Origin of the sequence: Polaromonas sp. CT11-55, from assembly GCF_047303325.1 — a bacterium.
Taxonomy (GTDB): Bacteria; Pseudomonadota; Gammaproteobacteria; order Burkholderiales; family Burkholderiaceae_C; genus Polaromonas.
Genome location: NZ_JBKBEX010000028.1, coordinates 1 through 54,504 on the forward strand (window position 1 = coordinate 1; position 54,504 = coordinate 54,504).

Annotated in this window: 54 protein-coding genes and 2 tRNA genes (1 of these 56 only partly in view); 36 read left to right on the top strand and 20 right to left on the bottom strand. The window is 64.7% G+C overall.

The genetic code is table 11. The features are described from left to right. Positions 1–759, bottom strand: a 759-nt coding sequence (locus ACEN8I_RS20310; protein WP_413330439.1) for a LysR family transcriptional regulator, incomplete at its 3' end; no start/stop codon positions are given. Positions 760–891: 132 nt separating this feature from the next. Here ACEN8I_RS20310 and ACEN8I_RS20315 point away from each other — a divergent pair. Both ACEN8I_RS20315 and ACEN8I_RS20320 read left to right on the top strand, forming a co-directional pair. Continuing rightward, positions 892–1,527, top strand: a complete 636-nt coding sequence (locus ACEN8I_RS20315; protein WP_413330440.1) for an NADPH-dependent F420 reductase — start codon at positions 892–894, stop codon at positions 1,525–1,527. A gap of 240 nt (positions 1,528–1,767) precedes the next feature. Then, positions 1,768–2,442: a porin family protein gene (locus tag ACEN8I_RS20320; RefSeq protein ID WP_413330441.1), complete on the top strand. Its 675-nt coding sequence runs from the start codon at positions 1,768–1,770 to the stop codon at positions 2,440–2,442. A 92-nt stretch (positions 2,443–2,534) separates the two neighbouring features. Here ACEN8I_RS20320 and ACEN8I_RS20325 read toward each other — a convergent pair whose 3' ends face one another. Then, entirely contained in the window at positions 2,535–3,857 is a 1,323-nt protein-coding gene (locus ACEN8I_RS20325; protein ID WP_413330442.1) for an ATP-binding protein, read from the bottom strand. A 10-nt stretch (positions 3,858–3,867) separates the two neighbouring features. Then, positions 3,868–4,617 carry a two-component system response regulator OmpR gene (gene ompR / locus ACEN8I_RS20330; RefSeq protein WP_074575082.1) on the bottom strand — a complete coding sequence of 250 codons (750 nt, stop codon included), beginning with the start codon at positions 4,615–4,617 and terminating at the stop codon, positions 3,868–3,870. Between the two features lie 291 nt (positions 4,618–4,908). On the opposite strand from ompR, the gene ACEN8I_RS20335 reads away from it, so the two are divergent. The 3 genes from ACEN8I_RS20335 (at position 4,909) to ACEN8I_RS20345 (ending at position 6,767) form a co-directional block, all read left to right on the top strand. Continuing rightward, complete coding sequence (locus ACEN8I_RS20335; protein WP_413330443.1) at positions 4,909–5,442, top strand: hypothetical protein; 534 nt, start codon at positions 4,909–4,911, stop codon at positions 5,440–5,442. 66 nt (positions 5,443–5,508) lie between these two features. Beyond that, positions 5,509–5,826: a hypothetical protein gene (locus tag ACEN8I_RS20340; protein WP_413330444.1), complete on the top strand. Its 318-nt coding sequence runs from the start codon at positions 5,509–5,511 to the stop codon at positions 5,824–5,826. Between the two features lie 62 nt (positions 5,827–5,888). After that, on the top strand, positions 5,889–6,767 hold the full coding sequence (locus ACEN8I_RS20345; protein WP_413330445.1) for an alpha/beta hydrolase: 879 nt from the start codon (positions 5,889–5,891) through the stop codon (positions 6,765–6,767). Here ACEN8I_RS20345 and ACEN8I_RS20350 read toward each other — a convergent pair. Next, entirely contained in the window at positions 6,739–7,947 is a 1,209-nt protein-coding gene (locus ACEN8I_RS20350) for an alpha/beta hydrolase family esterase (protein WP_413330446.1), read from the bottom strand. The two genes, ACEN8I_RS20345 and ACEN8I_RS20350, sit on opposite strands and share 29 nt — an antisense overlap. A gap of 277 nt (positions 7,948–8,224) precedes the next feature. On the opposite strand from ACEN8I_RS20350, the gene ACEN8I_RS20355 reads away from it, so the two are divergent. Further along, positions 8,225–9,172, top strand: a complete 948-nt coding sequence (locus ACEN8I_RS20355; RefSeq protein ID WP_413330447.1) for a rhodanese-related sulfurtransferase — start codon at positions 8,225–8,227, stop codon at positions 9,170–9,172. Positions 9,173–9,193: 21 nt separating this feature from the next. Further along, a complete protein-coding gene (locus ACEN8I_RS20360) occupies positions 9,194–9,883 on the top strand; it encodes a glutathione S-transferase (RefSeq protein WP_413330448.1) in 690 nt (229 codons plus the stop codon). A gap of 106 nt (positions 9,884–9,989) precedes the next feature. Here ACEN8I_RS20360 and ACEN8I_RS20365 read toward each other — a convergent pair whose 3' ends face one another. Beyond that, entirely contained in the window at positions 9,990–10,421 is a 432-nt protein-coding gene (locus tag ACEN8I_RS20365; protein ID WP_413330449.1) for an Lrp/AsnC family transcriptional regulator, read from the bottom strand. 154 nt (positions 10,422–10,575) lie between these two features. Here ACEN8I_RS20365 and ACEN8I_RS20370 point away from each other — a divergent pair, with 154 nt between their 5' ends. Further along, positions 10,576–11,679: a saccharopine dehydrogenase C-terminal domain-containing protein gene (locus ACEN8I_RS20370; protein ID WP_413330450.1), complete on the top strand. Its 1,104-nt coding sequence runs from the start codon at positions 10,576–10,578 to the stop codon at positions 11,677–11,679. 9 nt (positions 11,680–11,688) lie between these two features. On the opposite strand, the gene sbcB is transcribed toward ACEN8I_RS20370, so the two are convergent. The 5 genes from sbcB to icd all read right to left on the bottom strand — a co-directional run bounded on the left by sbcB (position 11,689) and on the right by icd (position 18,941). After that, positions 11,689–13,158, bottom strand: a complete 1,470-nt coding sequence (gene sbcB / locus ACEN8I_RS20375; RefSeq protein ID WP_413330451.1) for an exodeoxyribonuclease I — start codon at positions 13,156–13,158, stop codon at positions 11,689–11,691. 19 nt (positions 13,159–13,177) lie between these two features. Continuing rightward, entirely contained in the window at positions 13,178–14,635 is a 1,458-nt protein-coding gene (gene cls, locus ACEN8I_RS20380) for a cardiolipin synthase (RefSeq protein ID WP_413330452.1), read from the bottom strand. Between the two features lie 108 nt (positions 14,636–14,743). Continuing rightward, positions 14,744–17,080: an ATP-dependent Clp protease ATP-binding subunit ClpA gene (clpA, locus tag ACEN8I_RS20385; RefSeq protein ID WP_413330453.1), complete on the bottom strand. Its 2,337-nt coding sequence runs from the start codon at positions 17,078–17,080 to the stop codon at positions 14,744–14,746. Positions 17,081–17,149: 69 nt separating this feature from the next. Next, positions 17,150–17,527 (bottom strand): ATP-dependent Clp protease adapter ClpS, encoded by a 378-nt coding sequence (clpS, locus tag ACEN8I_RS20390; protein WP_413330454.1) that lies wholly within the window; start codon positions 17,525–17,527, stop codon positions 17,150–17,152. Positions 17,528–17,687: 160 nt separating this feature from the next. After that, entirely contained in the window at positions 17,688–18,941 is a 1,254-nt protein-coding gene (icd, locus tag ACEN8I_RS20395) for an NADP-dependent isocitrate dehydrogenase (protein ID WP_413330455.1), read from the bottom strand. A gap of 205 nt (positions 18,942–19,146) precedes the next feature. On the opposite strand from icd, the gene ACEN8I_RS20400 reads away from it, so the two are divergent. After that, positions 19,147–19,464, top strand: coding sequence for a cell envelope biogenesis protein TolA (locus ACEN8I_RS20400; protein ID WP_413330456.1), 318 nt, complete (start codon positions 19,147–19,149; stop codon positions 19,462–19,464). Between the two features lie 95 nt (positions 19,465–19,559). After that, entirely contained in the window at positions 19,560–20,054 is a 495-nt protein-coding gene (locus tag ACEN8I_RS20405; RefSeq protein ID WP_413330457.1) for a DUF192 domain-containing protein, read from the top strand. 81 nt (positions 20,055–20,135) lie between these two features. Here ACEN8I_RS20405 and ACEN8I_RS20410 read toward each other — a convergent pair whose 3' ends face one another. After that, positions 20,136–20,717 (bottom strand): superoxide dismutase, encoded by a 582-nt coding sequence (locus ACEN8I_RS20410; RefSeq protein WP_413330458.1) that lies wholly within the window; start codon positions 20,715–20,717, stop codon positions 20,136–20,138. 81 nt (positions 20,718–20,798) lie between these two features. Next, the gene (gene xseA, locus ACEN8I_RS20415) at positions 20,799–22,118 is read right to left on the bottom strand and encodes an exodeoxyribonuclease VII large subunit (RefSeq protein WP_413330459.1); all 1,320 of its coding nucleotides are present in this window, start codon (positions 22,116–22,118) and stop codon (positions 20,799–20,801) included. Positions 22,119–22,462: 344 nt separating this feature from the next. On the opposite strand from xseA, the gene ACEN8I_RS20420 reads away from it, so the two are divergent. The 6 genes from ACEN8I_RS20420 to adk all read left to right on the top strand — a co-directional run bounded on the left by ACEN8I_RS20420 (position 22,463) and on the right by adk (position 26,366). Further along, a complete protein-coding gene (locus tag ACEN8I_RS20420; RefSeq protein ID WP_413330460.1) occupies positions 22,463–23,095 on the top strand; it encodes a MotA/TolQ/ExbB proton channel family protein in 633 nt (210 codons plus the stop codon). Continuing rightward, the gene (locus ACEN8I_RS20425) at positions 23,092–23,520 is read left to right on the top strand and encodes an ExbD/TolR family protein (RefSeq protein ID WP_413330461.1); all 429 of its coding nucleotides are present in this window, start codon (positions 23,092–23,094) and stop codon (positions 23,518–23,520) included. The genes ACEN8I_RS20420 and ACEN8I_RS20425 overlap by 4 nt, the downstream gene beginning before the upstream one ends. Before the next feature lie 48 nt (positions 23,521–23,568). Then, entirely contained in the window at positions 23,569–24,600 is a 1,032-nt protein-coding gene (gene lpxK / locus ACEN8I_RS20430) for a tetraacyldisaccharide 4'-kinase (protein WP_413330462.1), read from the top strand. After that, positions 24,581–24,763 (top strand): Trm112 family protein, encoded by a 183-nt coding sequence (locus ACEN8I_RS20435; RefSeq protein WP_413330463.1) that lies wholly within the window; start codon positions 24,581–24,583, stop codon positions 24,761–24,763. Before lpxK ends, ACEN8I_RS20435 begins: the two co-directional genes overlap by 20 nt. Next, positions 24,760–25,518, top strand: a complete 759-nt coding sequence (gene kdsB, locus ACEN8I_RS20440) for a 3-deoxy-manno-octulosonate cytidylyltransferase (RefSeq protein ID WP_413330464.1) — start codon at positions 24,760–24,762, stop codon at positions 25,516–25,518. The genes ACEN8I_RS20435 and kdsB overlap by 4 nt, the downstream gene beginning before the upstream one ends. A 191-nt stretch (positions 25,519–25,709) precedes the next feature. Beyond that, positions 25,710–26,366, top strand: coding sequence for an adenylate kinase (adk, locus tag ACEN8I_RS20445; RefSeq protein ID WP_413330465.1), 657 nt, complete (start codon positions 25,710–25,712; stop codon positions 26,364–26,366). 55 nt (positions 26,367–26,421) lie between these two features. Here the strand turns inward: adk and ACEN8I_RS20450 are convergent, their stop codons facing one another. Beyond that, on the bottom strand, positions 26,422–28,098 hold the full coding sequence (locus ACEN8I_RS20450; protein ID WP_413330466.1) for a M14 family zinc carboxypeptidase: 1,677 nt from the start codon (positions 28,096–28,098) through the stop codon (positions 26,422–26,424). Positions 28,099–28,171: 73 nt separating this feature from the next. Next, positions 28,172–29,116, bottom strand: a complete 945-nt coding sequence (locus tag ACEN8I_RS20455) for an asparaginase (RefSeq protein ID WP_413330467.1) — start codon at positions 29,114–29,116, stop codon at positions 28,172–28,174. Between the two features lie 130 nt (positions 29,117–29,246). On the opposite strand from ACEN8I_RS20455, the gene lexA reads away from it, so the two are divergent. The 3 genes from lexA to ACEN8I_RS20470 all read left to right on the top strand — a co-directional run bounded on the left by lexA (position 29,247) and on the right by ACEN8I_RS20470 (position 31,626). Then, positions 29,247–29,951: a transcriptional repressor LexA gene (gene lexA / locus ACEN8I_RS20460; protein WP_007872461.1), complete on the top strand. Its 705-nt coding sequence runs from the start codon at positions 29,247–29,249 to the stop codon at positions 29,949–29,951. A gap of 133 nt (positions 29,952–30,084) precedes the next feature. Then, a complete protein-coding gene (locus tag ACEN8I_RS20465; RefSeq protein ID WP_413330468.1) occupies positions 30,085–30,450 on the top strand; it encodes a hypothetical protein in 366 nt (121 codons plus the stop codon). A gap of 168 nt (positions 30,451–30,618) precedes the next feature. Beyond that, entirely contained in the window at positions 30,619–31,626 is a 1,008-nt protein-coding gene (locus ACEN8I_RS20470) for a D-2-hydroxyacid dehydrogenase family protein (RefSeq protein ID WP_007872458.1), read from the top strand. A 31-nt stretch (positions 31,627–31,657) separates the two neighbouring features. On the opposite strand, the gene ACEN8I_RS20475 is transcribed toward ACEN8I_RS20470, so the two are convergent. Next, on the bottom strand, positions 31,658–33,718 hold the full coding sequence (locus ACEN8I_RS20475; protein WP_413330469.1) for a hypothetical protein: 2,061 nt from the start codon (positions 33,716–33,718) through the stop codon (positions 31,658–31,660). A gap of 57 nt (positions 33,719–33,775) precedes the next feature. On the opposite strand from ACEN8I_RS20475, the gene ACEN8I_RS20480 reads away from it, so the two are divergent. The 5 genes from ACEN8I_RS20480 (at position 33,776) to ACEN8I_RS20500 (ending at position 39,554) form a co-directional block, all read left to right on the top strand. Next, complete coding sequence (locus ACEN8I_RS20480) at positions 33,776–35,296, top strand: 3-hydroxyacyl-CoA dehydrogenase (RefSeq protein ID WP_413330470.1); 1,521 nt, start codon at positions 33,776–33,778, stop codon at positions 35,294–35,296. Positions 35,297–35,443: 147 nt separating this feature from the next. Further along, the gene (locus tag ACEN8I_RS20485) at positions 35,444–36,223 is read left to right on the top strand and encodes an oxepin-CoA hydrolase, alternative type (RefSeq protein WP_413330471.1); all 780 of its coding nucleotides are present in this window, start codon (positions 35,444–35,446) and stop codon (positions 36,221–36,223) included. A gap of 169 nt (positions 36,224–36,392) precedes the next feature. Then, a complete protein-coding gene (locus tag ACEN8I_RS20490) occupies positions 36,393–37,118 on the top strand; it encodes a Crp/Fnr family transcriptional regulator (RefSeq protein ID WP_007872449.1) in 726 nt (241 codons plus the stop codon). Between the two features lie 25 nt (positions 37,119–37,143). Further along, positions 37,144–38,235 carry a phosphotransferase gene (locus tag ACEN8I_RS20495; protein WP_413330472.1) on the top strand — a complete coding sequence of 364 codons (1,092 nt, stop codon included), beginning with the start codon at positions 37,144–37,146 and terminating at the stop codon, positions 38,233–38,235. A 59-nt stretch (positions 38,236–38,294) separates the two neighbouring features. Continuing rightward, on the top strand, positions 38,295–39,554 hold the full coding sequence (locus tag ACEN8I_RS20500; protein ID WP_007872444.1) for an acyl-CoA dehydrogenase family protein: 1,260 nt from the start codon (positions 38,295–38,297) through the stop codon (positions 39,552–39,554). A gap of 12 nt (positions 39,555–39,566) precedes the next feature. On the opposite strand, the gene ACEN8I_RS20505 is transcribed toward ACEN8I_RS20500, so the two are convergent. Continuing rightward, positions 39,567–40,253: a hypothetical protein gene (locus tag ACEN8I_RS20505; RefSeq protein ID WP_413330473.1), complete on the bottom strand. Its 687-nt coding sequence runs from the start codon at positions 40,251–40,253 to the stop codon at positions 39,567–39,569. Between the two features lie 56 nt (positions 40,254–40,309). Here ACEN8I_RS20505 and ACEN8I_RS20510 point away from each other — a divergent pair, with 56 nt between their 5' ends. From ACEN8I_RS20510 to ACEN8I_RS20520, 3 genes are all read left to right on the top strand, one after another. Then, entirely contained in the window at positions 40,310–41,014 is a 705-nt protein-coding gene (locus ACEN8I_RS20510) for a glutathione binding-like protein (RefSeq protein ID WP_413330474.1), read from the top strand. A 109-nt stretch (positions 41,015–41,123) separates the two neighbouring features. Next, positions 41,124–41,200, top strand: a tRNA-Arg gene (locus ACEN8I_RS20515). A 132-nt stretch (positions 41,201–41,332) separates the two neighbouring features. Beyond that, complete coding sequence (locus tag ACEN8I_RS20520) at positions 41,333–41,773, top strand: response regulator (protein ID WP_413330475.1); 441 nt, start codon at positions 41,333–41,335, stop codon at positions 41,771–41,773. A 94-nt stretch (positions 41,774–41,867) separates the two neighbouring features. Here ACEN8I_RS20520 and ACEN8I_RS20525 read toward each other — a convergent pair. Further along, positions 41,868–41,944, bottom strand: a tRNA-Pro gene (locus tag ACEN8I_RS20525). A 155-nt stretch (positions 41,945–42,099) separates the two neighbouring features. On the opposite strand from ACEN8I_RS20525, the gene ACEN8I_RS20530 reads away from it, so the two are divergent. The 4 genes from ACEN8I_RS20530 to ACEN8I_RS20545 are packed head-to-tail and all read left to right on the top strand — an operon-like array spanning position 42,100 to position 45,054. Next, on the top strand, positions 42,100–42,603 hold the full coding sequence (locus ACEN8I_RS20530; RefSeq protein ID WP_413330476.1) for a C4-dicarboxylate ABC transporter substrate-binding protein: 504 nt from the start codon (positions 42,100–42,102) through the stop codon (positions 42,601–42,603). After that, the gene (locus ACEN8I_RS20535; protein ID WP_413330477.1) at positions 42,600–44,087 is read left to right on the top strand and encodes a TRAP transporter large permease subunit; all 1,488 of its coding nucleotides are present in this window, start codon (positions 42,600–42,602) and stop codon (positions 44,085–44,087) included. Before ACEN8I_RS20530 ends, ACEN8I_RS20535 begins: the two co-directional genes overlap by 4 nt. 53 nt (positions 44,088–44,140) lie before the next feature. Beyond that, complete coding sequence (locus ACEN8I_RS20540) at positions 44,141–44,527, top strand: DUF488 domain-containing protein (protein WP_413330478.1); 387 nt, start codon at positions 44,141–44,143, stop codon at positions 44,525–44,527. A 47-nt stretch (positions 44,528–44,574) separates the two neighbouring features. Then, on the top strand, positions 44,575–45,054 hold the full coding sequence (locus ACEN8I_RS20545) for a DUF4188 domain-containing protein (protein WP_413330479.1): 480 nt from the start codon (positions 44,575–44,577) through the stop codon (positions 45,052–45,054). Between the two features lie 14 nt (positions 45,055–45,068). Here the strand turns inward: ACEN8I_RS20545 and boxB are convergent, their stop codons facing one another. The 3 genes from boxB to ACEN8I_RS20560 all read right to left on the bottom strand — a co-directional run bounded on the left by boxB (position 45,069) and on the right by ACEN8I_RS20560 (position 49,252). Further along, a complete protein-coding gene (boxB, locus tag ACEN8I_RS20550; RefSeq protein ID WP_413330480.1) occupies positions 45,069–46,493 on the bottom strand; it encodes a benzoyl-CoA 2,3-epoxidase subunit BoxB in 1,425 nt (474 codons plus the stop codon). A 139-nt stretch (positions 46,494–46,632) separates the two neighbouring features. After that, a complete protein-coding gene (gene boxC / locus ACEN8I_RS20555; RefSeq protein ID WP_413330496.1) occupies positions 46,633–48,324 on the bottom strand; it encodes a 2,3-epoxybenzoyl-CoA dihydrolase in 1,692 nt (563 codons plus the stop codon). Between the two features lie 40 nt (positions 48,325–48,364). Continuing rightward, entirely contained in the window at positions 48,365–49,252 is an 888-nt protein-coding gene (locus ACEN8I_RS20560; protein WP_413330481.1) for a helix-turn-helix transcriptional regulator, read from the bottom strand. A 136-nt stretch (positions 49,253–49,388) separates the two neighbouring features. On the opposite strand from ACEN8I_RS20560, the gene ACEN8I_RS20565 reads away from it, so the two are divergent. From ACEN8I_RS20565 to ACEN8I_RS20585, 5 genes are all read left to right on the top strand, one after another. Then, the gene (locus tag ACEN8I_RS20565; RefSeq protein WP_413330482.1) at positions 49,389–49,880 is read left to right on the top strand and encodes a flavodoxin domain-containing protein; all 492 of its coding nucleotides are present in this window, start codon (positions 49,389–49,391) and stop codon (positions 49,878–49,880) included. Positions 49,881–49,959: 79 nt separating this feature from the next. Next, positions 49,960–51,537, top strand: coding sequence for a benzoate-CoA ligase family protein (locus tag ACEN8I_RS20570; protein ID WP_413330483.1), 1,578 nt, complete (start codon positions 49,960–49,962; stop codon positions 51,535–51,537). Positions 51,538–51,734: 197 nt separating this feature from the next. Next, complete coding sequence (locus ACEN8I_RS20575; protein WP_413330484.1) at positions 51,735–52,922, top strand: ABC transporter substrate-binding protein; 1,188 nt, start codon at positions 51,735–51,737, stop codon at positions 52,920–52,922. A gap of 104 nt (positions 52,923–53,026) precedes the next feature. After that, the gene (locus ACEN8I_RS20580) at positions 53,027–53,656 is read left to right on the top strand and encodes a LysE family translocator (RefSeq protein WP_413330485.1); all 630 of its coding nucleotides are present in this window, start codon (positions 53,027–53,029) and stop codon (positions 53,654–53,656) included. Between the two features lie 9 nt (positions 53,657–53,665). Then, positions 53,666–54,504 carry the 5' portion of a branched-chain amino acid ABC transporter permease gene (locus ACEN8I_RS20585; protein ID WP_413330486.1) on the top strand. 25 nt of this gene lie beyond the right edge of the window, so only the first 839 of its 864 coding nucleotides appear in the window; the start codon lies at positions 53,666–53,668; its stop codon lies beyond the right edge, outside the window.

Consider the following 54,504-nt stretch of genomic DNA (forward strand, 5'->3'; position numbering starts at 1 on the left):
AGCCCAGGTTGACCAGGGTCTGGCCGTAGAGGCGCGGGCGGCCCCGCCCCCCCCCCGGGGGGGGGGGGGGCGGGGGGGGGGGGTTGCTTCCCCCCCCCGGTTGGGGGGGGGGGGGCGGGTATTCCCGGGCCCGCCCGCGTCGCGCATCAACCATTGCCGGATGCGGCCCGTGGCGCTGGAGCGCATGAGGATGCCGCTGAGCGCGGCCAGGCCCGCGGGGTCGGTGGGTGGCTGGCGGCCGGCCATAAAGGCGGGCGAAGCCACGGCGACCAGGTGGATGGGCGCCAGGGGGCGTGACACCACACCGGGCGAGAGCTCAAAACTGCCGCCTATGGCCGCGTCGTAACTCTCGGCGATCAGGTCGACCGGGCGGTTCTCGAAATACCAGTCGGGGCGCACCAGCGGGTAGCGCGCTAGGAAGGCCGGCAGCAGCGGCAGTATGTGTTCGACGCCAAAGGTGGGCGACATGCTGACCTTGAGCGGGCCGGCGGGCGCGCCGCTGTGGTCGGCCAGGGCCGCGATGGCGGATTGCAAAGCATCGAGGTTGCCGCCTATCGATGCCAGGAAGCGCTCGCCGGCTTCGGTCAGGGTGAGCTTGCGCGTAGAGCGCTGGAACAGCCGCACGCCGAGGTTGCGCTCCAGCATGGCGACATTGCGGCTGACGGCCGCCGGTGTCAGCGCCAGGCGCCGCGCGGCTTCGGAAAAGCTGCGGCTTTCCGCGCTGCGCACAAAGGATTCGAGGTTGGCCAGGGTTTCCATCGCCGAATCTTAAAGCAATGCTTGAAGATCATTCAAGCCATTACCTCCTTATCAAAACACAATCCAAATCCCATCATTCACTCCATCAACAACCCGATGAGCAACCTCATCAACAACCCAAGGAGTGAATTCATGTCTACCCCCACCAACAACAGCAGCGCCAACACCCCCAGCATAGGCATCATCGGTGCCGGCGCCATAGGCTCGGCCATCGCCACCGTCCTGGCCCGCCACGGCATCCCCGCCACACTGTCCAACAGCCGCGGCCCGGACTCGCTCAAGGACAAGGTGCGCGAACTGGGCCCGACCATCCAGGCCGGCACACGCGAAGAAGCGGCCGCCAAGGACATCGTGTTCGTCGCCGTCAACTGGGGCCGCCTGCCGGCCGCACTGGCCGGCCTGCCCGATTTCGGCGGCCGCATCGTCATCGACACCAACAACCCTATCGAGGCGCCGCTGTTCAAGCCCGCAGAACTGAACGGCCGGCTGTCGAGCGAAATAGTGGCGGACCTGGTGCCGGGCGCGCGCGTGGTGAAGGCTTTTAACCACCTGGCCGCAGCGCTGCTGGCCGCCGACCCGGCCGACCGGGGCGGCAAGCGCGTGTTGTTTTATTCAGGCGACGACGCGGCCGCCAAAGCCACCGTGGCCGCGCTGATCGCCCGGCTCGGCTTCTCGGGCATAGACCTGGGCGCGCTGGCCGTGGGTGCACGGCTGGCGCAGTTCCCGGGCGGCCCGCTGCCGATTCTCAACCTTGTGCATTTCGCTTGAGGGCCACCGCCAGGCCTGACCCGTCGCTGACGGAACAGGCCCGGTGCGGTGTGCAGCGCTGCGTAAAGTCACAATTTTTTTACCGAGGGTTTACCAGCGCTAGACCGCCGCTATACCCGGCCATCGCTCAATGGCGGTGCGCAGGGTCCTGCGCGGCCTGGGCTGAACCAGGGCACTTGTTGCCCGCCCAGGCAGGTCAGAAGCTGCCGGTGCCATGCGCCGGCTTTTTCCGGAGAAAACATGAAGTTCACCTATTCATCCAAATTGTTGTGGCTGTCCACCGCTGCACTGTCCCTGGGCGCCGCGCTGGCGCAACCGGCACAGGCGGCGCCGCTGGCAGCGGGCTCACAGGATGTTTATATCGGCGGCAATATCGCCGCCAGCCGCGCGCCCGGCCTGGGCGGCAGCATTGACGGCGCCCTGGCCAACCAGGGGCTGGGCAGCAGCACCTCGACCGGCACGCCGGGCACCTCGGGCGGCCTGCGGCTGGGCTACCGCCTCAATCCCAACCTGGCCTTTGAGGCCAGCTATGACCGCATAGGCTCAACGAGCCTGCAGTCGGCCATCGCATCGCCGGCGGCGGACAGCGCCTCGGGCACCTGGAAGGCGCACGGCTTTGGCCTGCATGTGCTGGGCATCGCGCCGCTTGACAACCAGTGGTCGGTATACGGACGCGCGGGTGTCGAGCAATGGCACACCTCGCTGGATACTGCTTCGGCCACCGGCAGCACCGCCAATGTGTCGACGACAGGTTCCAACACCTCACTGGCGCTGGGCGCCGGTGTCTCTTACGCGATCTCGTCCAATGTGGATGCCACGGCGGAGTTGGTGCGCTACAACCGCGTCGGCACGTCCTCTACAGGCAGCAGCGCGGTGAACCAGGTCAACTTCGGCCTGCGCTACCACTTCCTCTGAGCGTATTTTTGACAACACCCTGAAGGCAGGGTGATCCCAAGGCCGGCGCCCGCGCGCCGGCCTTTTTTGTTTTTATCGTTGGCAGGCGCGGCTCAGGTCCGCGGCAGGCTGATCCGGGCACACAGTCCGCCGCTTGCGGCCGGCAGCAGTTCAAACCTGCCGCCATGCGCGCGCACGATGCGGTCCACGATGGCCAGGCCCAGCCCGGCGCCGGGCGGGCCGCCGCGCGTGCTTTCAGCACGGCGAAAAGGCTGCTTCAAGGCCTCGGCCTGCGCGGCGGCAATGCCGGTGCCGTGGTCCGTCACCTCTATCCAGACCGAATCGCCTGACGTGCCGCTGCCGGTGGCAATCGCAACCGGCGGCAGGCCGTGGCGCCAGGCGTTTTCGACGAGGTTGACGAGCACGCGGCGCATCGCGCGCGGGCGCAGGGGCACAGCCGGCGGGTTGCCGGCCTCCAGCGCTACCGGCATGCCCTGGCCAGCCGAGGCGGCCGCCACTTCGGCCGCCAGCGCATCCAGCGACACGGGTACCGGCGCTTCGCTTTCGGTGCTGCGGGCAAAGTCCAGGAACTGGCCGATGATGGCGTCCATTTCTTCCACGCCGCGTGTCATGCGGGCCATGAGTTCCTCATCGGCCTTGTCGCGCAGTATCTCTATGCCCAGGCGCAGCTTGGTCAGCGGCGTGCGCAGGTCGTGCGACACCCCTGCCAGCATCAGCGCGCGCTCATCGTCGGCCTGGGCCAGGCTGCGCACCATCTGGTTGAAGCTGCGGCTCAGGTCGGCGATTTCCGTGGGGCCGTCTTCGGGCAGCGGCTGGGGACTGCCGCCGCCGGCCAGTGTGTGCGCCGAAGCCACCACGCGGCGCAGGGGCCGGTTCAGGTAGCGGTGGATCAGCAGTGCGCCCAGCAAGGCCAGCAAGGCGCTGGTGAGCGAGGCCGCGATCCATGCGCCGGTGAATTCGCGCGCCGGCAGCACGCCGGGCAAGGTCACCCAATGGTCGGCGCCGTCCAGGCGCAGCCGTACCGCCAGGCTGCCGCCGGCTTCACGGCGCCAGATGATTTCGGAGCCCTCGCCTTCCAGCGCAATGCCGCGTGAAGCTTCATTGACGAAGCGCCGCTCAAGCCGGCTCAGGAGCAGGCGCTGGCCGCGGCCGCCGCCCTCGCCGTCGTCCGCAATGCCCTGCATGGCACGGCGGTTGAACTGCGCGACAAAAGCTTCGCGCTGGGCCGGCGGCATGGCGGCCAGGCCGGCGCGGATGGCGCCGACGTTGCGCGCCACCGCCACCGACAGCTGCGCCAGCCGCGGCTTGACGATCAGCTGGCGCACCAGCAGCGCGCTGGCCAGCTGGCCCACCACGACAAGCACCACGATGAGCAGCACGTTGCGCCCGAACAGGCTGCGCGGGAACAGCGTCATACAAACAGCCTCATGGCTTGCCCGCCTTGCCGTGTCTGGCCGCGCCGCCTTCGGGCACAAACACATAACCGACGCCCCACACCGTCTGGATGTGCGCCGGCTGCGACGGATCGGCTTCGATCAGCTTGCGCAGGCGCATGACCTGCACGTCAATGCTGCGGTCGGTGGCTTCGTGGTCGCGGCCATAGGCCAGCTCGATCAGCCTGTCGCGGCCGAGCGGACGGTTGGGGTGCAGGGCCAGCGCCTGCAACAGGCTGAACTCGCCGGTGGTAAGCGGCACGTCCTCACCGTTTTTGTCCAGCCGGCGCGCATCGAGCGCCAGGGTGAAGTCGCCGAAGCGCACCGTGCCCCGGCCGGGCAGCGGACCGCTGTGCGCGCCCAGCATGCGCTGGCGGCGCACCAGCGCCTGGATGCGGGCCAGCAGTTCGCGCGGGTTGAAAGGCTTGGGGAGGTAGTCGTCGGCGCCCATCTCCAGCCCAACGATGCGGTCCACCGGGTCGCCGCGGGCGGTGAGCATGACGATGGGAATGGTTTCGCCCTGCGCGCGCAGGCGCCGGCACACCGCCAGGCCGTCTTCGCCCGGCATCATCACATCGAGCACCAGCACGTCGAAACGCTCACGCGCCAGCAGGGTGTCCAGGGTTTTGGCGTCTTCCAGCGTGCGCACGGCATAGCCCTGGTCGCCCAGGTAGCGCTGCAGCAGGCTGCGCAGGTCGGCCTCGTCGTCGACCACCAGGACCCGGGCCAGTGGCTCGCTCATGGTGACGGGCCTGTCTGCACGAAAAAGGAAACCGCGTTGAAAGCAACCATCGGAAAACGCCCGCAGCAAGAAAGATGCCCCCATGGTAGCGGCCCGCGCGAGGCCGGCCGTCCGGCAAATCATGACAAACGATGACAAAGCCGGGGTTTGTTCATGCCTTGTCATCAAGAGGCCGATTGCCGCCATGCGTGGTTCACATCTGGCGGCCACAGTGGCGTCACGGCGCTGCAATACAGGTTTGCGCGGCGCCGAAAGCCCTCAAACCCCAGTTCAAACTTCCAGGAGTTCGCCATGAAAAGCACGCTTTCCGCCACCGCCCTGACCTGTGCCCTGCTGGCCGCAGGTTTTTCCGCTACCCATGCCGAAGCGTCCGCCCGCCGCGTGGTGCGAGCCAATGCCGACGGCGGCGTCACAGCCACCACGGCCGTCAACCGCCAGGGCCCGAACGGCGGCACACGGGTGCGCAACCGCAGCACGACTGCCGACGGACAAGGCAATGCCAGCACCGCGGGCAGCGCCTCCACCACAGGCCCCAACGGCGCCACCGCCGTGCGTACCGGCCAGGCCAGCCGGAGCGCGGACGGCTCGGCCGAGCGCAGTGGCAGCTTTGCCGCCACTGGCGCCAAAGGCAGCGTGGAAAGCAGCGGCAGCAGCAGCAAGACCGCCGACGGCAGCGTGAACGCCAGCCGCAACACCACGGCCACCAGCGCCGCTACAGGCAACAGCGTGCAAAGCACGGCGTCCTACAACCAGGCCACCGGCGTCACGCGCACCACGACCTGCTACGACGCCACCGGCACGGCCATGAGCTGCCCCTCGCGCTGACAGGGCCCGGCCTTTTTGCCGAACCGGATTCTTCAACACTTTCCAAGCATCATCTGGAGCACTTTCATGACCCCCACCTTCAACCTCCGCGCGCTTTCAATCATGGGCCTGCTGGCACTGGGCGCCACGGCCAATGCCCAGGCCCAGACCCAGTCGCCCAACGCTGGCCGCCTGGAAAAAGCCCGCACCGAACTGCAAAAGCGCTTTGACGCGGCCGACACCAACAAGGACGGCAAGCTGACACGTGAAGAAGCGCAGGCCAAAATGCCCAAGGTGTACAAAAACTTCGATGCCATCGACACCCACCATACCGGCACCATTTCGCTGGCCGACATTGAGACCTTTGTGGTGTCGAAAAAAGGCTCGCGCAAGCCGGCCGGCTGAGCCGCATGCAGGGTTTTGCGTTCTTCCCGTCCCATTGGACGCTGATTGACTGGAGATTTTTCATGACGCTTCTTGCCACCCGGACGCGGCATGCCGGCCTTGTCGCGGCGCTGCTTTTTTCCGCCACCTTGAGCCTGGCCGCGCCGGCGGTACCCGAGGGCGTGCGCCGCATCGCCGACCTGCCCTACGGCCAGGACGAGCGCCAGCGCATGGACGTCTACCTGCCGGCCCCAGCCACGGGCAGCACCGCGAAGGCGCCCGTCATCGTGATGGTGCACGGCGGCGCCTGGATGGTGGGCAACAAGGCCATGCCCAAGGTGGTGGAGAACAAGGTGGACTACTGGGTCAAACAGAAGGGCTATGTCTTTGTCTCGGTCGGCTACCGCCTGATGCCGCAGGCCGACCCCCTGCTGCAGGCGCGTGACGTGGCCACGGCGCTGGCCAAGGCGCAGGGCCTGGCGGCCTCCTGGGGCGGCGACCCGGCGAAGTTCATCCTCATGGGGCATTCGGCCGGCGCACACCTGGTGGCGCTGCTGGCGGCCTCGCCGGCGCTGGCGCGCGAGGCCGGCGCCCACCCCTGGCTGGGCACGGTCGCGCTCGACAGCGCGGCGCTGGACCTGGAGCGCATCATGCGGGCGCGCCACATGGGTTTTTACGACAAGGTTTTCGGCGCCGACCCGGCTTACTGGCGCAGTGTGTCGCCCAGCAGCGTGCTGGCGCCGGACGCCACGCCCATGCTGCTGGTGTGCTCGACGCAGCGGGCCGACGGCTCCTGTGCCCAGTCGCGCGATTTTGCCGCCAAGGTGATGGCCAAGGGCGTGCGCGCGAGCGTGCTGCCGCAGGACCTCACGCACGAGCAGGTCAATGCCACGCTGGGCTTGCCCGGCGCCTACACCGAGGCCGTCGACGGTTTTATGGCGAGCCTGTTGCCTCGTCCTTAGGTTGCGGCACTGGTACGCGGCGGTGGTGGCTGAAGAAGGTCCACATCAGTAGCGAGGCATCGGGCCCTTGGGGTTCGTTGAATTCGAGACTCGCGTCGCCGCCGCTCCAGGCGTGGCCCAGCATGTCGACATCACACTTGACGAGCTGCGGCTTGCGGCCCGCGTACCAGGTGGAGGTCTGGTAGGCATGGCGCGGCCGCCGGCCGCCGCGGCGCTCGGGATGGCGGCGCACGACGGGCCCCTCGCGCGATGCGCCTTGGGTGATGACCGGGCCGTTGATGATTTCAAACTGCTCGGCCAGCTGGTCGGCATTGACCCGCCGCACCACGCTGTCGTGATTGCCATGGATCAGCAGGGCCGGCATGCCCGGGAACTCCGGCTGCTGGCTGGCAAAGGAGCGCGCGGCCGCGCCGTAGGACGAGGCCGAACCGTGCTGCATGGCGCGGTAGGCGCTGAAGGGCGAATGCGTGGTGCCGAACACCGGCGCCGAGTGCATGCCCACGGCCGCAACCAGCTGCGGGTGGTGCAAGGCCACGATAGCGGCCAGCGCGGCGCCGGCCGACAGGCCCGCGACGTAAGTGCGCGAGGCGTCCAGGCCGTGCTTGTTCTGCACCTGGGCGATCATCGCGGCAATCACCTCGACGTCGCCCTCTCCCCGCTGTGTGGCCCGCCTGTACCAGTGCCAGCAACGATGAGCATCGGCCGCGGCCGATTGTTGCGGATAGAGCACCGCAAAGCCCTTGCGTTCGGCCAGCTCGTTCATGCGGGTGCCCGCAGCGAAGTCGGCCGCCGTTTGCCGGCAGCCGTGCAGCATCACGACCAATGGGCGCGGCGCAGCGGGCGTATCGGACACCCCGGCCGCGGTGGCGGGCAGGTAAAGCCAGTACATCATGCGCCGCGCATCGGTGTAGAGGCCGTCCCCCGGCAAAGTGAACCAGGCCTTGCGCCAGGTGCCGGGCAGGCCTGCGGCCGCGCGCGCCTGCGCCGCCGTAGGCCGGCGCGCTTTCCGGGCGGGCTGGGCCGCGGCAGGCTTGACCAGTTTGAGCTGGGGCTTGCGCGGCCTGCCGGCCGGCACGGCCTTGGGCAACAGGCTTTTGAACAGGCGCAATCCCTCCGCCTGCTGGACCTTGCTGACGCGGCGCATGCTTTTCAACCAGAGGCTGCTCAGGCTTTTGGACATGAAGTGCGTTGGAGTTGAGGAGTCATGGAGGACGGCGCGGTGTGGCCCGGGCCGGCGTGCGATTTATAAGTACACGGTTATTTTGCTGCATTGCAGCAAAATGTCTATCGGTCAGGGGCTTAAAGCGATGCCGCCTGGCTTAAATAAAGTGCCTTTCGTCACATAAATCCAGCTGTCAGGGTGCGAAAGCCCCCCCCGTTACCATTGGAGACTTGGCTTACGCCGCTGAAAATGCCTTTTTGGGGCACTCTTGACCTGTTTACCCGCCTTTTTCCTCATGTCCCGTTTCCTGACCGCCGCCCTTTACCAATTTGTTGAACTGCCGGACTTCGCCGCGCTGCAGGCGCCGCTGCTCGCGCATTGCGAGGCGAATGGCGTCAAGGGCACGCTGCTGCTGGCCGCTGAAGGGATTAACGGCACGATTGCGGGATTGCCTGAGGGCGTTCATGCGGTGCTGGCCTATCTGCGCGCCGACCCGCGCCTGGCGAAGCTGGAGCACAAGGAGGCCTGGGCCGAACAGATGCCCTTCTACCGCATGAAGGTGCGGCTCAAGCGCGAGATCGTCACCATGGGCGTGCCCGAGGTGCACCCGGCGTTGATGGCCGGCGAATACGTCAAGCCGCAGGACTGGAACCAACTGATCCATGAGCCCGGCGTAGTGCTGGTCGACACGCGCAACGACTACGAGGTCTCCATAGGCAGCTTCGAGGGCGCGATCAACCCGCACACCAGCAGTTTTTCGGAACTGCCCGGCTGGGTGGAGCGCGAAATGGCCGAAGGCGGCAAGCTGGCTGCGCGCGACGGCAAAAAGCCCAAAGTGGCGATGTTCTGCACCGGCGGCATACGCTGCGAAAAATCCACCGCACTGCTGCGCTCCAAGGGCTTTGAGGAGGTCTACCACCTCGAAGGCGGCATCCTCAAATACCTGGAGACCGTGCCCGAGGCGCAAAGCACCTGGCAAGGCGAATGTTTTGTGTTTGACGAGCGCGTCTCAGTGGGCCACGGGCTCAAGCCCGGCGGCTTCACGCTGTGCCGCTCCTGCCGCGACCCGCTCAGCGAAGAAGACCGCCAGTCGCCGCTGTATGAGCTCGGCGTGAGCTGCCCACACTGCCACGGCAAGACCAGCGACGAACAGAAGGCCGGCTACCGCGAACGCCAGCGCCAGGTCGAGCTGGCCGAAAAACGCCAGGCCGCGCACATAGGCGTGCGCCAGCCCGGTGCCTGATCGCTTCTTGATGGCTTGCCCATGACCGGCGCCCTGCCCGTCCTGTATTCCTTTCGCCGCTGCCCCTATGCGATGCGCGCGCGCCTCGCGCTGGCCGTGAGCGGCGAGCCTTACGAGTTGCGCGAAGTCGTGCTGCGCGACAAGCCGGCCGAATTGCTGGCCGCCTCGCCCAAGGGCACGGTGCCCGTGCTGGTGTTGCCCGATGGCACGGTCATCGACCAAAGCCTGGACGTGATGCTGTGGGCGCTGCAGCGCCATGACCCGCAAGACTGGCTTGCGCCGCCCCAGGCTTCCATGGACGAGATGCTCGCGCTGGTCGCCGGCAACGACGGCGACTTCAAGCGCCACCTGGACCGCTACAAATACCCCAATCGCTACCCCGATGAATCGGCCGGTGATACGCAGGCGTTTGCCCTGCTGCACAGGACGGAAGGCGCGGCCTGGCTGGCAAAACTGGACGGCATGCTGGGGGGCGGATGGCTGTTCGGCGCGCGCGCCAGCCTGGCCGACATGGCCCTGCTGCCCTTTGTGCGCCAGTTCGCCCACACCGATGCCGCCTGGTTCGCCGCGCAAGCCTGGCCAAGGCTGCAGGCCTGGCTGGCGGGCTTTGAGGATGGTGCGCTGTATGCCGGCGTGATGGGCAAGCATGCGCCGTGGCAAGCCTTTTCCCCCTCTCCCTCTCCCTCTCCCTCTGGGAAAGGGTTGGGGTGAGGGCTACGGCCCATGCGCCGAACAGCGAGTATTTGAAGGCCGAACGCCCTCGCCCCTCTCTCTCGGAGGGGGACGGAGCAAGAAGAACCGAAGTCAAGCATGGATGTCAGCGCTGGATACGCGTGGACAACACCACCGAGGTATGGGTGCGCTCTACCCCGTCGAGCAGGCCTATGCCGTCTATCAGCGCATCCAGCCTTTCGATGGAGCCGGCCTGCACGATGGCGATCATGTCGTAAGTGCCGCTGATGGACAGCAGTGAGCGCACTTCGGGAATCTTGCGCAGCGCCGCCTCCACCGTGCCCGTGAGCTTGGGGCCGACGGTGAGCATCACGTGGGCCGACACCTGCGACTGCTCATAGGCCTCACCGGTGCGCGCGCCGTAGCCGGTGATGACCTTGTCGCGCTCCAGCCGCGTGATGCGGGCCTGCACCGCGGTGCGCGACAGCCCGACCTTGCGCGCAAGCAGGGCCACGGGGCAGCGCGCGTTGTCGCGCAATTCGGCAAGCAGGGTCTGGTCTATGGCGTCGAGTTGCATGGCGTCACCTCAAAATAGTCAAATCGCGTATTTAGATAGCCTTTTTATCTAAAGTATGGCGTTATTTTGTCTGAATTGATACTGGTAACTGCATGCCGGGCCTTCCACAATGGGCCATGCCTCGCACCGGGGCACATTCCCCTAGGAGAGCCTTATGAAAAAGATCATGGTCGCAGGCGCCGGAAAAATCGGCTCGGCGATTGCCGCGCTGCTGGGCGCCACCCGGGACTATTCGGTGACGGTGGCCGATGCCTCGCCGGCGGCGCTGGCGGGCATCAAGACCGGCCCGCGCGTGCAGAGGCTGGCGCTGGACATCAGCGACCCGGCGGCCCTGCACGCCGCGCTGGCCGGGCAATATGCGGTGCTCAGCGCGGCGCCGTTTCACCTGACCACACAAATCGCCGAGGCCGCCGTTGCCGAAGGCGTGCACTACCTGGACCTGACCGAGGACGTGGCGAGCACACGGCGCGTGAAGGAACTGGCCGCCGCGGGCGCGCGCACGGCATTGATCCCCCAATGCGGCCTGGCGCCGGGTTTTGCCTCCATCGTCGCGGCCGACCTGTGCCGGCGTTTTGACAGCCTGCACAGCGTGCGCATGCGGGTCGGCGCGCTGCCGCAGTTCCCGTCGAACGCGCTCAATTACAACCTGACCTGGAGCACCGACGGCGTCATCAACGAGTATTGCGAGCCCTGCGAGGCGATTGTCGAAGGCGTGCTGCGCCAGGTGCCACCGCTGGCCGAGCATGAGGAGTTCTCGCTGGACGGCGTGACTTACGAGGCCTTCAATACCTCGGGCGGGCTGGGCACGCTGTGCGAAACCCTGCAGGGCAAGGTCACCCACCTCAACTACAAAACCATACGCTACCCAGGCCATGCGGCCATCATGAAGGTGCTGCTCAACGACCTGCGCCTGCGCGAGCGCCGCCACGTGCTCAAGGACTTGCTCGAAAACGCCCTGCCCGTCACGCTGCAGGACGTGGTCATTGTCTTTGTCACGGTGAGCGGCCAGCGCGAAGGCCGGTTGATGCAGGAAACCTATGCGCACAAGGTCTACAGCCAGGTGGTGGACGGCGTGCTGCGCAGCGCGATCCAGGTGACCACGGCTTCTGGTATCTGTGCGGTGCTGGACCTGCTGGCCACAGGCCGGCTGCCAGCGCGGGGGTTTGTGCGACAAGAAGAAATCGCACTGGGGGACTTTTTGGCCAACCGCTTCGGTAGGGCTTATGCGGAGCACCCGGCCGAACGCGCCGCAGCCTGAGGGCTGCGTTCAGAGGTCTGGCGCGATCGCCTCGGCGTAGTCATACAGCGCGCCCAGGATGGCCTCCCCGCGCTCGTCGGCGGTTTCCGAGAGCACGTCGATGCGCGCAAACAGCGCATCCACATTCCGCGCCCCGCCCTCGCCTTCGAGCAGCCAGGCGACCCGGTGCGCCTCCCATCGTTCGGTGTCTTCGGGCGACAGGGTCTCGGGGAAATTGCGGGCGCGGTAGCGAAACAGCATTTCCTCGAGCCGTTCGTCGTCAAAGCCGGTGCGGCTGTGGGCGAGTTCGGCGGGTGACAGCGCGCGCAACTGGTTCAGCCGCCGGCGGTCGGCGTTGCCGACAAAACCGCCGTAAAGGTCTTCGTCGACGTCGGGTGCGGCCTCCTTGGGGCGCTGGAAGACTTCCGGCCAGATGGCGCTCATGTCGGGCAGGCCTGCGGCTTTTTCGGCATTGTGCAGGGCCGCGGGGATGTCCACGCCCCACTGGGCCGCCATCTCGGGCGTCAGGGTGGCCAGCTTGCGCACCACCATGGGCGACTTGTTGAGGTGGACCGACTTGATGGGCAGGCGCTGCACGCCCTCGGGCAGGTCGGCGGAGCGGCTGAACAGGCGCTGCCGCAGCGTGGCGACGTCCAGCAGCGGCAGTTCGCTGGGGTCTTGCGACAGGTCCCAGGCCAGCAGTTCGTTCTTGTTGGTGGGGTGCGTGGCCAGCGGCCACATGACGGCCAGGCAGCCGCGCTCGGGCGGGAACATGCCGGAGATGTGCAAAAAGGGCTGGGCCGTCTGCGGGCTGGTGGGCAGGCCGAGTTCGGTGGCGACTTTGTCCTTTTTGTGCAGGCTCAGGGCAAAGTCAAAGAGCTTGGGCTGGGCCTGGCGTATCAGCCGCGCCAGCGCGATGGTGGCGCGCACGTCGGACAGCGCGTCGTGCGCCGCATCGTGCATCAGGCCGTTGGCGCGCGCCAGGTCTTCGAGCTTGAAGCTGGGGCGGGTGATCTTGGGGTCATCCGGAAAACGTTCGTCGGGCTTGCGCGGCCAAGCAATGCCTTCGGGCCGCAGCGCGTAGGCCATGCGCACCACGTCCAGCAAATCCCAGCGGCCGCAGTCGTTCTGCCACTCGCGCGCATAAGGGTCTATCAGGTTGCGCCAGAACAGGTGGCGCGTGACTTCATCGTCAAAACGGATGGTGTTGTAGCCCACGCCTATGGTGCCGGGCTGGGCCAGCACGGCCTCGATACGGGCGGCGAATTCATGCTCGGCCACGCCGCGCTCCAGGCACAGCTGGGGCGTGATGCCGGTGAGCAGGCAGGACTCCGGATCCGGCAGGTAGTCGCTGGCGGGCTTGCAGTAAAGCATCAGCGGCTCGCCGATTTCATTGAGCTCGGCGTCGGTGCGTATGCCGGCGAACTGCGCGGGCCGGTCGCGCCGCGGGTTGATGCCGAAGGTCTCGTAGTCGTGCCAGAGAAAGGTGTGGGAGGCCATAGAGCATCTCGGAAAGGGTTTAAAGCAAGGGTGAGAACAGCCGCGCCGTGGCGTCGGCCAGCCGCATCAAAAAGCGCTGCGGCCTGTGGGCGCGCACGGCGACGGCACTGCGCAGGTCGGTTTCAAACTGCTCGGCCAGCGGCCCGGCCAGCGCCGGGCCGTAGACCACCGCCATGACCTCGAAGTTCAGGCGAAAGCTGCGGTTGTCGAAGTTGGCGGTGCCGGCCATGGCGCAGTTGTCGTCGACCACCAGGGTCTTGGAATGCAGCATGCGGGCCTTGTATTCCCAGACCTGGACGCCGGCGGCGATCAGCTCGTCGTAATAAGAGCGCGCTGCGGCGCTGACGATCAGGCTGTCGCTGCGGCGCGGCAAAAGCAGGCGCACGTCGACGCCGCGCAGCGCGGCGCTGGTCAGCGCCATCAGGGCCGGCTCGCCGGGCACGAAATACGGCGTGGTCAGCCAGGCACGTTGGGTGGAGGCGTTGATGGCCGCGACCTGCATGCGGTGTATGGGCTCCAGCGTGGTGTCGGGCCCGCTGGTGACGATCTGCACCGGGATGTCACCGGCCTCGGCGTCGGGCTGCAGCTGCGGCAGCAGTTGCGGCGAGGCGCGCTGCCCGTCGTTCGGAGACTTGCCGGTGGTGTAGGCCCAGTCCTCGAGGAAGGTGGTCTGCAGCCAGCGCACGGCGCTGCCTTCTATGCGCAGGTGCACGTCGTGGTAGGCGTCGCGGCGAGCGCGCCGATCTTCTTCGTCGGTGATGTTGACGCCGCCGGTAAAGCCTATGCTGCCGTCGCAGACCACGATCTTGCGGTGGGTGCGGTAGTTGGTCACGGGGCGCAGCCGCCGGCCTATGCGGGTGTCGTGGAAAAACGCGACCTGGCCGCCGGCGGCCAGCAACGGCGCCAGGAACTTGCTGCCCAGGCGCTTGGAGCCCAGCGCGTCGACCAGCAGGCGCACGGTGACGCCCTGCCCGGCTTTTTCCACCAGCAGGTCGCGCAGCAAGGTGCCTATCTGGTCGGGCTCGAAGATGTAGTACTCGAGGTGGATGTGGTCGCGCGCGCCGCGAATTGCCTTGAAGATGCTGTCAAAGGTGCGAACGCCGCCCGAGAGCAGCTTGACCGAGGTCGCGCTGGACACCGGCAGGCCGCAGGCGGCGGTGCCCAGCGCCGCCATCTGCCGTAAGGCCGCGGGCGCCTTTTCGGCGGCCTCGCGCAGCAGGGCCAGGTCGGCGCCCGCGCGCTCGCCGGCGCGGCTGCGCAGGCGCTTGAGGCGCTGTTTTTTCAGGCGCTGGGGCCCGAGGAAGTAATAAATGACAAAGCCCGCGAAAGGCAGCAGGGCCAGCGACAGTATCCAGCTCATGGTGGACACCGGAGCCCGCTTTTGCATCACGATCCAGATGGACAGCACCGCGATGTAAAGGCTCCAGGCCAGGGAAAGGCCGGTTTTCCATTCGGAGCTGAGTTCGGGGAGCGTCAAGGCGGGAACTGAAAGGGTTGGCGGCGGTGGCGGACAAGAAAAAAGGCCGATAGCGTGATGCTACCGGCCTTTTGGGTGGGTGCTGAAAAATCAGCGCCCAGGTTTGCCTCAATTGGTTTCCGCCGCCTCGGCCTCGGGCTTGGCCTTGCCCTCTTTCTTGGGCAGCGGCTGGATGTCGAGCTCGACTTCGCCGGTTTCCACGCCTTTTTCGTCGGTCGTCACTTTCATGTCGACAGTCAGGCGCCCGCCGTCTATCAAGCGGCCGAACAGCAGTTCGTCGGCCAGGGCGCGGCGAATCGTGTCCTGGATCAGGCGCTGCATGGGGCGCGCGCCCATCAGCGGATCGAAGCCCTTCTTGCCGAGGTACTTGCGCAGCGTGTCGGTGAAGGTGACTTCGACCTTCTTTTCGGCCAGCTGGGTCTCGAGCTGCAGCAGGAACTTGTCGACCACGCGCAGGATGACGGCTTCGTCGAGCGCCTTGAAGCTCACGGTCGCGTCCAGGCGGTTGCGGAACTCGGGCGTGAACAGGCGCTTGATGTCGGCCATCTCGTCGCCGGACTCGCGCGGGTTGGTAAAGCCGATGGTCGCCTTGTTCATCGTCTCGGCACCGGCATTGGTGGTCATGACGATGATGACATTGCGGAAATCGGCCTTGCGCCCGTTGTTGTCCGTCAGCGTGCCGTGGTCCATGACCTGCAGCAGCACGTTGAAGATGTCCGGGTGCGCCTTCTCGATTTCGTCGAGCAGCAGCACGGCATGCGGCTTCTTGGTGATGGCCTCGGTCAGCAGGCCACCCTGGTCGAACCCGACATAGCCCGGGGGCGCGCCTATCAGACGGCTCACGGCATGGCGCTCCATGTACTCGGACATGTCAAAGCGGATCAGCTCAATGCCCATGATGTAGGCCAGCTGCTTGGCGGCTTCCGTCTTGCCGACGCCCGTGGGGCCGGAGAACAGGAAGGAGCCGATGGGCTTGTCGTCCTTGCCCAGGCCCGAGCGGGCCATCTTGACGGCGGACGCGAGCACGTCCAGCGCCTTGTCCTGGCCGAAAACCACGCTTTTGAGGTCGCGTTCCAGCGTCTTGAGCTTACCGCGGTCGTCGTTGGACACGTTGGCGGGCGGAATGCGCGCAATCTTGGCCACGATCTCCTCGACCTCGGCCTTGCTGATGATCTTCTTGCGCTTGGACGCGGGCAGGATGCGCTGGGCGGCGCCGGCTTCATCGATGACGTCAATCGCCTTGTCGGGCAGGTGGCGGTCGTTGATGTACTTGGCGCTGAGCTCGGCCGCGGCCTGCAGGGCGGCCACGGCGTACTTCACGCTGTGGTGCTCTTCAAAGCGCGACTTCAGGCCCTTGAGGATGTCGACGGTTTCCTGCACGGTCGGCTCGACCACGTCGACCTTCTGGAAGCGGCGCGACAGGGCCGCGTCTTTTTCGAAGATGCCGCGGTATTCGGTGAAGGTGGTCGCGCCTATGCACTTGAGCTGCCCCGAGCTGAGCGCGGGCTTGAGCAGGTTGGACGCGTCCAGCGTTCCGCCCGAGGCCGCGCCGGCACCGATCAGGGTGTGGATTTCGTCAATGAAGAGGATGCCGTTGGGCTTGTCTTTCAGCGCCTTGAGCACGCCCTTCAGGCGCTGCTCGAAGTCGCCGCGGTACTTGGTGCCCGCGAGCAAGGCGCCCATGTCCAGCGAGTAGACATTGGCTTCGGCCAGGATCTCGGGCACGTCTTTCTGCGTGATGCGCCAGGCCAGGCCCTCGGCGATGGCGGTCTTGCCCACGCCGGCCTCGCCGACCAGCAGCGGGTTGTTCTTGCGGCGGCGGCAGAGGATCTGGATGACACGCTCGACCTCGTACTGGCGGCCGATCAGCGGGTCGATCTTGCCGTCCTTGGCGAGCTGGTTCAGGTTGACGGTGAACTGCTCGAGCGGAGAGGCTTTTTCGTTCTTCTCGCCGCCCTCTTCGTTCTCGGCCGCGCTCTCGCCGGCCTTGGCGGGCTCGGGCGGGTCGCTCTTCTTGATGCCGTGGGCGATGAAATTCACCACGTCCAGGCGGGTAACGCCCTGCTGGTGGAGGTAATACACGGCGTGCGAGTCTTTTTCGCCGAAGATGGCGACCAGCACGTTCGCGCCGGTGACTTCCTTCTTGCCGTTGCCGGTGGACTGCACATGCATGATGGCGCGCTGGATCACACGCTGGAAGCCCAGCGTGGGCTGCGTGTCGACATCGTCGGTCCCGGCGACCTGCGGGGTGTTGTCCTTGATGAAGTTGGCAAGCGACTTGCGCAGATCATCCACGTTGGCGGAGCATGCGCGCAGCACTTCCGCGGCACTGGGGTTGTCCAGCAAGGCAAGCAGGAGGTGCTCAACAGTGATGAACTCGTGGCGCTGCTGACGCGCCTCGACAAACGCCATATGCAAGCTGACTTCTAATTCCTGGGCAATCATTGATCTTCCTTTCGGCTTGCTTGGGTTAACTTAACTGACAGATAGTTCAAATATTGGCCGGTTTCGCGATTATTCAATGGGCTCGCTGACACACTGCAGCGGATGACCGTTCTTGCGGGCGGCCTCGGTGACCTGATCGACCTTGGTGGCCGCCACATCCTTGGAGAAAACCCCGCAGACGCCTTTGCCGTCCAGATGGATCTTCAGCATGATCTGCGTGGCGGTTTCCCGGTCCTTGTTGAAAAACTCCTGGATCACCACCACCACGAACTCCATGGGGGTGTAGTCGTCGTTGAGGAGGACCACCTGGTACATCTGTGGCGGCTTGGTTTTTTGCGGCCGGCGCTCCAGCACGACCGAATCCCCACCGGCGCCGTTGTCCGGCCTGACGGCGGGTACCGAAGGCTGCGCCGGGGTGCTAGGGGATTTGGGAGACTTGGTTGCCATGGAATTCATTCTAGCCACCGATATAGCCCAGTGCGCCTGATAGGGAAATTGGTGGCGGGAACGCGACATTCAAGCGTGATTTTTTGCTTATTTCGCGGACATGAAAAAACCGCCTCGGGATTGCTCCCGGGCGGCTTCAAAATAGAGGGCTGGGCCCGCTTTACATGTGGTCGATCATGACCTGGCCGAAACCGGAGCAGCTGACCTGGGTCGCACCTTCCATGAGGCGCGCGAAGTCATAGGTGACCTTCTTCGACTCGATGGATTTTTCCATCGAGCTGATGATCAGGTCGGCAGCCTGGGTCCAGCCCATGTGGCGCAGCATCATTTCGGCCGAGAGGATCTCGGAGCCGGGGTTGACGTAGTCCTTGCCGGCGTACTTGGGTGCCGTGCCGTGGGTGGCTTCAAACATCGCGACGGTGTCGCTCAGGTTGGCGCCGGGGGCAATGCCGATGCCGCCGACCTGGGCAGCCAGCGCGTCGGAGACGTAGTCGCCGTTGAGGTTCAGGGTCGCGATCACGCTGTATTCAGCGGGGCGCAGCAGGATCTGCTGCAGGAAGGCGTCGGCGATGCTGTCCTTGACCGTGATTTCCTTGCCGGTTTTGGGGTTCTTGAACTTCATCCATGGGCCGCCGTCGATTTCCACCGCGCCGAATTCCTTCTTGGCCAGGGCGTAGGCCCAGTCACGGAAGCCGCCTTCGGTGAATTTCATGATATTGCCCTTGTGCACGATGGTCACGCTGGGCTTGTCGTTGTCGATGGCGTACTGGATGGCCTTGCGCACCAGGCGCTCGGTGCCTTCGCTCGAAACCGGCTTGATGCCGATGCCGGAGGTGTTCGGGAAGCGGATTTTCTTGACGCCCATCTCATCCTGCAGGAACTTGATGAGTTTTTTGGCCTTGTCGCTGCCGGATTCGAACTCGATGCCGGCGTAGATGTCTTCCGAGTTTTCGCGGAAGATGACCATGTTGGTCTTCTGCGGCTCTTTGACGGGGGAAGGAACGCCCGCGAAGTACTGGATGGGGCGCAGGCAGACGTAGAGGTCGAGTTCCTGGCGCAGTGCGACGTTCAGGCTGCGGATGCCGCCGCCCACGGGCGTCGTCAGCGGGCCCTTGATCGAGACGACGTAGTCGCGCACGGCATGCAGGGTTTCCTCAGGCAGCCACACGTCGGGGCCGTAGACCTTGGTGGACTTTTCGCCGGCATAGACTTCCATCCAGTGGATCTTCTTCTTGCCGCCGTAAGCCTTGGCAACAGCAGCATCAACCACCTTCAACATGACCGGCGTGATGTCGGCGCCGGTGCCGTCGCCTTCGATGAACGGAATGACGGGCTCGTCAGGCACATTCAGGGAGTTGTCGGCGTTGACAGTGATTTTTTTGCCTTGGGAAGGCACTTTGATGTGCTGGTACATGTAGGAAAGTCTCCGGTGGGCGCTGAGGCGAGGATGGGTACGCCGTGTAGCAGGTTAGGTAAAAACCCCTAAATTCTAGCCGTAAATCCAAGGGGGAAAAGAATTTGGGGGCTTGTGTCAACGGCCGGCGAAGGGGCTCCGTTACGGAAGGGCCTCCGAGAAGTTCGGGGTATTTTTTCCAATAACGTTTTCAAGGAAATTCCAAATGAACAAAATCCTCGCTGCTCTGATCGCTGGCCTCTTCGCTGTTGGTGCATACGCACAAGCTCCCGCTGCCAAGCCTGCTTCCGCTCCTGCTGCCGCAGCCGCTCCAGCGCCTGCAGCTGCTCCTGCCGCAGCTGCCAAGCCAGCCAAGATGACCAAGGAAGAAAAAGCTGCCGCCAAGGCCGCCAAGAAAGAAAAAGCCGCTGCTGAAAAGAAGGCAAAGGCTGAAGCCGCTGCCGCCAAGAAGGCCGAAGCAGCTGCTGCCAAGAAGGCAAAGGCTGAAGCCGCTGCCGCCAAGAAAGCTGAAGCCAAGAAGTAAATTCCTGGTGACTTCGGTCAAAATGCCCGCCGCGTGCGGGCATTTTTTATGCGCGTCGTTTATGCTGGCAGGTCAACTTCATGCGTGGTGATTCTATGTTTCCAACCCCTGGCGCCTTCTCTCTAGGCAAGGCATTTCGGGCCCTGGCGGGCGCTTTTGCCCTGGCCGCCCTGTTCTCCCCCCTATGCGCCTGGTCCCAGGATGGCCCGCAGATGAACCTGCAGCGCGTCAAGCTGTCGGCCGGCATGCACCTGATTGATGCACAGGTGGCCCTCACGCCCGAACAGCGGCAAATCGGCCTGATGTTCCGCAAGGACATGCCGCAGCAGGAAGGCATGATCTTCGTGTTCGAGCAGGCCAGCCAGCAATGCTTCTGGATGAAAAACACCCTGCTGCCCCTGACTGCGGCCTTTGTGGCGGATGACGGCACCATCGTGAACCTGGCCGACATGAAGCCGCAAACCACCAACGCCCATTGCTCGGCCGAGCCGGTGCGCTATGTGCTGGAAATGAACAAGGGCTGGTTCGCCAAAAAAGGCATCAAGGCCGGCAGCAAGCTGGGCGGCCCCTTTTTTGAGGCCAGGCGCTGATTTTTTCACCTGCCCGAAACGACAAAAGCCGACTTCAAGTCGGCTTTTTTGTGGCGGCGCTGGATGCGCCGGCCGCGCCTATCAGGCGAAGTTGGCTTCGGCGAAGCTCCAGTTGACCAGGTTGGACAGGAAGGTTTCCACGAATTTGGGGCGCAGGTTGCGGTAATCGATGTAGTAGGCGTGTTCCCAGACGTCTACCGTCAGCAGCGCCTTGTCAGCGGTGGTCAGCGGGGTGCCGGCCGGGCCGGTGTTGACGATGTCCACAGTACCGTCGGCTTTCTTGACCAGCCAGGTCCAGCCGGAGCCGAAATTGCCCACGGCGGATTTAACGAAGGCTTCCTTGAAGGCAGCGTAGGAGCCGAATTTGGCGTTGATGGCCGCGGCCAGCGCGCCACTGGGCTCACCGCCGCCGGCGGGCTTCATGCAGTTCCAGAAAAAGGTGTGGTTCCAGATCTGGGCCGCGTTGTTGTAGACGCCGCCGCTGGATTTTTTGACGATCTCTTCGAGCGTCATGGATTCGAACTCGGTGCCTTTTTGCAGGTTGTTGAGGTTCACCACGTAAGCGTTGTGGTGCTTGCCATGGTGGTACTCAAAGGCTTCCTGGCTGTAATGCGGCGCCAATGCGTCGATCGGGTAAGGGAGTGGTGGGAGCTTGTGTTCCATGATTTTCCTCGTGGTGATGAATAAACTGTTGTTGGACGATTGTGAACGCGGTTGCGAACACTGTCCGGGCCATTGTAAAAACTAAATCAGCCGGCGCGCCGTGACGGTCAAATCGACCTCGCCGCCGGCAAGGGTAGCGCGCACGGGCTGGCCTTCATGCGTGCTCTCCGGGCTGGTGATCGGTTGTCCCTGCAGGTCGGCCAGCCAGGCATACCCTCGCTTGAGGACCAGCCTGGGGTCCAGCAACCCCAGCCGCAGCTGCGCGCGCTCTAGGCGCTGGCGGCCGCGCAGCAGGCTTGCCTGCACCTCGCGCGGAAACTCGCTCGCCACGGATTGCAGCCTGAGCCGCTCATGCTGCAGGGCCGAGCGCATGGCGTGGTTCAGGCCCTGCCCCAGGCCGGCCAGCCGCGCATGCTGGCGCGTCACCAGGTGGGAGGGCCGGCTGACCCGGGACGCGGCCCAGTCCAGGCGCTGGTTGTGCGACTGCAACTGCCGGTCCACGCCGTTTTGCAGCCGCGAGCCGGCCAGATCCAGCGCGCTGAGCCAAGTGCTTTGCGGCTGCGCGCACAGCTCGGCTGCGGCGGTGGGCGTCGGCGCGCGCACATCAGCGCAAAAATCGGCAATCGTGAAATCGGTTTCATGGCCCACACCGCTGATGACCGGGACCGGCGACGCCACGATGGCCCGCGCAAGTTGTTCGTCGTTAAAGGCCCACAGGTCCTCCATCGCGCCGCCGCCGCGCACCAGCAGCAGCACGTCAACCCGGTCCTGGCCGCGCCTCTGGTAGGCCTTGTGCAAGGCCTCACGCAACTCGCCCGCGGCCTGCCCACCCTGCACGCTGGCCGGGTAAATCACCACGGGGATGTGCGGCACACGCCGCTGCAGCGCGGTCGCAACATCGTGCAGGGCCGCGGCACCCAGCGAGGTCACCAAGCCTATCGCGCGCGGCAGCAGGGGCAAGGGGCGTTTGCGGCCCGGATCAAAAAGCCCCTCAGCCTCCAGTTTCGCCTTGAGCTGCAGGAATTGCTCGAACAGGTTGCCCTGCCCGGCCTGCCGCATGGACTCCACCACCAGCTGCAGTTCGCCGCGCGGCTCATATACGCCCAGGCGGCCCCGCAACTCCACCAGTTGGCCGTCGCGCGGGGCGAAGTCGAGCAAGCCGGCCGCGCGGCGAAACATGGCGCAGCGAATCTGGCCTTGCTCATCCTTGAGGGAAAAGTAGCAGTGCCCGCTGGCGGCGCGCGAAAAGCCGCTGATTTCGCCCTGCACGGCGACCGGGTTGAAACGCGCTTCCAGGCTGTCCGCAATCGCGCGCAGCAAAGAGCCCACGGGCCAGATACGCACACCGGCCTCGCGTCCCGCCGGGAATGGCCTCTCCGAACGCGCGGCCGGCTCAAACATGGCTAAACCCCTTGATTTCCTGGGGGCAGTACTCCACAGAGCGCCGTCCTGCGTGGGCGCAAGGCCCGGTTTCCTGCGGACGGCGCGATAAATTCGTGTAACTCATTGATTTTGAATAACTTAATTCTGCTCAAATTTTCATCGTTCTGTCATATCCGCGATTTGGCGCGGCTTGGCGCGTGCATCGCCCTTACTTGCTCACAAAGTTATCCACAAGTTCTGTGGGCTATGTCCGACAAAAACAGCATCTTGAAAACATTCGTGAGCGATGTGCCGCGCGTCATGCGGCGCTGCAGTATCCGTAAGCCATAATCCACCACAAATTATCTGCTTGGAGATGTGCATTGTTTTCGATCATACAAGCCGCAGGCTGGCCGATTTGGCCCTTGGTTGCCTGTTCCGTCTTGGCTCTTGCCCTGGTTATCGAGCGTTTCACCAGCCTCAAAATCCGTAAAGTCGCCCCTCCCAAACTGCTTGACGAAGCCATCACCGTCTCCCGCGCATCCATTCCTTCGCCCGACGTTGTGGCGCAGCTCGAGCAAAACTCGGTGCTCGGCGAAGTGCTGGCCAGCGGCTTTCGCGCGCTGAATGCCAATCCGCGCATCAGCGAGGACGACCTGCGCTCCATCCTGGAAGGCGCCGGGCGCAAGGCGGCGCACAAGCTGGAGCGCTACCTGGCGGCCCTGGCGACCATCGCCTCCGCCGCCCCGCTGCTGGGCCTGCTGGGCACGGTCATCGGCATGATTGAAATCTTCGGCTCCCAGGGTGGCGGTGTCAGCGGTGCGGGTGGCGGCAATCCGGCGCAGCTTGCGCAAGGTATTTCGATTGCCCTCTACAACACGGCTTTCGGCCTGATGGTGGCGATTCCGGCGCTGATCTTCTGGCGCTACTTCCGGGCCCGCGTGGACGGCTATCTGCTGACCATGGAACTGGCCGCCGAACGCTTCGTGCGCCACCTCAATACTCTTCGCAAATGAACTTCCGCCCGCATCCCCATGACGAACCGGAGATCAACCTGATCCCCTTCATCGACGTGCTGCTCGTGGTGCTGATCTTCCTGATGCTGTCCACCACCTACAGCAAGTTCACCGAACTGCAGGTCAAGCTGCCGGTGGCTGACGCCGAGCAGCAGCGCGACTATCCCAAGGAAGTCATCGTCGCGGTGAGCAGCGACGGCCGCTACATGGTCAACAAAACCCTGGTCGAAGGCCGTGGTATCGAGGTGCTGGGCGCCGCGCTGGCCGACGCGGCCAAGGCCGGCAAGGAAAGCGTCATCATCATCAGCGCCGACGCCAGTGCCACGCACCAGGCGGTCATCACCGTCATGGAGGCGGCGCGCCGCCAGGGCCTCACGCAAATCACCTTTGCCACTCAGAGCGCCGCGATGGCCGGGTCGAAATAAGCCTCGGCTTTCCCGGCCCCAACAGCCGCCCTTCCCCGCGAAACGGCCGTGAAACACCTTCTGCAAAACGCCTGGCTCAGCCGTGGACCGCTGGCGTGCCTGCTCTGGCCGCTGGCGCAGTGCTACGGCCTGCTGGTGCGCTTGCGCCGTGCGCTGTACCGTCGCGGCATCCTGCGTTCCGAGCGTTTCAGGGTTCCCGTTGTGGTGGTCGGCAATGTGATTGCCGGCGGCGCCGGCAAAACCCCTCTGGTGATCGCCCTGGTCAGGCACTTGCAGGCGCAGCGGGTGGCGGTGGGAGTGGTGTCGCGCGGTTATGGACGCACCGCTTCCGGTTGCATGGAGGTTACGCCCGCCGCGCCGCCCTCGCAAACCGGCGACGAACCGGCCCTGATCCACCGGCTCACGGGCGCGCCGGTGTTTGTCGCCAGGCGGCGCACGCAAGCCCTGCGGGCCTTGCTCGCCGCCCACCCCGAAACCGCCGTGGTGATCTGCGATGACGGCCTGCAGCATTACGCCCTGGAGCGCGACATCGAGATTGCGACATTTGACGATCGCGGCATAGGCAATGGCTGGCTGCTGCCGGCGGGCCCGCTGCGCGAACCCTGGCCCGCGCGCACGCGGCAGGACCTGGACCTGGTGCTGCATACCGGGCAACGCCCCGCCTTCGAAGGCTTCGGGTCCAGCCGGCAGCTGGCCGACGACGCCTGGTCGGCTGGCGGCGAGCAGGTCGCGCTAACCGGCTTGCGCGGCCGGCCGCTGACCGCGCTGGCGGGCATCGCCAACCCGCAGGCGTTTTTCGGGATGCTGGCAGACGCCGGTTTGACGCTGGAGGCAAGCATCGCCCTGCCCGACCACCATCCGTTCAGCGAAGCCGACCTGGCCGGGCTGCAGGGACGCACAGTGCTGTGCACCGAAAAGGACGCGGTCAAGCTGTTTGCCCTGCCCGCAGCCGCCGGGCTGGACCTGCTGGCCGTGCCGCTGGTGTTTTCACCTGAACCGGCCTTTTTCTCCGCCTTCGATGCGCTGCTGGCGCCCCTGCTTTCTCCAGTACCATCGAAGCATGGACACCAAACTGCTTGAACTGCTGGTCTGCCCCGTGACCAAAGGCCCGCTTGACTACGACCGGGAAAAACAGGAGCTCGTCTCCCGCAGCGCCCGGCTGGCTTACCCCGTGCGCGACGGCCTGCCGGTCCTGCTAGAGAATGAAGCGCGCCCCCTGACGGACGAAGAGCTGGGCCTGTGAGTTTTACCGTCCTGATTCCGGCCCGGCTGGCCTCCACCCGCCTGCCCAACAAGCCCCTGGCCGACATAGGCGGCGCCCCCATGGTCGTGCGCGTGGCGCAGCGCGCCATGCAAAGCGCCGCCCTGCGCACCGTCGTGGCTACCGACAGCGACGAGATCGTTGAAAAATGCGCGGCCTTCGGCGTCACGGCCGTGCTGACCCGCGCTGACCACCCCAGCGGCAGCGACCGGCTGGCCGAGGCCTGCGGCGTGCTGGGCCTGGCGGACGAGGACATCGTGGTCAACGTGCAGGGGGACGAGCCGCTGATAGACCCGGCGCTGATCAACGCCGTGGCGCACCTGCTCAATGAGCGGCCCGACTGCGCCATGAGCACCGCCGCGCACTCCATAGCCCAGTTGGCGGACCTGCAAAACCCGAACGTGGTCAAGGTGGTGCTCGATGCCCGCCATACCGCGCTTTACTTCAGCCGCTCGCCCATTCCCGCGGGCCGCGACTTCGCCGGCCAGGCCTGGTGGGAAGCCGGCAGCACGCTGCCCAAGCCGCTGCGCCACGTCGGCATCTACGGCTACCGCGTGGGCTTTCTGCGGGAGTTCCCCCGCCTTCCCCAAGCGCCGCTGGAGCAGCTTGAGCAGCTCGAGCAGCTGCGCGCCCTGTGGCACGGCCACCGCATCGCCGTACACATCACCGACGACGCGCCGGGCCCGGGCGTGGACACGGCCGAAGACCTGGACCGCGCCCGCAAGCTGTTTTCCTGAGCGCGGACCCCTGCCGGGAAGCCCTTCCCTGTAAGGTGCTGTCAGGGGTGCGTGCTATCCTTGGGAAAAACGCAAGTGGAAGGCCTGCAGGACGTGCTGGCAGCCCTTCACATCTGCCAAGCAACCCCAGCGGGTGACCGGCGCGCCGGCCTGGGGCTGACTTCACGAATTCATAAAATCCGAGGACATCCATGAGACTGATATTGTTGGGCGCGCCTGGCGCGGGCAAAGGGACGCAAGCGACCTTCATCTGCCAGAAGTACGGCATCCCCCAGATTTCCACCGGCGACATGCTGCGCGCGGCCGTCAAGGCCGGCACGCCGCTGGGCATCGAAGCCAAAAAAATCATGGATGCCGGCGCGCTGGTCAGTGATGACCTGATCATCAATCTGGTCAAGGAACGCATCGCCCAAGCCGATTGCGCCAAAGGCTTTTTGTTCGACGGTTTTCCGCGCACCATCCCGCAGGCCGACGCGATGAAATCGGCTGGCGTGAGGCTCGATTACGTGCTGGAAATCGACGTGCCTTTCGAGGCCATCATCGAGCGCATGAGCGGACGCCGCTCGCATCCCGCCTCAGGCCGCACCTATCACGTCAAGTTCAACCCGCCCAAGGTCGAGGGCAAGGACGACGTGACCGGCGAGCCACTGATCCAGCGCGAAGATGACAAGGAAGAAACCGTGCGCAAGCGCCTGGAGGTCTACAGCGCCCAGACCCGCCCGTTGGTGGACTATTACTCGAGCTGGGCCAAGGTCGCACCCGACGCGGCGCCCAAATACCGCGCCATCAGCGGCATGGGCACGGTCGACCAGATCACGGCGCGGGCTTTCGAGGCCCTGTCCGCTTAAGCTCCCCGTTGATTCGCAAAAAAGCCGTCCTTGCGACGGCTTTTTTCATGACTCTTTAAAAAATCGACAGCACCGGGTAGCGCCGCCATTGCGGCTCGGCATAACGCGCGCAGTTCTCGAAGATAAAGCCCAGCACCTGCTTAGAGTCGGACAGAAGTTGCGGATTGGCCGCCTTCCACTGCTCGAAGCGTGCGCGCAGCTCTGGCTCGTCCTTGAGCAACTGCAGCGCCATGTCTTCGAACACATAGTCCGAGAAGTGTTCTTTCTTCTCGAGGATGCTGTTGAAAAACCCCCAGCGGAAAAAGCTGTCGTGCGCCTGGGGCTCCAGGGTTTCGACGGCGTAACGCGCCTTGTCTTGGTCCAGCGGCACCCACCAGTCGCCGGCCTGCAGCTCCACGGCCTGCAGGCTGGTTTCGAGCGTGAGTTCGTCATGGAACATATGGCCCTCATAGGCGCCGGGGCGGCTTTGCACGGCCTGAATGCGGCTGACCTGGGCCTGCACCGTGCGGGCGGCGGCGAGGCGCTCCATGCGCACGCCGTTCCAGTCCAGGCGCTCGACCACCGCGCGCCAGGCCTGCGGGACCACATAGGCCAGGGGCGCGCGCACCACAGCCTCCTCGGCAAAGTGGGTGAAGTAATCGATTTCGCGCTCCCAGGGCTGGTCCCTGTCGTAAGCCAGGCGCCGGTAATTGCCCAGCAGGCTGGGCGAATGCACCGCGGCGTAGCCCTTGAAGCGCAGGCGCGAGCGGCGGGTTTCATCGAGCTTCCAGCGCACCGGCCAGTGGGCCCTGCCGACCGCCGCTTGCCGGGCCTGCCGCCGCAGAGCCTGGATCTGCGGCGCGTTGGCCACCGTGAACGCCAGCGTCACATCCAGCAGCGCGCGCATGGACTCATAGCGGTCCCTGAACGGCTTGAGCATATGGGTCTCCGGCATAAAACCTATGGTGTGGTTCAGCGCCGCATAGCCGGTCGAAAAGCGCGGCACCTCGAGGAAGTCGGCAATCCCCTGGTCCGGGCTCACCTGCACCGGGTTCACATAGGGACAGGTCGGCCAGCCGCGCTCCTCCATGCCGCGGTAAATCACCGGCAGCATGCTGTCCCGCAGGAAAGTGCCCAGGCCGCCGCCCAGCTTGTCGGCCTGGGTATGGATCAGCGTCATGGTGTAGCTGTAGTCCGCGCCGTTGGAGGTGTGGGTGTCGACCATCACGTCCGGGTCCCAGGCCGTGAAGAAGCGGTTGAACAGCTGCGCGTTAAGACTGTCGCACTTGATGAAGTCGCGATTCAGGTCCAGGTGCAGGCTGTTGCCCCGAAAGCCGAAGGACTCGGGCCCGTCCTGGTTGACGCGGCTGGTATCGCCCCGGTTGCAGCTGCCGTCGACGTTGTAGACCGGAATGAAGAGGTAGACCGCGCTGCCCAGCGCGGCCAGGCGTCCAGGTTCCAGGCAGAGGTCGCGCACCAGCGCCATGCAGGCGTCTATGCCTTCGGGCTCGCCGGGGTGTATGCCGTTGTTGTTGAAAAAGACGGCCCGCCCCGCCTGCCGGATCTTCTCGCGATCAAAGACCCCGTCGGCGCTGACGATGCCGGCATGGATGGGCACGCCGGCATCGGAAACGCCGATCTGCGAGAACTGCAGGACGGTCGGGCAGCGCCGGGCCAGCGCTTCATAAAACCGGATGCAGTCCTCCCAGGTGGTGGTCTGGTTCCGGTTGCCGAGTTCATACGGGGTTTGCATGGGGTGTCCGCGAGGTCAAAAAAGGAATGGAGCTTGGGGAGGGGCGCGCCTGCGCAACCGGTCCCGCAGAGATTCAAGCCAGCAACTGCAGGATCAGGCTCACGCGGGCCTTGACCGGGCTCAGGCCTTCCGAATCCGGAATCGTGTCAGCCGGGGTCGGCAACACCCGCCCTGCGGCGCAGCGGCTGGCGCGAATCACCTTGACGCCGTCGGCCTGGGCCTTGAGCAAAGCGGCCTGCAGCTCATGGTGCAGGCTGCCGTTGCCGGTTCCGGCCACCACCAGGCCTTGCACGCCCCGCGCCTGCAAGGCTTGCACGATGGCGCCACCGGCGCCGGCATGGTTCATGATGATTTCGACACGGGGCACAGCGCCGGCCAGGCCGGCAATGCTTTTGGCGGCAGCCTGTGCGCGCCCCGCTTCGGCTTGCGGCCAGCTACGTAGCAGCCTCAATTGGCCCTCCTCCACATAGCCTATGGGGCCGGCGTCGCCCGAACTGAAAGGATCGAGCTTATAGGTATGCACCTTCTGCACATCCGCCGCGCCGTGGATGACGCCGGCGCATACCGCGACCACGCCATGCGCTCCTGCGTGGCGCGCCACAGCCACGGCATCGAGCAGGTTTTGCGGCCCGTCGGGCACCAGCGCCGTGGCCGGGCGCATCGCGCAGGTCAGCACCACGGGCTTGGCCGGCGCCAGCAGCGCCTGCAGGAAAAAAGCGGTTTCCTCCAGCGTATCGGTGCCGTGCGTGATGACGATGCCCTGGATATCGGGCTGCGCCAGGTAATGGCTCACGCGCGCGGCCAGCTTGGCCCATACGGCAAAAGTCATATCCTTGCTGTCGACCTGCGCCACCTGCTCGGTGAGCACCGTGCCGGCCTGCGCCAGGGCCGGGATCGCGGCCAGCAGTTCTTCCACGCCCACCTGGGCGGCGGTGTAGCCGATGTTGTCCGACGCACTGGCGGCCCGGCCGGCAATCGTGCCGCCGGTGCCCAGAATCACAATATTTTGAGGATGCATGGAAAGTGGTCTTGCAATCTTTTAAAAACTGGATGAAAATACAGGTACTGGATATTAAAACAGGTCGATACAGCTAAACGGGTTGCAGCCCCGGCCTCTTGACCTGACTGAAGAACCAAGGAGTCCCGCCATGAGCATCCTCGCCGATTTCCCGCATTTTCCCTCCGAAGGTCCCAAGCTCACGGCGCGCCAGCAACAAATCCTGGAACTGATCCAGAGCGCTATCGCGCGCACCGGCGCACCACCCACCCGCGCCGAAATCGCCAACGAACTGGGTTTCAAGTCCGCCAACGCCGCCGAAGAACACCTGCAGGCGCTGGCCCGCAAAGGCGTCATTGAACTCGTCAGCGGCACCTCCCGCGGCATACGCCTGCGCGGCGACACCCTGCGCTCCATCAACGAATCACGCACCAAACAGTTTTCCCTGCCGTTGCAAAGCCTGGCCCAACTCGCCCTACCGCTGGTAGGGCGGGTTGCTGCTGGCAGCCCGATTCTCGCGCAGGAACATATCGAGCAAACCTATTATTTTGAAAGCGGCCTGTTCCAGCGCCAACCCGATTACCTGCTCAAGGTTCGCGGCATGAGCATGCGCGACGTCGGCATCATGGACGGCGACCTGCTGGCCGTCAAACAGGCCAAAGAAGCCAAGAACGGCCAGATCGTCGTGGCCCGCCTCGGCGATGAAGTCACCGTCAAGCGCTTTCGCCGCAACAAGAACCTGATCGAGCTTTTGCCCGAAAACCCGGACTTCAAGACCATCGTGGTCGAGCCCGGTGAACCGTTTGAACTCGAAGGCCTGGCCGTCGGTTTGATACGCAACACCATGCTGATGTAAGCCACCCCATCCGGCCACGCACCAGGTGGCGGGCGTTTGGCTTTCTGGCCAACACCCTGGTGCGGCGGCCCTGCCGGCCTGTCGCCGGTCCGAAATCCTGCCTGTGTAAACCTCTCTCATACAGGAGTTCATCATGGGAATCGTCAGTTTTTCACATTCACCCCTTCTGTCCATCCTGCTGGCCCCCGCGCAGGCGCTGGCAGCCTGGTTTGTGCCTGCAACCAGGTCCGGCCGGTATTCCGCGCCTGCACGTGCCCAGCGCGCAAGCGGCCAGTTGGTACTGCCTTTTTCTTCGGGTGCCGCCACGGCCCCGCGCGAAACCACCCCAACCGGCAAGGCCATGCCCAAACACCCCGCGCCCAGCCGCCTGCGCGTCGTTCGCGAATTCGACGCCAATGTCGGCCCGGCCTGCGCCGGCCGCATGGTGATCTCGGGCCGCATGGCCGACGTCTGCGCGGAGCTTGAGCGCATGGCGCAGCGCGAGGCCGCGTTGCAGTAAAAAAGCAAGCTTGGCCCGCCTTCGTCCTTGCGGCAAAGGCCCGTGAGCCCGCGCCGCGCGCCGCCGCCAGACTGAAATACCGCAACAGGGTTTCCTGGCGATACAAAATGAGCGTGTTCAGGTAGCCCTTCCCGCAAGGAAGAAAAATCTTGCAGGCACAATATCGGCATGAATATTGTGATCCTCGACGACTACCAGGACGCAGTGCGAAAACTGAATTGCGCTGCCAAATTGGAGGCCTATCCCGCCAAGGTCTACACCAACACCGTCAAAGGCATAGGCCAGCTGTCCGTCCGGCTCAAGGATGCCGACGTCATCGTCCTCATCCGGGAACGGACCCAGCTCAGCAGGCAGGTCATTGAAAAACTGCCCAAACTCAAGCTGATCGTGCAAACCGGTCGCGTCGGGGGCCACATCGACGTCGCGGCCTGCACCGAGCGCGGCATCGCGGTGGCCGAAGGCACCGGTTCACCCACGGCGCCGGCCGAACTGACCTGGGCCCTGGTCATGGCGGCCATGCGCCGCATCCCGCATTACGTGGCCCACCTCAAGCACGGTGCCTGGCAGCAGGCCGGCCTCAAGTCGGCCTCCATGCCGCCGAATTTCGGCATAGGTTCAGTCCTCAAGGGCAAGACACTGGGCGTGTGGAGCTACGGAAAGATCGGGCAAATCGTCGCCGGCTACGGCCGGGCGTTCGGCATGCGGGTCATCATCTGGGGCCGCGAGGCCTCGCGTGAGCGGGCCCAGGCCGACGGCTACGAAGTCGCCGGCAGCAAGGCCGAGTTTTTTGAACAAAGCGATGTGCTGAGCCTGCACCTGCGCCTGCACGACGAAACCCGCGGCATCGTCACGCTGGAAGACCTGTCGCGCATGAAGACCACCTCCTTGCTGGTCAACACCTCGCGCGCCGAGCTGATAGAGCCCGAGGCGCTGATTGCCTCGCTCAACCGCGGCCGCCCAGGCCTGGCGGCCATCGACGTGTTTGAATCCGAGCCCATCCTGCAGGGTCACGCTCTGCTTCGCCTCGAAAACTGCATCTGCACGCCGCACATCGGCTATGTGGAGCAGGACAGCTACGAGCTGTACTTCGGCGCAGCTTTCGACAACGTCGTCAACTTCATCAAGGGCACGCCCACCAACATCGTCAATCCCGGCGCGCTGCAAGTGCGGCGCTGAGCCGGTGTATTTCCTTTAGGCGGGGCCGAAACTAGGCCTTGGGGTCTGGCCTGGAGGCCGGCACATCGAGGTCGAACTCGATGAGGTTGCTGAAATCCCCGGCTTCGGGCGGTATGTCCATCATGGCGATGGCCGGCAACGGCGCCAGGGCGTCGTCGGCTTCCTCTTGGCTCAGGTCAATGTCCAGCCCCAGCCTCGGTGAAACAGGCGGCCGCGTCAGGTCCAGGCTTGGCGCAATTTCCGTGGGAAAAGCGCCAGCCCCGGCGACCGGAAGCGCAACGGGAAGCGGCGGCGGCGTTTCCTGCAAGCGGGCGGACAGGGGCAGGATGTTGGTTGGGCCAAAGCTGCTCGCCTGCGGCAGGGCGACCGCCAGGCTCGGCATTCCAGGTGCCGGCGCGCCGGCGCCTTCCCCGGCTTCGACGGGCCGGGTAACGATCTTCTTGGCGATGGAGTGAAGCAGCAGCAGCTCACGGTAAGCCGCAAGGCTGAAAACCTCGCTGCGCGAGTCGGGTTTGCGAAAGATCGACTCTTCCAGCACATCCAGCACCTTGGGCGTTGGCCACAGCGACTCGATGCGCGTGAGGGCCGCCACATAAAACTCCAGGCCGTGCGTGTCCATCGCATAGTCGTCGAAGGCGGGCACCTGGGCATTGAACATGCGGTGGAAGTCCTTGCGCAACGCGTCGTAGTCGTCCTTGCGGCCCAGGCTGTGGTAAAGGTCAAACAGGTCCAGATAGACCAGTGCGCTGGTTTCCACGTTGTCCATGATGTGCAGGCGCAGGACATCCACCGCCTTGTCGGGATGGCCCAGCGAGACGAAAAAATCCGCCTGCTGCTGGACATCAAACAACTCCTCGGCGTTGACGATGCGGGGCATGCCGCTCAAGCCGCCCAGGCTGGGCAGGAATTCAGGGCGATCCACAGGCTCAACCGGCCTGGATGCCGGCAGCTTGCGCGTGCTTTCAAATTGAAGCGCGTCCAAATCCAGGTCCACCGCCGACACCGGCGCGGGCGCAAGACCGGCAGACCGGGAGGCCGGCCCCGTCTCATCCGAAAAACCGCTGGGTTTGCCCTGAGCGGCTTCCTTGTCCCACCAGTGGTCCAGGCGCAGCGCGCGCTGGCGATCGCGCCTCCAGAAAAAACCGGCCGCCAGCAATGCGAGCAACAGAATGGTGCCCAAGGCATACACCAGCCAGTTGCTGTAGCGCTCCTGGCGCGCCTGCTCGAGCTGGCCGCGCAGGTCCGTTACGGCCAGTTCCGTTTTGCGGCTTTGCGCCAGCATTGCGGCCACATCGGATTCCAGGGACTTGAGCCGCTGGCTGTCACGCGCCATGTCTTGCGGCTGGGCGTTAAGTGCCTGCCACAGCGCGGCCGCGGAGGCCCGTTGCTGGGCATCGGCGGAAGGCAGGGTCAGCAACTCAGGCGAAGCGCGAAGCACAGGGTCGCGTTCGGCAGCCAGGTCGATGGGGGCCAATTGCAGGCGTGGCCCCGATTTGCGCGCCGGCGCTGGGGTTGGTGCCTGTTTTGGTGTCTGTTTGCCGGCCGTGCGGGCCGGCGGCATGCCCAAAGAAGAAGCCATCGCAGTGCCGGTGCCGGTGCGGGTTTGCGGCTTGGCCTTCGAGGTCCCGGCTTGGGATAGCGCTGCCGTACTCGCCGCCGCAGCAGCCGGCGCTTGCGCGAGTGTCGAGGGTACCGGGACGCTGTTGTCACCCAGCATCTCGGCCAGCAACACGTATTTGCGCGAATTTTTTTGCTGGCAGCCTTCGCGGGCATACAGCATCACAACCGGCTCATCGAGCACGACAGTCGTGCGGATGCGGACCAGGACTTCACCGGCACCGGCGCCCGGCGAGATCGAGGTGCGTACCTTGTCGGGGGAAATCTGGCTGTCGCCGAAAAACACCTCGGCGGACAGGCAGACGGAGGATGGGTTTTCAGTGCCGTCCAGTTGTGCGGACAGCGTGACGTCGAGTGGGTGGCCCACAATGGCCGCGCCGCGCACGCGGCCCAGGGATGCGGCCAGGGTGTGGGCGGCAAGGCCCAACAGCAAAGCGCCAAGCAGGCATTTCAAAGACTTCTCGGCGGATTTCATGGGGTGGGCGAATTTTGCCACGCGCGTTCGCTGAAGAGGCTCAGCCATAATTCGGCCATGAAAGTAAATTTTGCAAATGTGGGAATAGTTGGCACTGGCGCGATGGGCCGCGGCATTGCCCAGATCGCCGCGCAGGCCGGCAGCACTGTCAGGCTCATGGATGCGCAAGCGGGCGCCGCCGAAAAAGCGCGCGAAGCCATCTGCACCCAATGGGACAAGCTGGTTGAAAAAGGCCGCCTCGAAGCCGCGACGGCCGCCGCGCACAAGGACCGCCTCGTGCTCGCCGGCACCCTGGCCGATCTCGCGGGCTGCGACCTCGTCGTCGAGGCCATCGTGGAGCGCCTGGACGTCAAACGCGCGCTATTCGCCGAACTGGAGGCACTGGTGCCCGCGCAGACGGTGCTGGCCAGCAACACCTCCTCGCTGTCCGTGACCGCCATCGCGGCGGCGCTCAAGCACCCCGAACGCCTGGCTGGCTTTCACTTCTTCAACCCGGTTCCGCTGATGAAGGTGGTCGAAGTGATCGCGGGCCTGAAAACCAGCCCCAGCGTGTGCGAGGGCCTGAACCAATACGCCCGGCAGATGGGCCATACGCCCGTGCAGGCGCAGGACACGCCCGGCTTCATCGTCAACCACGCGGGCCGGGGCTACGGCACCGAGGCGCTGCGCATCGTCAGCGAAGGTGTCGCCGATTTCGCCACCATAGACCGCATCCTGCGCGACCAGGCCGGCTTCAAGCTGGGCCCCTTTGAGCTCATGGACCTGACCGCGCTCGACGTCTCCCATCCGGTGATGGAGTCGATCTACCACCAGTATTACGAAGAAGCCCGCTACCGCCCCAGCGTGATCACCGCGCAGCGCCTGGCCGGCGGCATGCTGGGACGCAAGACCGGTGAAGGCTTTTACCGCTACGCGGACGGCACCATGCAGCTGCCCGCGGAACCCGCGGCTCCCCAGGTCGCTGAACTCCCGCCCGTCTGGGTCTCGCCCCGGGCCTCGCGCCGCGCTGAACTGCTGCAGTTGCTCAAGAACCTGGGCGCGAAAATCGAGACCGGCGCCTCCGCCTCACCGCAGGCACTGACGCTGGTCGCGCCACTGGGTTTTGACATCACCACAGTCGCCGTGGTGGAGCGCCTGGACCCGGCCCGCACCGTCGGCATCGACATGCTGATCGATGACGCGGCTACCAGACGGCGCGTGCTGGCCACCAACCCGGCCACACGCAGCGACATGCGCGACGCCGCACACGCCCTCTTCGCCCGCGACGGCAAGGCCGTCAGCGTGATCCGCGACAGCGGCGGCTTCGTCACCCAGCGCGTGGTGGCCACCATCGTCAACATCGCCAGCGACATCTGCCAGCAAGGCATCTGCAGCCCGAAAGACCTGGAAACCGCTGTCACCCTCGGGCTCGGTTACCCCCTGGGCCCGCTGGCCATGGGCGACCGCTACGGCCCCACCAATGTGCTGGAAGTGCTGTTCAACATGCAGACCGTGTACGGCGACCAGCGCTACCGCCCCTCCCCCTGGCTGCGGCGCCGCGGTGCCATCGGCTTGAGCCTCATGCATGTGGAAGAATGAAACACCCCCGTCGGATGCTCACTTCGTGTAGCACCTTCTCCCCTCGAGGGGGCGGCGCCTGCGGCCTGGCGAAGCCAGTTCCGCGGCCCCCACTGGCGTGGAAATCCGCTCTCCGGCTACCCTTTCTTTCGCATTGGAACAAGTGACATGGCAGGCGCAATCAAGAGTACCAGCGAGGGCCAGACCCTTATCCTGACAATCAGCAACCCGGAGTTCAGGAATGCCCTGGGGCCCGACTTCTATGCCGCGGGCATTGAAGCGCTGAACGCTGCCGAGAACAACCCCGAGATCCGCAGCGTGGTCATCACCGGCGAAGGCGCGATTTTCTGCGCGGGCGGCAACCTGCAGCGGCTGGAGGCCAACCGCCGCGAGGCGCCCGAGGTGCAGGCGCAGAGCATAGAAGGCCTGCACAACTGGATAGATTCGATACGCACCTACCCCAAGCCGGTGATCGCCGCCGTGGAAGGCGCGGCCGCCGGCGCCGGTTTTTCGCTGGTGTTGGCCTGCGATTTTGTGGTGGCGGCCGACAACGCCGTGTTTGTGATGTCCTACAGCACCGTGGCGCTGTCGCCCGACGGCGGCGGCAGCTGGGCGCTGGCGCGCGCACTGCCGCGCGCACTGGCCAGCGAACTGCTGATGAGCGGCGAACGCATAGGGGCGCGCCGGCTGCATGACTTCGGCCTGGTGAACCGGGTCACGGCCCCCGGCGAAGCCCTGGCCCAGGCCCGGGAACTGGCCGAAAGCCTCAATGCGCGCGCGCCCAATGCGCTGGCCAGCATCAAGGAGCTCATCAACGAGGCGGCCGGCAACACGCTGAACCAGCAGCTGGCCCGCGAGCAGGAGCACTTCGTGCGCAACCTGCACGATGCCAACGCCGGCGAAGGCATAGACGCCTTCCTGAACAAGCGCACGCCGCACTACCGCTAGACAGGCCTTTGCGGGTAGGCCAGTCGCAGGCCGCCCAGCACCGCCACTTCCCGGCATCCCCCGGCATCCCCCGGCACTCGCCGGGCGACACCAATGCGACAGCCCGCTGGCGCCGGAAGGGTCCCTCAAGCGACAATGGACGTCTTGTTAGTCACTCAAAAGACAGACCATGGACGATCCCATTCTTACGATAGAGGAACGAGAGGCCATCAACAACGGCCGCTGGTTTTCATCCCTGTCCCCATCCCTGAGGCACGACATATTCCGATGCGCCTACGTCAAACGCTACAAAGACGGCGAACTCATCAGCGCCCGCGGCGATGTGCCGGAAGAATGGATATCCTGTGCGCGGGGCGCCATTCGCGTGAGCTCGACCTCGATTTCGGGCAAGCAGGTGACCCTGACCTATGTGGAGCCCGGCCTCTGGGTCGGCGACGTGGCGATCTTCGACGGCGAGCGGCGCACCCACGACTCCTATGCCCATGGCGAGACCACGCTGCTGTGCGTCTCGCGCGCCGACCTGCGCAAGATTTTGAGCCAGCACGTCGAACTCTACGAAGCCCTGCTGCGCCTGCATGCGCGCCGCATCCGGCAGCTCTTTGGCCTGGTGGAAGACCTCAACACCCTGCCCCTGCGCGCGCGCCTGGCCAAGCAGCTGCTGCACCTGGTGCGCAGCTACGGCGTGCCCAGCCTGGCGGACGGCGGCGAAGTGCGCATAGGCCTGCAGCTGGCGCAGGAAGAACTGGCCCAGTTGCTGGGCGCCTCGCGCCAGCGCGTGAACCAGGAACTCAAGGCCATGGAGCGCGAGGAAGCCATACGCATAGAGCCGGGCGGCCTGGTGGTGCGCAACCGGCAGGCCCTGATGCGTATTTCCGAAGCCGAAATCGAAAAATAAACACACGGGGACAAGCCCTTCAAGCATGAGCAACTTCGACCACTTTGTCGGCACCCGGGCCGTGTCCGGCGCGCACGCGTTTGACCTCGACGCGCTCACCGCTTACCTCAGCAGCCACCTGTCCGGCTTCAAGGGCCCGCTGACGGCGGAAATCTTCAAGGGCGGCCAGTCCAACCCGACCTACAAGCTGCTCACGCCCGGCGCGTCCTACGTGATGCGTGCCAAGCCGGGGCCGGTGGCCAAGTTGCTGCCTTCGGCCCACGCGGTGGAGCGCGAATTCAAGGTCATGCAAGGCCTGCAGGGCACCGATGTACCGGTGCCGAAGATGTATTGCCTCTGCGAAGACGAGTCCGTGATTGGCCGCGCCTTCTACGTGATGGAGTTCGTCGAAGGCCGCGTGCTCTGGGACCAGTCTCTGCCCGGCATGGACAAGGCCCAGCGCGGCGAGATTTACGACGAAATGAACCGCGTGATCTCCGCACTGCACAAGGTGAAGTTCGCCGAGCGCGGCCTGGCCGACTACGGCAAGCCCGGCAACTATTTTGAGCGCCAGATAGGCCGCTGGAGCAAGCAGTACGCCGCCTCCATCACCCAGCCCATCGCCGAGATGGACAGCCTGATGCAATGGCTGCCGGCCAACATCCCGGCGAGCGCGCGCGACGAAAGCCTGGTGTCCATCGTGCACGGCGACTTCCGGCTCGACAACCTGCTGTTCCACGCCACCGAGCCGCGCGTGCTGGCCGTGCTCGACTGGGAGCTGTCCACCCTGGGCCATCCGCTGGCCGACTTCAGCTACCACTGCATGGCGTGGCACATCCCCCCCGGGGCCTTCCGCGGCATAGGCGGGCTGGATGTCGAAAGCCTGGGCATCCCCACCGAATCCGAGTACATACGCCGCTATTGCGAGCGCACCGGCCTGGCCACGCCCGAGGCGCTCAAGGCCGACTGGAACTTCTACATGGCCTACAACCTGTTTCGCATCGCGGCCATCCTGCAGGGCATCGCCAAGCGCGTCGAGGCCGGGACCGCCTCCAGCGCCCAGGCTGTCAGCTCGGCCGCCGGGGCACCGCTGCTGGCAAAAATGGCCTGGGGCTTTGCCCTCAAGAGCCAGGGCTGACAACAGCCTCGCCCCTCCCCTTTACAACAACACCGCCCCACACCCCTTCTGGAGATTTCATGGACTTCAACTACACCCCCAAGGTACAGGAACTGCGGGCGCGCCTGCTCAAGTTCATGGACGAGCACATCTACCCGAACGAGGCGCGCTTCTTCCGCGAGATCGCCGAGAACCGCGCCAAGGGCAATGCCTGGGTGCCGACAAAGCTGGTCGAAGAACTCAAGCCCAAGGCGCGCGCGGCCGGCTTGTGGAACCTGTTTTTGCCGCACTCGCCGCGTGCGCCTGAAGGCCTGTCCAACCTCGAGTACGCGCCGCTGTGCGAAATCATGGGCCGCGTTCCCTTCGCCGCCGAGGTCTTCAACTGCTCGGCGCCCGACACCGGCAACATGGAAACCATCGCCCGCTACGGCTCCGAGGCCAACAAGGACCAGTGGCTGGACCCGCTGCTCAAGGGCGAGATCCGCTCGGCCTTCCTGATGACCGAGCCCGAAGTCGCTTCGTCCGACGCGACCAATATCCAGTGCCGCATTGAGCGCGACGGCGACCACTATGTGCTCAACGGCCTCAAGTGGTGGTCCTCCGGCGCGGGCGACCCACGCTGCGCCGTCTACATCGTCATGGGCAAGACCAACCCAGACGCCGGCCGCCACGAGCAGCAATCGATGATCCTGGTGCCGGCCAACACGCCCGGCATCACCGTGATTCGCCCGCTATCGGTCTTCGGCTACGACGACGCGCCGCACGGCCACATGGAAGTGCGCCTGACCAATGTGCGCGTGCCCGCTGCCAACTTGCTGCTGGGCGAAGGCCGCGGCTTTGAAATCGCCCAGGGCCGCCTCGGCCCCGGACGCATACACCACTGCATGCGCAGCATAGGCATCGCCGAGCGCGCACTGGAGCTGATGTGCAAGCGCCTGAACAGCCGCGTCGCCTTCGGCAAGCCGATTGCCAGCCAGTCGGTCTGGCACGAACGCATTGCCGAGGCGCGCTGCATGATTGAGCAAGCCCGCCTGCTGACGCTCAAGGCCGCCTACATGATGGACACCGTGGGCAACAAGGTTGCCAAGGCTGAAATCGCGATGATCAAGGTGGTGGCGCCCAATATGGCCTGCCAGATCATCGACTGGGCCATCCAGGCCCACGGCGGCGGCGGCGTGTCGGACGACTTCCCGCTGGCTTACGCCTACGCCAGCCAGCGTACTTTGCGCCTGGCCGACGGCCCGGACGAGGTGCACCGCGCCTCGCTGGCCAAGCTGGAACTGGCCAAGCATCTTTTGATGCCAGGCGAAGTCGAAATGCCCATTACGCGCGGCAGCTGAAGGAAACGCCTCTTACAGCGTGAGGTCGTTGGAGAGGCCGGCGATCGCCGACTCGCAGGCCGTGGTGAAAATCAGGGCCGCATGCTCCAGCGTAGGCATGTCGGCCGGGGTGTACTGCATGCGCAGATAGGCCTTGCCGCGCAGCACCATCAGGATAAAAGGCACCTGCGGGTCGGGTGCCGGCTCGGGCCAGGACATCATCAACTCGACCAGTTGCGGGTCCAGCCAGGCCATCGCATTCGAGCGGTGGTCGGCCATCACCGCGTAGCGTTCCCAGAAAGGCTTAGGCAGGCTTTCCCAGCCGACTTCGGCGTACATGGCCAGCCAACGCACTTCTTCCGGCATGCTGGGGTCGGCGGTGGTCTGCAGGGTATCGGTATAGGCCTGATAGGCCTTTTTTTCCAGGGCATCCTTCAGGGCCCGGTTCATGACCAGTACGGTGACGTCGTCGTTGACCTTGATCTCGCCGCGGGCGCGCAGTTCCTCGCCGCGGATGTAGTCGCGCGATGGGCGGCCACGCTCCATCTTCCAGGGCTTGCCGCCCACATTGCCCTTGAGTGAAAAACCCTTGCCCTGCCCCATGCCGGTGAAAGAAAAGCCGCGGGTTCCGGCCCATTCGGACACGGCTTCATCAGACGTGGCCGCATCGCCGGCATCCGCCTTACCCGCAACAAAGACTTTCTTCAAGCGCTCGAACATGGTTTTCGCTTTTCTCTTAAAGTGCAGCGACCATCATAGTAGTCAAGGACACCCCGATGATCAATGTTTACTCATGGCCCACGCCCAACGGCCACAAAGTCCACATCATGCTGGAAGAATGCGGCCTGCGCCTGGGCCGCGACTGGCAGGCCATTCCCGTCAACATCGGCACCGGCGACCAGTTCAAGCCCGAATTCCTGGCCATCAGCCCGAACAACAAGATCCCGGCCCTGGTCGACCCGGTGGGCCCCGATGGCAAACCCATCTCGGTGTTCGAATCCGGCGCCATCCTGCTCTACCTGGCCGCCAAGACCGGCAAGCTGCTGCCGAAAACCGACCGCCTGAAGTTCCAGGTGCTGCAGTGGCTGATGTTCCAGATGGGCGGTGTCGGCCCCATGATCGGACAGACCCACCATTTCCGCCAGTACGCGCCTGAAAAAATCGACTACGCGATCAAGCGCTACACCAATGAAACAAAGCGCCTTTACGGCGTGATGGACAAGCAACTGTCCGCCCACGCCTTCATCGCCTGCGACGAATACAGCATTGCCGACATCGCCATCTTCCCGTGGCTGCGCAACTGGGAGAACCACGGCATAGACTGGGCCGACTACCCGCACCTCAAAAAATGGTTCGACCTGATCAGCGAGCGCCCCGCCGTGCAGCGCGGCGTCAAGGTGCTGGCCGAGCTGCGCAGGCCCATCACCGACGACAGGGCGCGCGAAGTGCTGTTCGGCAAAACGCAGTACGAAAAGCGCTAAGCTGGGGCCCGCCGGCCGGGCCGGTGGCGGGCGATTGAAGGTATGATTCGCGACGAGCTGGAAACGGCGGCCGCCCCTGCGCGGCCTTGCCCCGGCTTGCACACACAGACTGCCCGTAGCTCAGTTGGATAGAGCATCAGCCTTCTAAGCTGAGGGTCGGGGGTTCGATCCCCTCCGGGCAGGCCAGACATGGCGCCAGCCGCGCCCCTCACCCGGCACTTGGGAACTTCGCTGACCCCACCAGTCAAGGCCGGAGGTATATATTCGGGGTTGCGGCCGCGAGCCCGAAGGCCGTCAATACCAAGGAGGCGAGCAAACATGCCCAGACCAACCATGCTGCTGGTGGAGGATAACCCCGCTCACGTCGAGTTGACGGTGGTGACGCTGCAGGAAAACGGCGCCGACCATGAAATCATCGTCGCCCGCGACGGCAAGGAAGCCCTGGACTACCTTTTCTGCGAAGGTGCCTACAGCGGCCGTCCGTCCGACCAGCCGCCCGAGTTGGTCATGCTGGACCTGAATTTACCCGGGCTCAGCGGCGCGCAAGTCATGCAGCGCATGCGCGGCGACCCTCGCACCTTCTTTGTACCCGTCGTCATCCTGACCTCCGAGCCCAAATACTCCCCGATCGTGAAGGAAATCCAGGGTGGCCTCGCCAGCTATGTGCGCAAGCCGCTGCATTTCCGGGATTTTCAGGAAAAACTGGAACAGGTGCGTGAATACTGGCGCACGTCCAACTTCGGGCCGCTTAAATCCTGAGGGCTGGGCCCCCGGGGCCCAGAACCCCGACGTTTGAGGTGAGCCAGGCGGACATGAAAAAGCCCACTGGCGTGGGCTTTTTACGGGGAAATGATGGTCGGAGTACAAGGATTCGAACCTTGGACCCCCTGGTCCCAAACCAGGTGCGCTACCAGACTGCGCCACACTCCGACTAGTCAAATATTATAGCCCGAACCCGCTACACTTTCCCGCGGCCGTCCTCATTTTTTCCATTCACTGGATCGCACCATGAAACTTCGCCGCGCTGCCCAGCCTGGTCCGCACCGGCCCGATGCAAAGGTTTGCCGCGGCAAGCCTGGAGCCGCATGAGGATGGAGGCCATCGCCAGGGCCGCGTCCGGGGTGGACAAAGGCCTGACCCGCATGACCGCGGTGTTCGGTCTGCTGGTGCTGCCGCTGGCGGCGCTGCTGCTGGCCCAATGGCCGCTGCGTGAACTCGTGCAGGCCTACTCGCGCCAGGCCAATGACGCGGCGCAGGTGCTGTTCGCGCTGTATGTGGCGGTGGCCATGACCGCGGCCTCCAGAAGCCACGCCCATCTGGCCTCCCTGCAACCGCATCCGACCGGTGCACCCCGCCCGCGATGGCATGCCTGGGCATTGCTGGCCTGCGTGACACCGTGGGCGCTGTTCATGCTCTGGGCCGGCTGGCCGCTGGTGGCGGCTTCGGTGGCTTCTTTTGAGCGCTTTGGTGAAACGCTCACGCCAGGTTATTTTGTGATCAAGCTCGCCATGGCATTGATGCTCCTGCTGGTGCTGGCCGAAGGCCTGTTGGAACTGCTGCCGCACGGCCGCGCGCCGGGCTCGCCATGAGCCTCACCGGCCCCCTCGCGGGCGTATGGATGCTGCTGGCGCTGGGCGCGCTGATTCTCGCCACCGGCTTGCCGGTCTGGGCTTTGCTGATAGGCGTGTCCAGCCTGTTCGCGGCGATGGGCCTGGCCGCGGGCGCCTTCGACCTGCAAATCCTGCAAGCCCTGCCGGTACGTACGCTGGGCCTGCTGGAAAACGATTTGCTGCAGGCCATGCCGCTGTACGTCTTTATGGGCATTTTGCTGCAGCGCCTGACGGTGGCCGATGCCCTGTTTTCCTCGCTGTTGCGGCTGTTCCGCCCGCTGGCCGGCGCACATGCGCTCTCGGCCCTGGGCGTGGGCGCCCTCATCGCCCCCATGAACGGCTCGGTCGCCTCCAGTTCGGCCCTGCTCTCGCGCCTGGTGGCCCCGCGCATGGCGCACCTGAACACCGCCCGGGCCATCTCCATCATCAGCGTGGCCGCCACCATAGGCGTGGTGGTGCCGCCCTCGCTGGTGTTGCTGTTGCTGGGCGACGCCATGATGCTGGCGCACCTGGAAGCCAGCCGGCTGCCCGGTTACCTGCAGGCAGGCCAGCGCATCATCAACACCCAGGACGTGATGCATGCCGCGCTGCTGCCCGCCCTGTGCGTGCTGGCGCTCTGGGCCCTGGTGGCCTGGCGCCAGGCGCGCAAGCTCAAGGAAACGCCGCCACAAGTCCCCCCCAGCCGGTCGCAGACGGCCATCGCCCTGGCTGCGGGCGGCACCATCCTTGTACTGCTGGCTGGCGTCTTTACAGGAAAGCTTTACGCGGTGGAGGCGGCGGCCACCGGCGCGATGCTGCTGGTCGCCACGGCCCTCCTGGGCCGTTCGCTACCGGCCTCCGGTTGGCGGCTGGTGTTGGCCGACACGCTCAAGCTCAGCGGCGCGCTGTTCGCGCTGCTGGTCGGCGCGACCACCTTTAGCCTGGTGTTTCGCATCTTCGGCACCGACCGGTGGCTTAACGGCCTGCTGCTGGGCTCCACACTGCCGCCGGGCGTGACGGCGGCGCTGGTGCTGTTGCTGGTGGCCTTATGCGCCTGGGTGCTGGATGCCTTCGAGATGATTTTTGTCATCGTGCCCATCGTCGCGCCCGCGCTCATCGCGCGCCTGGGCGACGCCCAGCAGGCGGCGGTGCTGCTGCTGTTGGTGCTGCAACTCAGTTTCCTGATTCCGCCCATGGGTTACGCGGTGCTGATGGCCCGTTCCCGCTCGGGCCTGCCGGCCATTTCAAGCCGGCGCCTGCTGGGTGCGCTGTGGCCCATGCTGCTGGTGCAGGTCGCGCTTACGGCGGCGGTGTTCGCGTTTCCAGCCACCGTGCACTGGCTGGATGCACCCGCGCCCGCGGCTTCCACGCAGGCGCCCATGGCCGACGATGAAATTGCGCGCCAGATGCGCGAGATGTCTGGCGCCGAACCCCTGGAGCCAGGCGCGGGCGCGGGCGCGGCCACCGCCCCGGCCGCGCCCTGAGTCGCTTCACAATAGGGTCCTCTGAAGAGCCTTCGCAAAAAAAGGAGACCGCAATGGCCGTGAAGATCGTCAGGCTGGGCACAGCCCGCAGCGCCAACGAAGGATTGCGCATAGGCACGGTGCGCAGGCCGCCGCGCGGCGTGCCCAAGACCGAGTTCGCCTCGCAGGATTGGTACGACGTCTGGTACCCCAATCTCGCGCCCAGCGTGGAAACCATGAAGCTGGGCCAGAGTGTGGAGTCCGACAAGGACTGGGCCGCCTTCAGCAAAAAATACCGGGCCGAGATGAACGAACCCGATGCCAGCCGCAACCTGGACCTGCTCGCGGCGCTGTCGCACCAGGCCAACTTCGCGGTGGGCTGCTACTGCGAGAACGAGGCGCGCTGCCACCGTTCGCTGCTGCGTGGGCTGCTCCAGGAACGAGGCGCAAGCATTGCCTGAAGGGAAAAACGCCCTTTGAGGCCTTTGATATTCAACCCAAGGAAACCATGATCCGTCGTGAACGACTCACCGCCACCGTCGAAGGCGACTTTGTGGTGTTCCTCATCGGCATGCGCATCAACCAGCCGCTGAAGCTGCACAAGTGGCTCCCTGTCGCAGGGGCCATGCCGCGCATGATCAAGGAGTTGCGCCAACAGCCCGAGCTGGGTTTGCTGCATGCGGAGATGTGGTTCTCCAGGACCATTATCCTGGTGCAGTACTGGCGCTCGATGGCGCAGCTACTGGCATACGCAAAGGACCGCCAGGCCCAGCACCTGCCGGCCTGGCAAGCATTCAACAAGGCGGTGGGCTCGGACGGCTCGGTGGGCATATGGCACGAAACCTATGCGGCCTCGGCAGGCAGCTACGAAAACGTCTATGTCAACATGCCGGCATTCGGGCTCGGAAGAGCCGGCACCCTGCAAGCGGCAGCAGGCGGCAGGCAATCAGCGGCGGGCAGGCTTCAGGCCCATAAAGCCCGGCCCTGAACCCGCCCAGCCTCTCACAATTTCACGTATTCGTATTCCAGCGGATTGGCATTGATGCCGCGGTCCGGCGGTGCGATCCACGCAGCCATCTTGCCAGGCTCCGTGACACGGTTCATCAGGCTTTTGACAAAAGCCGTGTCGGCCGCCGTGGGCAGCCACTGGTCTTTCCTGGCCTCAAAGTCGGCGGCGCTGATCGGGTTGCCCAGCGGGTCGGTGAAATTGCCGGCCCAGGCGCCGACCTCGCGGCGAAAGCGCGTCGAAGGCAAGGTCAGTTCAAAATCCACGCCGGCGCGCTTGATGCCCATGTTCCAGCGCGTCACGCCGACATTGCAATCCTTGACGTATTCAAGGCGCGTGATTTCATTCATGCCGTTGCGGGTGGAAATGGTTTCATTCTTGAGGCCGCCCTGCCCGTCCGGTATCACGATGCTCATCTCGGTTTCCAGCTCCACGTGGTCGGCGAACTTGGCTTCATCCGGCCGGCCCTTGATGCCGTTGCTGAAATAGTTGGCGGCGTTCGACGAGGCCTCCGAGCCGAACAGGTCCAGCGAAGAGGTGAACCAGAAGTTCATGAATTTCTGGACTGTGGGCAGGTCAATCACGCCGGCCTTGCGCAAGGTGGCGACGTCGTCGGTGTCCAGTTCCTTCATCACCTCCAGCGTGCGCTTGATGACACGGCCCACGCCGGTTTCGCCCACGAACATGTGGTGAGCTTCTTCGGTCAGCATGAAACGCGTGGTGCGGGCCAGCGGATCGAAGGCGCTTTCGGCAAAACTCTTGAGCTGGAACTTGCCGTCGCGGTCGGTGAAATAGGTAAACATGAAAAAGCTCAGCCAGTTGTCCATGGGCTCGTTGAAGGTGCCCAGGATGCGCGGCTTGTCGGCGTCGCCGCTGTGGCGCATCAACAGTTCCTCGGCCTCTTCGCGGCCGTCGCGGCCGAAATGCGCATGCAGCAAATACACCATGGCCCAGAGATGCCGGCCCTCTTCCACATTGACCTGGAACAGGTTGCGCAGGTCGTACAGTGAAGGCGCAGTGTGGCCCAGCAGGCGCTGCTGCTCGACCGAAGCCGGCTCGGTGTCGCCCTGGGTCACGATGAGGCGGCGGAAGGTGGAGCGGTACTCACCGGGCACGTCCTGCCAGACCTCCTCCCCCATGTGGTCGCCAAAGCCGATCTTGCGGCCCTCTTCCTTGTCGGCCAGGAAAATGCCCCAGCGGTAGTCGGGCATGGGCGTGTAGCCATAGCTGGCCCAGCCCGAAGCGTCCACACCCACGGCGGTGCGCAAATAGACTTCCTTGGCCTTGAAGTCGCTGGGGCCCATCTCATCCCACCAGTTCAGGAAGGCCGGCTGCCAGTGCTCCAGCGCGCGCTGGAGCTGGCGGTTTTCGCCCAGGTGGACGTTGTTGGGGATCAGGGCTTGGAGGTCTATGGTGCTCATGGTCAGGTCCTTGAAAATTCAGTGTTTTATTCCCTCTCCCCCCTGGGAGAGGGTTAGGGTGAGGGCCAGCGGCCTCGAAAGCGGGCGCGGGGAGCCCTCACCCCCTGCCCTCTCCCAGAGGGAGAGGGAGTAAGAAAAATTAGACGCGTTTCCAGTCGAATTTCGCCTTTTTGCCGGTTCCAAAGAGCTTGAGCGCACCGTCTTCCCCCACCGCATTCGGGCGAATGAATATCCAGTTCTGCCAAGCCGAGAGGCGGCCAAACACGCGCGTCTCCATGGTCTCCTTGCCCGGGAAGCGCAGCGAGGCTTCCATGCCGGTCATGGCGTCGGGTGAAAGCGAAGCGCGCTCTTCCAGCATGATGCGGATCTCGTCTTCCCAGTCGATGTCATCGGGCGTCAGGGTCACCAGGCCCAGCGCCAGCGCCTGGTCGGCGCGCAGTGGGCTGTCGCCGAGTTTTTGCAGCTGGGAAATCGTGGCCTGGTCTTCGCAAAACCGTGTCTGCAAACGCGTCAAGCCATTGACGGCCGGGAACCAGCCGAAGTTGGCCGGGCTCAGTTGCAATGCCGGGGCGCTGTCGGGTGCGTCGGGCAAATCGAGCATGTAAATGCGGTCGCAGGCCAGGGCCAGCTCATAGAAGGTGCCGGCAAAGCACGAACCCGCATCCACCAGCGCGATCAGCGAACGGCTGGTGACATCCAGCCGCGCCAGCGTGCGGCGCAATGCGCCCGTGGTTTCTTTCACCAGCCAGTGGTCTTTCAATTTGGCCAGCACTTCGTCCATGCGGATGACCTGGCCGGCATCGCCCGTGGTCTTGATGACCCAGGTACCGACTTCGAGTTCATTGGTGCGCAGGTTCAGGATGGCGTCGTCAAGCTCGCGCTGCAACTTGAGCGGGTACCAGCTGGCGCCGGCCGCTTCAATCGCTTCAGGCGTGGATTCAATCGCGCTTGCGGGCGCCTTGACAGTGACGGTGGCAATGCGTTTTTCGCGGTCCACCTGCGCGTCGACGATGCTGTAGTGGTAGCCGCTATCGTCGATCAGTGCCTTGAGAGGCGTCAGTTCTATGCCCTTGGCGCCGGCCCGCGTGGACTGCGCACGCAGCGCCTGGATTTCGGCGGCCAGCAGCTCACCGAACTGCTGCGGCTTGGCATGGGCGTCGATCAGCTTCCAGTCCTTGGCGCGGTCGGCACGAACGCCCTCGGAGGTCGTGCAGAAAATGTCGGCCAGGTCGCGGCGCACCTTGCGCTTGTCGGTCACGCGGGTCAGGCCGCCGGTGCCAGGCAGCACGCCCAGCAAGGGCACTTCCGGCAGGCTCACGGTGGAAGAGCGGTCGTCCACCATGATGATGCGGTCGCAGGCCAGGGCCAGCTCATAGCCGCCGCCGGCGCAGGCGCCGGTCACCGCGGCAACCGCCTTCAGGCCGTCATGGCGAGAGGAATCTTCCAGGCCGTTGCGGGTTTCGTTGGTGAACTTGCAGAAGTTGACCTTCCAGCCGTGCGTCGACAGGCCCAGCATGTAAATGTTGGCGCCCGAGCACCAAATCTTTTCCTTGCCCGACTCGAACACCACCACCTTGACGGCCGGGTGCTCGAAGCGCACGCGGTTGATGGCGTCGTGCAGCTCGATGTCCACGCCCAGGTCGTAGCTGTTGAGCTTGAGCTTGTAGCCGGGCTTGATGCCGCCGTCTTCATTGATGTCGAGCTTCAGGCGCGCGACGTCGCCCTCCACGCTCAGCGTCCAGTGCTGGTATTTGCCTGGGTGGGTGGAGAAGCTCACGAGCTCGCGCTCCTGGCCGGCGATGACCTGTTTGAATAAAAGCGGCTCTGTCATGGCGTTCATGGGTTTGTCTCCGGTTAGGTCTGTTGCTGTTTTACTGCTGGTCGCGCACGGGTGTTTTGGGAACGGCGCGTTCCAGGTCTTTGAGGCTTTGTTTCAGTGTGCGCGCGGCAGTATCAACCACGGCGTCGGCGCGGGCATAGAGGGCTTCGCGACTGGAGAGGATGCGGCGTATGTCTTCCATGGCCTCGTCGGTCGCGCCGCGGGTCGTGTCAAAAGGCCGCATGTCGCCCTGGGCCACCACGCGGGCCATGTGCTCCTCGGGGCTGGCCTTGAGCCAGACGCAATAAAAGCGGCTTTGCAGCAGGTCGAAAGTTTCACGCTCGCTCACGATGCTGCCGCCGGTGGTCATGACCACGCCTTCGGGGTGGTCCTCGGCAATGCGAAACAGCGCACGGCGTTCATAGCGCCGGTAGCCGGCCTGGCCGTGCAGCAGCAGGATTTCGTTCATGCTGGTGCCGGCTTCGCGTTCGATCTCGCGGTCCAGTTCGATGAAAGGCACGCCGCGCTCGGCCGCCAGCTGGCTTCCCAGTGTGGATTTGCCGGCGCCGCGCAAGCCTATCAGCGCCACGCGCTGCTCGCGGCCCAGCGAATCGCTGAGGCCGAAAGTGCCGCCCAGCAGGCTGTAAGCCTGATCCAGTTGGGCATCGTCCAGCCTTGTCAAGAGGCCGTGCACCCGGGCCAGCGCCGGGCGCGGGGCGTCCTGCATCAGTTCCAGGATGGAGATGTTGAGCGCGCGGGCCGCCGCTTCGAGTGAATTGATCGAGACATTGCCCTTGCCGGTTTCCACGTCGGCCAGAAAGCGCTCGCTCAGGCCCGAATCCGAAGCCAGCTGCTTGCGTGTCATGCCGCGGCGCGCGCGCCAGGCGCGAACGCGGGCGCCCAGTTCGCTGAGCGTGGCTTTCGATTCCTGTTCAGACATGATTTCCAAGAGACACCCGTTTGAAAAATTAGGTCTTTATGCAACTTTTACCGTTGCGCCCCGCATTAATTGCAGTATACTTCACTTTAACTTGATGTAAAGCAGTTTATTGCATCTTTTTTCTGGAGACTTTTTGATGAAACTCAAAATCCTTGTAGGCACAATGACCAGCACCGCTGACTATGTCGCACAAGCAATCCAGATGGATTGTGCGGATTTGGTGAGTGATATTGACGTCGAGTTGATGGACAATCTGGACATCAGCGTCTTCGACACGGCCCAGGCAGAAGATGCACTTTATCTCATCTGCAGCTCCACCTACGGCTCGGGCGACGTGCCCGACAACGCGCGCGCCCTCTATGAATCACTGGGCAGCAACCCCCAGTTCCTCGGCCATGTGCGCTACGGCGTGATTGCGCTGGGCGACCGCACTTATATGCAGACCTTCTGCTTCGGCGGCAAGAAATTTGACGAGCGCCTGCAGGACCTGGGCGCGCAGCGCATTGGCGAGATCTGGTGCCATGACGCAAGCAGCGGCACCATGCCGGAAACCGAAGGCACTGAGTGGTGCCGCCAGTGGCTCACCGTAGCCCTGCAGACATTGGGGGCCAGTTCCGCCACCGCCTGACGCACAAGAAAAATGACCCCGTAGCGCTTGATCGGCGTGCGCAAGCAGCTACCAAAATAACAGCAATCTGGAGACAAGCATGCAAACAAGCAGCGCAGACCATTCGGCAAGCCCGCCCCGGGTGAGCATCCCACGCGACTACAACGCGGCGCACGACCTGCTGGCGCGCAACGCCACGCGCCCCGGCAAAGTGGCTTTTATGGACGCGCTGAGCGGCGAGCAACTGAGCTACGGCGAACTTGCCGAGCAATCCCATCGTTTTGCCAATGCCCTGCGTGCTCAGGGCTTCGAGCCAGAAAGCCGGGTGCTGCTGGCCATGCTGGACACGCCGCAGTGGCCGGTCGCCTTCCTGGGCTGCATACTCGCGGGTGTGCTGCCCATCGCGGCCAACACCTTGCTGACCACGCAGGACTTTGAATTCATGCTGCGCGACTCGCGCGCCCGGGGCCTGATCGTCTCGCACGCCCTGCTGCCGACCTTCGAGCCGCTGCTCGGAAAAATCGACACGCTGAAAACAGTGGTTGTTGCCGGCGTTGACGACTGCGCACCGCACGCCACCCTGGCCGGCCTGCTGCGCGCGGCGCCGGCCACGCCCACCGTCACCACCACCTGCGCCGACGACGCCTGTTTCTGGCTGTATTCCAGCGGCTCCACCGGCACGCCCAAGGGCACGGTGCACCTGCACAGCCATTTGATCCAGACGGCCGAACTCTACGGCCGCGGTGTGCTGGGCATACGCGAGTCCGACGTGGTGTATTCCGCCGCCAAGCTGTTTTTTGCCTACGGCCTGGGCAATGCGCTGACCTTCCCGATGAGCGTGGGCGCCACCACCGTGTTGCTGCCAGCGCGCCCGGCACCGGTCGATGTCTTTGCCCTGCTCAAAAAATACCGGCCGACGATTTTCTACGGCGTGCCCACGCTGTATGCCGCCCTGCTGGCCGACCCGGCCAAGCCGGCGAAGTCCGAACTAAGCCTGCGCGTGTGCACCAGCGCGGGCGAGGCCCTGCCCGCCGAGATCGGGAAAAAATGGACGACGCAGTACGGTTGTGAAATCCTGGACGGCATAGGCTCCACCGAGATGCTGCACATCTTTTTGTCCAACCGGCCCGGCCAGGTGCGCTACGGCACCACCGGCCAGGCGGTCCCGGGCTACGCCCTGCGCATCGTCGGCGACGACGGCCGCGAGTGCGCCGACGGCGAGATCGGCGAGCTGCAGATCAGCGGCCCCAGCGCCGCCATCATGTACTGGAACAACCGGGCCAAGACCAAGGCCACCTTTGCCGGCGAATGGACCAAAAGCGGCGACAAGTACACACGCGATGCCGATGGCTTCTACACCTACGGCGGGCGCAGCGACGACATGCTCAAGGTCGGCGGCATCTATGTTTCGCCCTTCGAGGTCGAGGCCTGCCTGATGACGCATCCCGCCGTACTGGAAGTGGCGGTGATAGGCGTGGCCGATGCCGACGAGCTCGTCAAGCCCAAGGCCTACGTGGTGTTCAAGGCCGGCCAGAGCGCCACCATGGACGACCTCAAGGCCCATGTGAAGCAGCAGCTCGCGCCCTACAAATACCCGCGCTGGATAGAGTTCGTCAGCGAACTGCCCAAGACGGCCACCGGCAAGATCCAGCGCTTCAAGCTGCGCCAGCCGCGCTGAAGCGCCGCGCGCATGAAGACCCGCCGTGCGGCAAAAGATCAGCGCAAAAAAATCGCAAACCAGCCCAAACCGGGCACGGTCATTGCTTTAGATGTAAACAATTCAACCTTCAATCTCGGGTTTTACACTAGGGCCGGCCACACAACGCACGCTTACTATTCGTCTAACAGTTTTCAGCCTCAACCAGGAGCTATCCCATGACCTCACGCCGACTTGTACTGACCCGCAGCGCCGCCATGATAGGTGCGGCCTCCACCGGTCTTTTGCTCCCCGAAATCGTGCGCGCGCAGTCCGGCAAGGTGCGTGTGGGCTTCATGCTGCCCTATACCGGCACCTTCGCGCAGCTCGGCGTGGCCATTGAAAACGGCTTTCGCATGGCGATCAACGAACAAGGCGGCAAGCTGGGCGGCCGCGAGATCGAATTCTTCAAGGTGGACGACGAATCCGAACCGTCCAAGGGCATTGAAAACGCCAACAAGCTGGTGCAGCGCGACAAGGTCGACGTGCTGGTCGGCACGGTGCACTCGGGTGTGCAGATGGGCATCCAGAAGGTCGCACGCGACAGCGGCGTGCTGAGCCTGATCCCCAATGCCGGTGTGCACGCCGCCACGCGCAGCCTGTGCGCGCCCAATGTGTTCCGCACCTCCTTCACCAATTCCCAGCCCACGCGCGCCCTGGGCAAGGCCATGGTGGACCGCGGCCACAAGAAAGCCGTCTGGATCACCTGGAAGTACGCGGCCGGCGACGAGGCTTTTGAAGGCTTCAAGGAAAGCTACAGCGCCGCGGGCGGCACCATCGTCAAGGAACTGGGCCTGCCCTTCCCGCAGGTTGAGTTCCAGGCCCTGCTGACCGAAATCGCCGCGCTCAAGCCCGATGCCGTGGCCTGCTTCTTCGCCGGTGGCGGCGCCGCCAAGTTCATCAAGGACTACGCCGCCGCGGGCCTGAAGGAAAAAATCCCGCTGTACGGCTCGGGCTTCCTGACCGAGGGCGTGCTCGACGCCGCCGGCCCTGCGGCCAACGGCATCATCACGACCATGCACTACAGCGATTCGCTGCCCACGCAGCGCAACGGCCAGTTCCGCCTGAGCTACGCCAAGACATTCAAGATGCAGCCCGACGTGTATGCGGTGCAGGGCTACGACACCGGCCTGCTGCTGATCCAGGGCGCCAACGCCGTCAAGGGCGATTTGAGCAACAAGCCGGCTCTCTACAAAGCACTGGAAGGCGCCGTCATCGACAGCCCGCGCGGCAAGTGGACCATGAGCCCCTCGCACAACCCGGTGCAGGACATGTACCTGCGCGTGGTCGAGAACAAGGAAAACAAGGTGATCGGCGTGGCGGCCAAGGCGCTGGCCGATTCCGGCGCCGGTTGCAAGATGGCATAACGCACCGTCGCGGCGAAATGGGAGGTCTTCAGGCCTCCCATTTTTTTGATTAAAGCTGGCACAAGCCCTGCTAACAGGTCTCTACCAGTGCTATCTTCAAATCCATGACGCTCACCACCTACCTCCTCTACGTCGCAGCCGTCGCGCTGCTGATCCTCACGCCCGGCCCGACCATGCTGATGTGCATGACGAATGCGCTTAACCATGGCCCGCGCAAGGCCATGACGTCCGTGGCCGGAAGCGTCGCCGCAGTGCTGTGCGTGATGCTGCTGTCGGCCATGGGCCTGGGCGCGTTGCTGGCGGCGTCCGAAACCGCCTTCACGGTGGCCAAGCTCATTGGCGCGGCCTACCTGATCTGGCTGGGCATCAAGACCTTCCGTAGTGAGGCGGCCGTGTTTGACGGCACGGCCAAAGACGACAGCCCCTCGCAGCGCCGCTCGTTTTTCCTGCGCGGCTTCCTGGTCGGCGCCAGCAACCCCAAGGCTGTGCTGTTCTTCGCGGCCTTCTTCCCGCAGTTCCTGAACCCTGCCGCGCCCTTTGTGCCGCAGTTCGCCATCCTGGCGCTGACCTTTATGGCCTTTGAGTTCACCGTGCTGACCTGCTGCGCGCTGGGCGTCTCGCGCATCGCGCCGCTGCTGCGCTCCAGCCGCGCCGTGCGCTGGTTCAACCGGGTGTCGGGCGGCCTATTTACCCTGATGGGCAGCCTGCTGCTATTCACACGTCGCCACACATAAACCTGATTTATGGATTTAGCCAACTTCCTTATCCAGCTGCTCAACAGCGTCCAGTACGGCCTGCTGCTATTCATGCTGGCCGCCGGCCTTACGCTGATCTTCGGCATCATGGGCGTGGTCAACCTGGCCCACGGCAGTTTTTACATGCTGGGCGCCTACCTGGCCTGGTCGCTCAGCACCCTGACGGGCAGCCTCACGCTGGCCATCGTGCTGGGGGCGGTGCTCTCGGTCGCCTTCGGCCTGGCGCTGGAGTGGCTGCTGTTCAGGCACTTCTACAAGCGCGACCACCTGGACCAGGTGCTGCTGACCTTCGGCCTGATCTATATCTTTGAGGAAGTGCGCTCCATCCTCTGGGGCGACGACGTGCACGGCGTCACGATTCCCGATGTACTCAGCGCCTCGGTGCCGCTCACTGAAAACCTTTCCTACCCGGTCTACCGCCTCTTCATGTCGGGTGTCTGCATCGCGCTGGCCCTGGGCCTTTATTTCATGATTTCCAAGACCCGGCTGGGCATGAAGATACGCGCCGGCGCCTTTAACCGCGACATGGCCGAATCGCTGGGCATCAACATCAAGCTGATCCATGCCGTGGTGTTCGCGCTGGGCGTGGGCCTGGCCGCCGTGGCCGGCATGATCGCCGCGCCGGTCGCCAGCGTCTATCCCAATATGGGCTCCCAGGTGCTGATCATGTGTTTTGTGGTGGTGGTGATAGGCGGCATAGGCTCGGTACGCGGCGCGCTGATCTCGGCCCTGCTGGTGGGCCTGGTCGACACCTTTGGCAAGGTACTGCTGCCTTCCATGGCGGGCATGCTGGTCTATATGTTGATGGCTGCTGTCCTTTTGTGGAA

Excerpts from the sequence above, each read along its gene's own strand:
- ACEN8I_RS20365 (WP_413330449.1), bottom strand. The coding sequence starts at position 10,421 with ATGCAACTCGACGCCATAGACCAGACCCTGCTTGCCGAATTGCGCGAC.
- ACEN8I_RS20320 (WP_413330441.1), top strand. The coding sequence starts at position 1,768 with ATGAAGTTCACCTATTCATCCAAATTGTTGTGGCTGTCCACCGCTGCA.
- ACEN8I_RS20470 (WP_007872458.1), top strand. The coding sequence starts at position 30,619 with ATGAATATTGTGATCCTCGACGACTACCAGGACGCAGTGCGAAAACTG.
- boxC (WP_413330496.1), bottom strand. The coding sequence starts at position 48,324 with ATGACAGAGCCGCTTTTATTCAAACAGGTCATCGCCGGCCAGGAGCGC.
- ACEN8I_RS20425 (WP_413330461.1), top strand. The coding sequence starts at position 23,092 with ATGAACTTCCGCCCGCATCCCCATGACGAACCGGAGATCAACCTGATC.
- ACEN8I_RS20485 (WP_413330471.1), top strand. The coding sequence starts at position 35,444 with ATGGCAGGCGCAATCAAGAGTACCAGCGAGGGCCAGACCCTTATCCTG.
- ACEN8I_RS20355 (WP_413330447.1), top strand. The coding sequence starts at position 8,225 with ATGTCCCGTTTCCTGACCGCCGCCCTTTACCAATTTGTTGAACTGCCG.
- ACEN8I_RS20545 (WP_413330479.1), top strand. The coding sequence starts at position 44,575 with ATGATCCGTCGTGAACGACTCACCGCCACCGTCGAAGGCGACTTTGTG.
- ACEN8I_RS20570 (WP_413330483.1), top strand. The coding sequence starts at position 49,960 with ATGCAAACAAGCAGCGCAGACCATTCGGCAAGCCCGCCCCGGGTGAGC.
- ACEN8I_RS20510 (WP_413330474.1), top strand. The coding sequence starts at position 40,310 with ATGATCAATGTTTACTCATGGCCCACGCCCAACGGCCACAAAGTCCAC.
- ACEN8I_RS20535 (WP_413330477.1), top strand. The coding sequence starts at position 42,600 with ATGAGCCTCACCGGCCCCCTCGCGGGCGTATGGATGCTGCTGGCGCTG.
- ACEN8I_RS20475 (WP_413330469.1), bottom strand. The coding sequence starts at position 33,718 with ATGAAATCCGCCGAGAAGTCTTTGAAATGCCTGCTTGGCGCTTTGCTG.
- ACEN8I_RS20455 (WP_413330467.1), bottom strand. The coding sequence starts at position 29,116 with ATGCATCCTCAAAATATTGTGATTCTGGGCACCGGCGGCACGATTGCC.
- ACEN8I_RS20435 (WP_413330463.1), top strand. The coding sequence starts at position 24,581 with ATGGACACCAAACTGCTTGAACTGCTGGTCTGCCCCGTGACCAAAGGC.
- ACEN8I_RS20480 (WP_413330470.1), top strand. The coding sequence starts at position 33,776 with ATGAAAGTAAATTTTGCAAATGTGGGAATAGTTGGCACTGGCGCGATG.
- ACEN8I_RS20530 (WP_413330476.1), top strand. The coding sequence starts at position 42,100 with ATGAGGATGGAGGCCATCGCCAGGGCCGCGTCCGGGGTGGACAAAGGC.
- ACEN8I_RS20405 (WP_413330457.1), top strand. The coding sequence starts at position 19,560 with ATGTTTCCAACCCCTGGCGCCTTCTCTCTAGGCAAGGCATTTCGGGCC.
- ACEN8I_RS20315 (WP_413330440.1), top strand. The coding sequence starts at position 892 with ATGTCTACCCCCACCAACAACAGCAGCGCCAACACCCCCAGCATAGGC.
- ACEN8I_RS20370 (WP_413330450.1), top strand. The coding sequence starts at position 10,576 with ATGAAAAAGATCATGGTCGCAGGCGCCGGAAAAATCGGCTCGGCGATT.
- boxB (WP_413330480.1), bottom strand. The coding sequence starts at position 46,493 with ATGAGCACCATAGACCTCCAAGCCCTGATCCCCAACAACGTCCACCTG.
- ACEN8I_RS20565 (WP_413330482.1), top strand. The coding sequence starts at position 49,389 with ATGAAACTCAAAATCCTTGTAGGCACAATGACCAGCACCGCTGACTAT.
- ACEN8I_RS20495 (WP_413330472.1), top strand. The coding sequence starts at position 37,144 with ATGAGCAACTTCGACCACTTTGTCGGCACCCGGGCCGTGTCCGGCGCG.
- ACEN8I_RS20345 (WP_413330445.1), top strand. The coding sequence starts at position 5,889 with ATGACGCTTCTTGCCACCCGGACGCGGCATGCCGGCCTTGTCGCGGCG.
- ACEN8I_RS20540 (WP_413330478.1), top strand. The coding sequence starts at position 44,141 with ATGGCCGTGAAGATCGTCAGGCTGGGCACAGCCCGCAGCGCCAACGAA.
- ACEN8I_RS20340 (WP_413330444.1), top strand. The coding sequence starts at position 5,509 with ATGACCCCCACCTTCAACCTCCGCGCGCTTTCAATCATGGGCCTGCTG.
- clpS (WP_413330454.1), bottom strand. The coding sequence starts at position 17,527 with ATGGCAACCAAGTCTCCCAAATCCCCTAGCACCCCGGCGCAGCCTTCG.
- adk (WP_413330465.1), top strand. The coding sequence starts at position 25,710 with ATGAGACTGATATTGTTGGGCGCGCCTGGCGCGGGCAAAGGGACGCAA.
- ACEN8I_RS20325 (WP_413330442.1), bottom strand. The coding sequence starts at position 3,857 with ATGACGCTGTTCCCGCGCAGCCTGTTCGGGCGCAACGTGCTGCTCATC.
- icd (WP_413330455.1), bottom strand. The coding sequence starts at position 18,941 with ATGTACCAGCACATCAAAGTGCCTTCCCAAGGCAAAAAAATCACTGTC.
- ACEN8I_RS20360 (WP_413330448.1), top strand. The coding sequence starts at position 9,194 with ATGACCGGCGCCCTGCCCGTCCTGTATTCCTTTCGCCGCTGCCCCTAT.
- ACEN8I_RS20400 (WP_413330456.1), top strand. The coding sequence starts at position 19,147 with ATGAACAAAATCCTCGCTGCTCTGATCGCTGGCCTCTTCGCTGTTGGT.
- ACEN8I_RS20500 (WP_007872444.1), top strand. The coding sequence starts at position 38,295 with ATGGACTTCAACTACACCCCCAAGGTACAGGAACTGCGGGCGCGCCTG.
- lexA (WP_007872461.1), top strand. The coding sequence starts at position 29,247 with ATGAGCATCCTCGCCGATTTCCCGCATTTTCCCTCCGAAGGTCCCAAG.
- ACEN8I_RS20490 (WP_007872449.1), top strand. The coding sequence starts at position 36,393 with ATGGACGATCCCATTCTTACGATAGAGGAACGAGAGGCCATCAACAAC.
- ACEN8I_RS20465 (WP_413330468.1), top strand. The coding sequence starts at position 30,085 with ATGGGAATCGTCAGTTTTTCACATTCACCCCTTCTGTCCATCCTGCTG.
- ACEN8I_RS20410 (WP_413330458.1), bottom strand. The coding sequence starts at position 20,717 with ATGGAACACAAGCTCCCACCACTCCCTTACCCGATCGACGCATTGGCG.
- xseA (WP_413330459.1), bottom strand. The coding sequence starts at position 22,118 with ATGTTTGAGCCGGCCGCGCGTTCGGAGAGGCCATTCCCGGCGGGACGC.
- sbcB (WP_413330451.1), bottom strand. The coding sequence starts at position 13,158 with ATGGCCTCCCACACCTTTCTCTGGCACGACTACGAGACCTTCGGCATC.
- ACEN8I_RS20505 (WP_413330473.1), bottom strand. The coding sequence starts at position 40,253 with ATGTTCGAGCGCTTGAAGAAAGTCTTTGTTGCGGGTAAGGCGGATGCC.
- ACEN8I_RS20560 (WP_413330481.1), bottom strand. The coding sequence starts at position 49,252 with ATGTCTGAACAGGAATCGAAAGCCACGCTCAGCGAACTGGGCGCCCGC.
- ACEN8I_RS20350 (WP_413330446.1), bottom strand. The coding sequence starts at position 7,947 with ATGTCCAAAAGCCTGAGCAGCCTCTGGTTGAAAAGCATGCGCCGCGTC.
- ACEN8I_RS20335 (WP_413330443.1), top strand. The coding sequence starts at position 4,909 with ATGAAAAGCACGCTTTCCGCCACCGCCCTGACCTGTGCCCTGCTGGCC.
- ACEN8I_RS20520 (WP_413330475.1), top strand. The coding sequence starts at position 41,333 with ATGCCCAGACCAACCATGCTGCTGGTGGAGGATAACCCCGCTCACGTC.
- ACEN8I_RS20580 (WP_413330485.1), top strand. The coding sequence starts at position 53,027 with ATGACGCTCACCACCTACCTCCTCTACGTCGCAGCCGTCGCGCTGCTG.
- ACEN8I_RS20575 (WP_413330484.1), top strand. The coding sequence starts at position 51,735 with ATGACCTCACGCCGACTTGTACTGACCCGCAGCGCCGCCATGATAGGT.
- ACEN8I_RS20450 (WP_413330466.1), bottom strand. The coding sequence starts at position 28,098 with ATGCAAACCCCGTATGAACTCGGCAACCGGAACCAGACCACCACCTGG.
- clpA (WP_413330453.1), bottom strand. The coding sequence starts at position 17,080 with ATGATTGCCCAGGAATTAGAAGTCAGCTTGCATATGGCGTTTGTCGAG.
- ompR (WP_074575082.1), bottom strand. The coding sequence starts at position 4,617 with ATGAGCGAGCCACTGGCCCGGGTCCTGGTGGTCGACGACGAGGCCGAC.